The organism is Rubrivivax benzoatilyticus JA2 = ATCC BAA-35 (genome assembly GCF_000190375.1).
Lineage (GTDB): Bacteria > Pseudomonadota > Gammaproteobacteria > Burkholderiales > Burkholderiaceae_C > Rubrivivax > Rubrivivax benzoatilyticus.
The window spans coordinates 55,335-106,089 of record NZ_AEWG01000063.1 but is presented as its reverse complement, the minus strand read 5'-3'; the positions used below and the strand labels follow the sequence as shown (position 1 = coordinate 106,089).

General features: G+C 71.9%; 47 protein-coding genes and 3 tRNA genes (1 of these 50 running past the window's edge). 18 read left to right on the top strand and 32 right to left on the bottom strand.

Features of this window, described 5'->3' with window-relative positions; all coding sequences use genetic code 11:
* The 3 genes from RBXJA2T_RS07240 to RBXJA2T_RS07230 all read left to right on the top strand — a co-directional run.
* On the top strand, positions 1-204 hold a 204-nt coding region (locus RBXJA2T_RS07240; protein WP_009856686.1), incomplete at its 5' end, for a biotin/lipoyl-containing protein.
* 10 nt (positions 205-214) lie between these two features.
* Positions 215-1,387 (top strand): sodium ion-translocating decarboxylase subunit beta, encoded by a 1,173-nt coding sequence (locus RBXJA2T_RS07235; RefSeq protein ID WP_009856685.1) that lies wholly within the window; start codon positions 215-217, stop codon positions 1,385-1,387.
* A 10-nt stretch (positions 1,388-1,397) separates the two neighbouring features.
* Positions 1,398-1,754, top strand: a complete 357-nt coding sequence (locus RBXJA2T_RS07230; RefSeq protein ID WP_009856684.1) for an OadG family transporter subunit — start codon at positions 1,398-1,400, stop codon at positions 1,752-1,754.
* A gap of 22 nt (positions 1,755-1,776) precedes the next feature.
* On the opposite strand, the gene RBXJA2T_RS07225 is transcribed toward RBXJA2T_RS07230, so the two are convergent.
* Positions 1,777-2,151: a YbaN family protein gene (locus RBXJA2T_RS07225; protein ID WP_009856683.1), complete on the bottom strand. Its 375-nt coding sequence runs from the start codon at positions 2,149-2,151 to the stop codon at positions 1,777-1,779.
* 109 nt (positions 2,152-2,260) lie between these two features.
* Here RBXJA2T_RS07225 and RBXJA2T_RS07220 point away from each other — a divergent pair, with 109 nt between their 5' ends.
* Positions 2,261-2,587 carry a DMT family transporter gene (locus tag RBXJA2T_RS07220; protein ID WP_009856682.1) on the top strand — a complete coding sequence of 109 codons (327 nt, stop codon included), beginning with the start codon at positions 2,261-2,263 and terminating at the stop codon, positions 2,585-2,587.
* Between the two features lie 2 nt (positions 2,588-2,589).
* Here RBXJA2T_RS07220 and mmuM read toward each other — a convergent pair whose 3' ends face one another.
* The gene (mmuM, locus tag RBXJA2T_RS07215) at positions 2,590-3,522 is read right to left on the bottom strand and encodes a homocysteine S-methyltransferase (protein ID WP_009856681.1); all 933 of its coding nucleotides are present in this window, start codon (positions 3,520-3,522) and stop codon (positions 2,590-2,592) included.
* 46 nt (positions 3,523-3,568) lie between these two features.
* Complete coding sequence (locus RBXJA2T_RS07210) at positions 3,569-4,462, bottom strand: LysR family transcriptional regulator (RefSeq protein WP_138938807.1); 894 nt, start codon at positions 4,460-4,462, stop codon at positions 3,569-3,571.
* 102 nt (positions 4,463-4,564) lie between these two features.
* Between RBXJA2T_RS07210 and RBXJA2T_RS07205 the strand changes: the two genes are divergently transcribed.
* Complete coding sequence (locus RBXJA2T_RS07205; RefSeq protein WP_009856679.1) at positions 4,565-5,572, top strand: zinc-binding alcohol dehydrogenase family protein; 1,008 nt, start codon at positions 4,565-4,567, stop codon at positions 5,570-5,572.
* Positions 5,573-5,578: 6 nt separating this feature from the next.
* Here RBXJA2T_RS07205 and RBXJA2T_RS07200 read toward each other — a convergent pair whose 3' ends face one another.
* The 3 genes from RBXJA2T_RS07200 to fdhD all read right to left on the bottom strand — a co-directional run bounded on the left by RBXJA2T_RS07200 (position 5,579) and on the right by fdhD (position 8,569).
* Positions 5,579-7,123, bottom strand: a complete 1,545-nt coding sequence (locus tag RBXJA2T_RS07200) for a methyl-accepting chemotaxis protein (protein WP_029718970.1) — start codon at positions 7,121-7,123, stop codon at positions 5,579-5,581.
* A 140-nt stretch (positions 7,124-7,263) separates the two neighbouring features.
* Positions 7,264-7,707 carry a thermonuclease family protein gene (locus RBXJA2T_RS07195; protein WP_009856677.1) on the bottom strand — a complete coding sequence of 148 codons (444 nt, stop codon included), beginning with the start codon at positions 7,705-7,707 and terminating at the stop codon, positions 7,264-7,266.
* A gap of 34 nt (positions 7,708-7,741) precedes the next feature.
* Complete coding sequence (fdhD, locus tag RBXJA2T_RS07190; protein WP_009856676.1) at positions 7,742-8,569, bottom strand: formate dehydrogenase accessory sulfurtransferase FdhD; 828 nt, start codon at positions 8,567-8,569, stop codon at positions 7,742-7,744.
* 238 nt (positions 8,570-8,807) lie between these two features.
* On the opposite strand from fdhD, the gene fdnG reads away from it, so the two are divergent.
* The 7 genes from fdnG to RBXJA2T_RS07150 all read left to right on the top strand — a co-directional run bounded on the left by fdnG (position 8,808) and on the right by RBXJA2T_RS07150 (position 17,931).
* Positions 8,808-11,876 carry a formate dehydrogenase-N subunit alpha gene (fdnG, locus tag RBXJA2T_RS07180; RefSeq protein WP_081467602.1) on the top strand — a complete coding sequence of 1,023 codons (3,069 nt, stop codon included), beginning with the start codon at positions 8,808-8,810 and terminating at the stop codon, positions 11,874-11,876.
* Between the two features lie 9 nt (positions 11,877-11,885).
* A complete protein-coding gene (gene fdxH / locus RBXJA2T_RS07175) occupies positions 11,886-12,815 on the top strand; it encodes a formate dehydrogenase subunit beta (protein WP_009856673.1) in 930 nt (309 codons plus the stop codon).
* Positions 12,812-13,438, top strand: a complete 627-nt coding sequence (locus RBXJA2T_RS07170; protein ID WP_009856672.1) for a formate dehydrogenase subunit gamma — start codon at positions 12,812-12,814, stop codon at positions 13,436-13,438. The genes fdxH and RBXJA2T_RS07170 overlap by 4 nt, the downstream gene beginning before the upstream one ends.
* A gap of 80 nt (positions 13,439-13,518) precedes the next feature.
* Positions 13,519-14,451, top strand: a complete 933-nt coding sequence (gene fdhE, locus RBXJA2T_RS07165; RefSeq protein WP_009856671.1) for a formate dehydrogenase accessory protein FdhE — start codon at positions 13,519-13,521, stop codon at positions 14,449-14,451.
* On the top strand, positions 14,448-15,869 hold the full coding sequence (selA, locus tag RBXJA2T_RS07160; RefSeq protein ID WP_009856670.1) for an L-seryl-tRNA(Sec) selenium transferase: 1,422 nt from the start codon (positions 14,448-14,450) through the stop codon (positions 15,867-15,869). Before fdhE ends, selA begins: the two co-directional genes overlap by 4 nt.
* Positions 15,866-17,803 carry a selenocysteine-specific translation elongation factor gene (gene selB / locus RBXJA2T_RS07155; RefSeq protein ID WP_009856669.1) on the top strand — a complete coding sequence of 646 codons (1,938 nt, stop codon included), beginning with the start codon at positions 15,866-15,868 and terminating at the stop codon, positions 17,801-17,803. The genes selA and selB overlap by 4 nt, the downstream gene beginning before the upstream one ends.
* Positions 17,804-17,835: 32 nt before the next feature.
* Positions 17,836-17,931: transfer RNA gene (locus RBXJA2T_RS07150), tRNA-Sec, on the top strand.
* A gap of 1 nt (position 17,932) precedes the next feature.
* Here the strand turns inward: RBXJA2T_RS07150 and fghA are convergent.
* The 4 genes from fghA to RBXJA2T_RS07130 form a co-directional block, all read right to left on the bottom strand.
* Positions 17,933-18,778 carry an S-formylglutathione hydrolase gene (fghA, locus tag RBXJA2T_RS07145; protein ID WP_009856668.1) on the bottom strand — a complete coding sequence of 282 codons (846 nt, stop codon included), beginning with the start codon at positions 18,776-18,778 and terminating at the stop codon, positions 17,933-17,935.
* A 10-nt stretch (positions 18,779-18,788) separates the two neighbouring features.
* On the bottom strand, positions 18,789-19,898 hold the full coding sequence (locus tag RBXJA2T_RS07140; protein ID WP_029718969.1) for an S-(hydroxymethyl)glutathione dehydrogenase/class III alcohol dehydrogenase: 1,110 nt from the start codon (positions 19,896-19,898) through the stop codon (positions 18,789-18,791).
* A gap of 25 nt (positions 19,899-19,923) precedes the next feature.
* Positions 19,924-20,208: a metal/formaldehyde-sensitive transcriptional repressor gene (locus tag RBXJA2T_RS07135; RefSeq protein WP_009856666.1), complete on the bottom strand. Its 285-nt coding sequence runs from the start codon at positions 20,206-20,208 to the stop codon at positions 19,924-19,926.
* A 98-nt stretch (positions 20,209-20,306) separates the two neighbouring features.
* Positions 20,307-21,620: an aspartate aminotransferase family protein gene (locus RBXJA2T_RS07130; RefSeq protein ID WP_009856665.1), complete on the bottom strand. Its 1,314-nt coding sequence runs from the start codon at positions 21,618-21,620 to the stop codon at positions 20,307-20,309.
* Between the two features lie 101 nt (positions 21,621-21,721).
* Between RBXJA2T_RS07130 and RBXJA2T_RS07125 the strand changes: the two genes are divergently transcribed.
* The 3 genes from RBXJA2T_RS07125 (at position 21,722) to RBXJA2T_RS07115 (ending at position 25,228) form a co-directional block, all read left to right on the top strand.
* Complete coding sequence (locus RBXJA2T_RS07125; RefSeq protein WP_009856664.1) at positions 21,722-22,573, top strand: LysR substrate-binding domain-containing protein; 852 nt, start codon at positions 21,722-21,724, stop codon at positions 22,571-22,573.
* 79 nt (positions 22,574-22,652) lie between these two features.
* Positions 22,653-23,579 (top strand): malate dehydrogenase, encoded by a 927-nt coding sequence (locus RBXJA2T_RS07120; RefSeq protein ID WP_029718968.1) that lies wholly within the window; start codon positions 22,653-22,655, stop codon positions 23,577-23,579.
* Positions 23,580-23,701: 122 nt separating this feature from the next.
* Complete coding sequence (locus RBXJA2T_RS07115; RefSeq protein ID WP_085977002.1) at positions 23,702-25,228, top strand: GGDEF domain-containing protein; 1,527 nt, start codon at positions 23,702-23,704, stop codon at positions 25,226-25,228.
* A 206-nt stretch (positions 25,229-25,434) separates the two neighbouring features.
* Here the strand turns inward: RBXJA2T_RS07115 and RBXJA2T_RS07110 are convergent.
* The 6 genes from RBXJA2T_RS07110 to tolB all read right to left on the bottom strand — a co-directional run bounded on the left by RBXJA2T_RS07110 (position 25,435) and on the right by tolB (position 29,335).
* A tRNA-Lys gene (locus tag RBXJA2T_RS07110) sits at positions 25,435-25,510 on the bottom strand.
* Between the two features lie 23 nt (positions 25,511-25,533).
* Positions 25,534-25,609: transfer RNA gene (locus tag RBXJA2T_RS07105), tRNA-Lys, on the bottom strand.
* Positions 25,610-25,643: 34 nt separating this feature from the next.
* Positions 25,644-26,432: a tRNA threonylcarbamoyladenosine dehydratase gene (locus RBXJA2T_RS07100; RefSeq protein WP_009856661.1), complete on the bottom strand. Its 789-nt coding sequence runs from the start codon at positions 26,430-26,432 to the stop codon at positions 25,644-25,646.
* On the bottom strand, positions 26,429-27,172 hold the full coding sequence (gene ybgF, locus RBXJA2T_RS07095; protein ID WP_009856660.1) for a tol-pal system protein YbgF: 744 nt from the start codon (positions 27,170-27,172) through the stop codon (positions 26,429-26,431). The genes RBXJA2T_RS07100 and ybgF overlap by 4 nt, the downstream gene beginning before the upstream one ends.
* Before the next feature lie 242 nt (positions 27,173-27,414).
* The gene (gene pal / locus RBXJA2T_RS07090) at positions 27,415-27,957 is read right to left on the bottom strand and encodes a peptidoglycan-associated lipoprotein Pal (protein ID WP_009856659.1); all 543 of its coding nucleotides are present in this window, start codon (positions 27,955-27,957) and stop codon (positions 27,415-27,417) included.
* Positions 27,958-28,030: 73 nt separating this feature from the next.
* The gene (gene tolB / locus RBXJA2T_RS07085) at positions 28,031-29,335 is read right to left on the bottom strand and encodes a Tol-Pal system beta propeller repeat protein TolB (protein ID WP_009856658.1); all 1,305 of its coding nucleotides are present in this window, start codon (positions 29,333-29,335) and stop codon (positions 28,031-28,033) included.
* 160 nt (positions 29,336-29,495) lie between these two features.
* Between tolB and RBXJA2T_RS07080 the strand changes: the two genes are divergently transcribed.
* Positions 29,496-30,080 carry a peroxidase-related enzyme gene (locus tag RBXJA2T_RS07080; protein ID WP_009856657.1) on the top strand — a complete coding sequence of 195 codons (585 nt, stop codon included), beginning with the start codon at positions 29,496-29,498 and terminating at the stop codon, positions 30,078-30,080.
* Here RBXJA2T_RS07080 and RBXJA2T_RS07075 read toward each other — a convergent pair whose 3' ends face one another.
* Together RBXJA2T_RS07075 and RBXJA2T_RS07070 are read right to left on the bottom strand one after the other, a co-directional pair.
* On the bottom strand, positions 30,081-31,808 hold the full coding sequence (locus RBXJA2T_RS07075) for an ATP-dependent DNA ligase (protein WP_009856656.1): 1,728 nt from the start codon (positions 31,806-31,808) through the stop codon (positions 30,081-30,083).
* Positions 31,809-31,830: 22 nt separating this feature from the next.
* Positions 31,831-32,280, bottom strand: coding sequence for a universal stress protein (locus RBXJA2T_RS07070; RefSeq protein WP_009856655.1), 450 nt, complete (start codon positions 32,278-32,280; stop codon positions 31,831-31,833).
* A 60-nt stretch (positions 32,281-32,340) separates the two neighbouring features.
* Here RBXJA2T_RS07070 and RBXJA2T_RS07065 point away from each other — a divergent pair, with 60 nt between their 5' ends.
* Entirely contained in the window at positions 32,341-35,022 is a 2,682-nt protein-coding gene (locus RBXJA2T_RS07065) for a bifunctional acetate--CoA ligase family protein/GNAT family N-acetyltransferase (RefSeq protein WP_029718651.1), read from the top strand.
* On the opposite strand, the gene RBXJA2T_RS07060 is transcribed toward RBXJA2T_RS07065, so the two are convergent.
* Entirely contained in the window at positions 35,019-36,032 is a 1,014-nt protein-coding gene (locus tag RBXJA2T_RS07060) for a ligase-associated DNA damage response exonuclease (protein WP_029718652.1), read from the bottom strand. The genes RBXJA2T_RS07065 and RBXJA2T_RS07060 overlap by 4 nt on opposite strands.
* Positions 36,033-36,116: 84 nt before the next feature.
* Here RBXJA2T_RS07060 and RBXJA2T_RS07055 point away from each other — a divergent pair, with 84 nt between their 5' ends.
* Positions 36,117-36,503 carry a DUF805 domain-containing protein gene (locus tag RBXJA2T_RS07055; protein ID WP_009856652.1) on the top strand — a complete coding sequence of 129 codons (387 nt, stop codon included), beginning with the start codon at positions 36,117-36,119 and terminating at the stop codon, positions 36,501-36,503.
* Position 36,504: 1 nt separating this feature from the next.
* Here the strand turns inward: RBXJA2T_RS07055 and RBXJA2T_RS07050 are convergent, their stop codons facing one another.
* From RBXJA2T_RS07050 to ubiB, 13 genes are all read right to left on the bottom strand, one after another.
* Entirely contained in the window at positions 36,505-37,473 is a 969-nt protein-coding gene (locus tag RBXJA2T_RS07050) for a dipeptide ABC transporter ATP-binding protein (protein WP_009856651.1), read from the bottom strand.
* Positions 37,470-38,441 (bottom strand): ABC transporter ATP-binding protein, encoded by a 972-nt coding sequence (locus tag RBXJA2T_RS07045; RefSeq protein ID WP_009856650.1) that lies wholly within the window; start codon positions 38,439-38,441, stop codon positions 37,470-37,472. Before RBXJA2T_RS07045 ends, RBXJA2T_RS07050 begins: the two co-directional genes overlap by 4 nt.
* Positions 38,442-38,793: 352 nt before the next feature.
* Positions 38,794-39,789: an ABC transporter permease subunit gene (locus RBXJA2T_RS07040; protein WP_009856649.1), complete on the bottom strand. Its 996-nt coding sequence runs from the start codon at positions 39,787-39,789 to the stop codon at positions 38,794-38,796.
* Entirely contained in the window at positions 39,782-40,792 is a 1,011-nt protein-coding gene (locus RBXJA2T_RS07035) for an ABC transporter permease subunit (protein WP_009856648.1), read from the bottom strand. The genes RBXJA2T_RS07040 and RBXJA2T_RS07035 overlap by 8 nt, the downstream gene beginning before the upstream one ends.
* A 182-nt stretch (positions 40,793-40,974) precedes the next feature.
* Positions 40,975-42,576, bottom strand: coding sequence for an ABC transporter substrate-binding protein (locus RBXJA2T_RS07030; protein ID WP_009856647.1), 1,602 nt, complete (start codon positions 42,574-42,576; stop codon positions 40,975-40,977).
* 108 nt (positions 42,577-42,684) lie between these two features.
* Positions 42,685-43,962 carry a cardiolipin synthase ClsB gene (gene clsB, locus RBXJA2T_RS07025; protein WP_009856646.1) on the bottom strand — a complete coding sequence of 426 codons (1,278 nt, stop codon included), beginning with the start codon at positions 43,960-43,962 and terminating at the stop codon, positions 42,685-42,687.
* A complete protein-coding gene (locus RBXJA2T_RS07020) occupies positions 43,962-44,771 on the bottom strand; it encodes an endonuclease/exonuclease/phosphatase family protein (RefSeq protein WP_009856645.1) in 810 nt (269 codons plus the stop codon). Before RBXJA2T_RS07020 ends, clsB begins: the two co-directional genes overlap by 1 nt.
* Entirely contained in the window at positions 44,768-45,217 is a 450-nt protein-coding gene (gene nudB / locus RBXJA2T_RS07015; RefSeq protein WP_009856644.1) for a dihydroneopterin triphosphate diphosphatase, read from the bottom strand. The genes RBXJA2T_RS07020 and nudB overlap by 4 nt, the downstream gene beginning before the upstream one ends.
* The gene (locus RBXJA2T_RS07010) at positions 45,214-46,335 is read right to left on the bottom strand and encodes a 3-deoxy-7-phosphoheptulonate synthase (RefSeq protein ID WP_029718654.1); all 1,122 of its coding nucleotides are present in this window, start codon (positions 46,333-46,335) and stop codon (positions 45,214-45,216) included. Before RBXJA2T_RS07010 ends, nudB begins: the two co-directional genes overlap by 4 nt.
* 148 nt (positions 46,336-46,483) lie before the next feature.
* Complete coding sequence (gene aspS, locus RBXJA2T_RS07005; RefSeq protein WP_009856642.1) at positions 46,484-48,271, bottom strand: aspartate--tRNA ligase; 1,788 nt, start codon at positions 48,269-48,271, stop codon at positions 46,484-46,486.
* Positions 48,272-48,376: 105 nt separating this feature from the next.
* Positions 48,377-49,015: a DUF502 domain-containing protein gene (locus RBXJA2T_RS07000; protein WP_009856641.1), complete on the bottom strand. Its 639-nt coding sequence runs from the start codon at positions 49,013-49,015 to the stop codon at positions 48,377-48,379.
* 19 nt (positions 49,016-49,034) lie between these two features.
* Positions 49,035-49,355 carry an FmdB family zinc ribbon protein gene (locus tag RBXJA2T_RS06995; protein WP_009856640.1) on the bottom strand — a complete coding sequence of 107 codons (321 nt, stop codon included), beginning with the start codon at positions 49,353-49,355 and terminating at the stop codon, positions 49,035-49,037.
* A gap of 69 nt (positions 49,356-49,424) precedes the next feature.
* On the bottom strand, positions 49,425-50,755 hold the 3' portion of the coding sequence (gene ubiB / locus RBXJA2T_RS06990; RefSeq protein ID WP_009856639.1) for a ubiquinone biosynthesis regulatory protein kinase UbiB. 226 nt of this gene lie beyond the right edge of the window; the window shows 1,331 of its 1,557 coding nt (coding positions 227-1,557); its start codon lies off the right edge, out of view — the gene reads right to left on this strand; it ends in the stop codon at positions 49,425-49,427.

Genomic DNA, 50,755 nt, shown 5'->3' with positions numbered 1-50,755 from the left:
GTCGTCGCGCCGCTGGGCGGCACGGTGCAGTCGGTGCTCGTCACGGTCGGCCAGCGTGTCGCCGAAGGCGAGAAGCTCGCGGTGATCGAGGCGATGAAGATGAACACCCAGATCAGCGCGCCGCGTGCCGGCCAGGTCGCCCGCGTCGAGGTGCGCGCCGGCCAGGTGGTCGAGACCGGCCAGCTGCTGCTGGTCATCGGCTGAGGCCGGCGCCGTGTTCGATCAGCTCGGCCCGTTCTTCGAGGCGCTGCTGGCGCAGACCGGCGTCGTGCACCTGAGCTGGGGCAACGTCGTGATGATCGCGGTCGGCGCGGCGATGGTGTACCTGGCGATCGCCAAGCACTACGAGCCGCTGCTGCTGGTCGGCATCGGCTTCTCGTGCATCGTCGCCAACGTGCCCGGCCCGCCCGACGACGTGCCCGGCGGCGAGGCGATCAGCGCCCTGCTCTACGTCGTCAAGGAGGGCGGCCTGTTCCACTACGCCTACGAAGGCGTGGCCAAGCTGATCATCCCGCCGCTGATCTTCCTGGGCGTCGGCGCGATGACCGACTTCGGGCCGATGATCGCCAACCCGCGCCTCGTGATCCTGGGTGCCGGCGCGCACCTGGGCATCTTCGTCGCGCTGATCCTGGCCAAGCTCTGCGGCTTCACGCTCGCCGAGGCCGGCGCGATCGGCATCATCGGCGGCGCCGACGGGCCGATGGCGATCTTCGTGACGATGCAGCTGGCGCCGCACCTGCTCGGGCCGATCTCGGTGGCCGCGTACTCGTACATGGCGCTGATGCCGCTGATCCAGCCGCCGGTGATGCGGGCGCTGACGACGCCGGCCGAGCGCCAGATCACGATGAAGCAGCTGCGCACCGTCGGCAAGGCCGAGAAGATCGCCTTCCCGATCGTGATGGCGGTGGTCGTGAACCTGTTCTTCCCGCCGGTCGCGCCGCTGATCACGATGCTGATGCTGGGCAACCTGCTGAAGGAATGCGGCGTCACCGAACGCCTGGCCAAGACCGCCGCCGGCGGGCTGATGAACGTCATCGTGCTGGTGCTGACGGTGGCCATCGGCTCGACGATGGCAGCCGACAAGTTCCTGAACTGGGACACGCTGCTGATCGTGCTGCTGGGCCTGGTGGCCTTCGTCTTCGGCACCGCCTCGGGCGTCATCACCGCCAAGGTGATGAACCTGTTCCTGAAGGAGAAGATCAACCCGCTGATCGGCTCGGCGGGCATCGCCTCGGTGCCGATCGCGGCGCGTGTCTCGCACATCGTCGCGAACCAGGAGAACCCGAAGAACTTCCTGATCTACCACGCGATGGGGCCCAACCTGGCCGGCGTCTTCGGCACCGCCATCTCCGGCGGCATCCTGCTCGCGCTGCTGGGCGCGGGCTGAGGAGCGGACGATGCAGCCCATCATCCCCGACACCCTCGAAGGCGCGCTGATCCTCAGCGTCATCGACTTCGTCGGCAGCTTCTTCATCATCGCCGCGATCGGCGTCGTGCTCGCCGGCTTCCCGCTGATCGGGCGTGTCGCGGCGCGTTTCGAGAAGCGCGAGCCCGCCCCCGCGCCGGCCGTTGCGCAGGCGGCGCCTCAGGACGACGGCGAGCTCGTCGCCGTGCTCGCCGCCGCCGCGCACGCGACGCTGGGCCGGCCGGTGCGCATCGTGCGCATCGAGCCGACGCAGGTCGGCGACGCCTGGACGGCCGAAGGCCGCGCGGCGCACCACGGATCGCACCAGCCGGCCCGAAGCCGCAGCTGAGGCCGGCAGGCGCTGCCGGGCGTCAGCGCTCGGGCCGGCCCCACATCCACAGCGCGACCAGCGCCATCGTGCCGGGCACCAGCACCTTGGACCACAGCGGCATCGGCGTCAGGAAGACGATGACCAGCGTGCTGGCGCCCATCATCCCCGTCGCCGCCCACTTGGCGTTGCGCGGGATGACCCCGCCTTCGCGCCAGCGCCGGATGCCCGGGCCGTAACGCGGGTGCGCCAGCAGCCAGCGCTCCAGCGCCGGCCAGCCGTGGCCGCCGGCCCAGGCAGCGACCAGCAGGAAAGGCACCGTCGGCAGCCCCGGCAGCACGACGCCGACGGCGGCCAGCAGCAGGCAGGCCAGCGCCAGCAGGCGCCACAGCAGCAGGACGACGGGACGGGGCAGCATGGGGTGATTCTCGCGTGCGCCGCCGCGACAATCGCCCAGCCCCAGCACAGGAGCACCCGATGTCCGCCCACACCCTGCCCCGCCCCGAGCACGACCGGAGCACCGTCCGATGAACGCCTGGCTGATGCTCGCCGGCGCGATCGGCGCCGAACTCGCCGCCACCACGGCGCTGAAACTCTCCGCCGGCTTCACGAAGCTTGCACCGTCGGCGGTCGTCGTCGTCGGCTACGGGCTGTCGTTCTGGCTGCTCGGCCAGGTGCTGAAGACGATGGAGGTCGGCATCGTCTACGCGATCTGGAGCGGCGCCGGGCTGGCGATCATCGCCTTGATCGGCATCGCCTTCCTCGGCGAGTCGGTCAGCGCGGTCAAGCTCGCCGGGCTGGCGGCGGTGCTGGTCGGCGTGGTGCTGCTGAACCTGGCCGACCGCCAGGCCTGAGCTCAGGCCAGCAGCGCCGCGCGCAGCGCGCGGATCTCGTCCGGGCCGGTGCGGCAGCAGCCGCCGATCAGGCGCGCGCCGCCGCGGCGCCAGCGCTCGGCCTGGGCGGCGAAGTCGGCGGCGTCGCGTTCGCCGTGCCAGCACTTGGCGACCGCGTCCCACTGCTCGCCCGAGTTCGGGTAGACGACGATCGGCAACCGCGTGCGCGCCTGCGCCGCGGCGATCAGCGCCGGCACGTATTCCGGCGCGGTGCAGTTCAGGCCGACCGCGGCGACACCCGGCAGGCCGTCGAGCGCGGCGGCGCAGTCGGCGAAACGTTCGCCTTGGCTGACGTGCTCGCCGTCGCGGCAGGAGAAGCTGATCCAGGCCGGCAGCGCCGGCTGCAGCGTGGGCAGCAGCGAGGCGATGGCCAGCGCCTCGTCCAGGCAGGGAATCGTCTCGCAGGCCAGCAGGTCGGCGCCGGCCGCGGCCAGCACCTCCAGCCGCGGGCGGTGGAAGGCGGCGAGCTGCTCGCGTGTGACGCCGGGGTAGCCGCGGTACTCGCTGCCGTCGGCCAGCATCGCGCCGTAGGGCCCGACCGAAGCCGCGACCAGCGGCCGGCGGCGGCCGGCGCGGTTCGCCGGCTCGGCCCAGAAGGCGTCGCGCGCCTCGATCGCCAGCGCCACCGAGCGCCGCATCAGCGCCACCGCCTCGTCGTGCGAGAAGCCGCGGCGCGCGAAGCCTTCGAAGGTCGCCTGGTAGCTGGCCGTCGTCGCGACGTCGGCGCCGGCGCGGAAGTAGTCCAGATGCACCTCGCGGATCAGCTCCGGGCGCTCGATCAGCAGCCTGGCCGACCACAGCGGGTCCTTCAGGTCGGCGCCGCGGCGCTCCAGCTCGGTGGCGAGCGCGCCGTCGAGCACGACGATGTCCTGCGCGGCGAGGGTGGTGGCGATCACGGGGTCGGGAATCATCGGCGGCGGCCTTCGCTGGGGAGCGGCGAGCTTAGCCGAGCGAGGCCAGGCGCTCGGCGAGGAAGTCGCGCAATCGCTGCACCGCCGGACGCAGCACGCTGCGGTCGGCGCAGGCCAGGAACAGCGGCGCCGGTTCGCCCTGCCAGTCTTCGCACAGCGCGACCAGCGCACCGCGGCGCAGGTCGTCGGCGACGTCCAGCCCCGACTTGTAGGCGATGCCCTCGCCGAAGATCGCCATGCGGCGCACCGCGTCGCCGTCGTCGCAACGCAGCGCGGCGTGCACCTCGACCGCCAGCTCGCGGCCGTCGCGCTCGAAACGCCAGCGCTCGTGCGGCCGGTCCGACAGCCGGTAGCTGAGGCAGCGGTGCTGCACCAGATCCTGCGGCTGCGCCGGCCGGCCGTGGCGCGCCAGATAGGCCGGCGACGCGCAGAGCACCCGCCGGTTGTGCGGCGCCAGTGCGACGGCGACGAGCTGGGTGTCGGCCGGCTCGCCGTAACGCAGCGCGACGTCGACCGCTTCGCGCGCCAGCTCGGCGACGCGGTCGGTCAGCTGCAGCTCGAACTCGATGCCCGGATGCTGCTCGCGAAACGCCTGCAGCCAGGGCAGCACCACGTTGCGCCCGAGGTCCGACGGCATCGACAGCCGGATGCGCCCGGCCAGCGCCTCGCGCCCGGCGGCCAGGCGTTCGCGCGCCTGGTCGATCAGCGCCAGGCCGCGCTCGCAGGCGTCGAGGAAGGCCAGGCCCTCGGGGGTCGGCCGAAGGCTGCGCGTGGAGCGCACGAAGAGGCGGAAACCCAGCGCCGACTCCAGCCGCTTGAGCGCCGCGCTGGCCGCCTGCGGGCTGACGGCCAGCTCGCGCGCCGCCGCCGACAGGCTGGCCGAACGCGCCGCGCGAACGAAGAACTGCAGGTCGCCGGGCGACACCGCTTTCAACGGCTGTTTGTAGCTGCTGCTCACGTCACCCTCTCGATCCGGCGGCCTGCCTACCCCACCATCTCGGCATTTTCCGCTTTGCCAGGAGAAAGCATGAAAGCCATCGTCTACACCGAAGCCGGCCTGCCGATCGAGGATGCGCGCTCGCTGTTCGAGACCGAACTGCCGGCGCCGGTGCCGCGCGAGCACGACCTGCTGGTGCGCGTGGCCGCCGTCGCCGTCAACCCGGTGGACACCAAGGTGCGCCGCAACCAGCCGACCGAGACGCCGCGCATCCTGGGCTGGGACGCCGTCGGCACCGTCGAGGCGGTCGGCGCCGCGGTGACCCGCTTCAAGCCGGGTGACCGCGTCTGGTACGCCGGCAGCATCGACCGCCCCGGCTCCTACGCCGAGCTGCAGTGCGTCGACGAACGCATCGCCGGCCACGCCCCGGTGACGCTGGACGACGCCGCCGCGGCCGCGCTGCCGCTGACGACGATCACCGCCTGGGAGCTGCTGTTCGACCGCCTGGGTGTCGCCGAAGGCGGCGGCGAAGGCCAGCGCCTGCTGGTCGTCGGCGCGGCCGGCGGCGTCGGATCGATCCTGGTGCAGCTGGCGCGCAAGCTGACGAAGCTGACGGTCATCGCCACCGCGTCGCGGCCCGAGACCGCCGACTGGGTGCGCAAGCTGGGCGCGCACGCCGTCGTCGACCATTCGAAGCCGCTGGCCGCCGAACTCGCCGCTGCCGGCCATCCGGCGGTCGACTACATCGCCAGCCTGACCCAGACCCATCTGCACTACGACGCCTACGTCGAGGCCGTCGCGCCGCAGGGCCGCATCGGCCTGATCGACGACCCGGAGCCGATCGACGTGCGCCGCCTGAAGCGCAAGGCGGTGTCGCTGCACTGGGAGCTGATGTTCACGCGGCCGCTGTTCGGCACGCCCGACCTCGTGCGCCAGCACGAGATCCTCGAGCGCGCCGCGGCGCTGGTCGACGCCGGCACGCTGGTCTCGACCCAGGGCGAGCACTACGGCGCCATCAGCGCCGCCAACCTGCGCCGCGCCCACGCGCTCGTCGAGAGCGGGCGCGCACGCGGCAAGCTGGTGCTGGCCGGGTTCTGACGCCGCTCAGGCCTGCGCCGGCACGCGCAGGTCCTGCATCAGCTCGAGCAGGCGCTGCGACTGGTCGCGCAGGCTGGTCGCAGCGCGCGACGCCTGCTCGACGAGCGCGGCGTTCTGCTGCACGTCGCGGTCCATCGCCGAGACGGCGGCCGAGACCTCGGAGACGCCGCGGCTCTGCTCGACGCTGGCGTCGCTGATGCCGCAGACCAGCTCGCTGAGCCGCGACATCGCTTCGATGACCTGGCCGATCGTCGCCCCGGCCTCGCCGACCAGGGCCTGGCCGCGGTCGATGCGCTCGTGGCTGGTGACGATCAGGCCCTTGATCTCCTGCGCCGCGGTGCTGCTGCGCTGGGCCAGCGCACGCACTTCGGCAGCGACGACAGCGAAACCGCGCCCGGATTCGCCGGCACGCGCCGCCTCGACGGCGGCGTTCAGCGCCAGGATGTTGGTCTGGAAGGCGATGCCGTCGATGACGCCGATGATGTCGTTGACACGCCGCGAGGCGTCGCCGATCTGGTCCATCGTCGACACCACGCCCTGCATCGCGTCGCCGCCGCGGCCGACCAGCGCCGAGGCCTCGGCGGCCAGTTCGCGTGCCGATTGCGCCTGGGTCTGGTTGTCGCGCACGCGCTCGTCGAGCCGGCCCATCGTCGTGCTCGTCTGCACGATCGCGCCGGCCTGGGCCTCGGTGCGGCGCGCGAGGTCGCCGTTGCCGCCGGCGATCTGCGCGCTGGCCACGGCCACGTGTTCGGCACCGGCGCGCACCGCCAGCACGCGGCGCGCCAGGCTCTCGACCATCTCGTGCAGATGGCGGCCGAGCTGGCTCAGCTCGTCGCGGCCGGGGAAACGTTCGCGCGCCGCGAGGTCGCCTTCGGCGACACGCTTCGCCAGACGCACCGCACGGTCCAGCGGGCCGACGATGGAGCGACCGATGGCCAGCGCCAGCGCCGAGACCAGCACCAGCGCCGACAGCCCGATCGCCCAGGCGGCCCAGCCGACCTGCCGCGCGGTGCGGTCGAAACGCGCGATGTCGGTTTCGGCGCGTTCGGTGCCCACCTTCACGGTGGCCAGCACACCGGCCTGGTGGCGCAGGAACTGCGCGTCGATGGCCTCCAGCCGCATGCGCGCGGCGGCCAGGCCGTCGCTCTCCATCACACGCAGCGCGTCGTCGATGAGCGCGATCAGCTTCTGGCCCTCGGCGTGCTGGGCGCCGAGCAGGCTGTCCTTCAGCGGCGAAGGCGACAGCGCCTGCCAGACCTTGGCACGCGCCTCGTAGTCGCGGCGCTGGGCCTCGAACTGCGCGCGCGCCTGTGCCACCGGCAGGCTGCCTTCCAGCGCGCGCGACATCGTCAGCCGGGCGTCGACCAGGTACAGCGGCGGCGGCAGGATGTCGGCGACGATGTCCTTGGACTCGAAGACCGCGTGGCTGTCGTCGGTCTGGTGGCGGTTGCCCCACAGCAGCAGCGCCCCGAGCATCACGACGGCGCAGAGAGCGACACCGGCGAGCAGCGTCAGACGGCCGCGAATCGACAAGTCGTGCAGAGAAGGCATCTCATGGCCCCGGTAATCGAGCGACGGCAGGCCATGCGCCGGCTAGGCGTCACGAGGGCGACGCAGAAACGATTCTAAAAATTCGCACAAAGAGCATTTGTGGCATTTTTGCGAGATCCCGCACGGTTTGTGCAGGATTGTCAGCGGCGGCGGTGCTGCCGCCGCCAGACCCAGGGCGGCACCGGCCGGGACTCGGCCCACAGCCCGGCGCGGTCGTGCCGCGCCTGCCACTGCAGCGCCGGCAGGTTGAGGTCGGCGGCGTAACCCTCCATGACCCAGGCCAGGCCGGCGCGCAGCTGCGCCGTGCCGGCGTCGCGGCCGCCGCAGGACACGTGGGCGATGGCACGGCCATAGCGGTCGCGGCCGGCGCTGCCGGGCAGCGGGCGGATCTCGGCGTGCCGGCGCAGGCACAGCGCGGCCAGGTGGCGGCGCGAGGCCGGGCCGAAAGCCTGGGCCTTCTCCGGCGCGTCGACGTCGGCCAGGCGCACACGCAGCGTGCCTTGCGGCGCCGGGCAGCGCGCGGTCAGCGTGTCGCCGTCGGCGACGGCGACGACCAGGCAGGAGAAGACGAGCGCGCTCAGCATCGGGGCGACGGCACCGGCCGCAGCCGGCGCCGCATCAGGCGTCGGCCGGCGGCAGCCCCAGGCGCTCGGGGAAGGTGTAGGCGACGAGGTCCGCGCCGCGCACGAAGCCGGCGAGCAGCAGGCCGCAGGACTGCGCCAGGTCCACCGCCATCGCCGTCGGCGCCGAGACCGCGGCCAGCGCCGGCGCGCCCAGGCGCGCGGTCTTCTGCACCATCTCGAAGCTGGCGCGGCTGGTGATCGCGACGAAACCCTCGCCGGCCGCCAGCCCGGCGCGCTGCATCGCGCCGACCAGCTTGTCCAGCGCGTTGTGGCGGCCGACGTCCTCGCGCACCAGGCGGGCGTGGCCGTCGGCGTCGCACCAGGCGGCGGCGTGCGTCGCGCCGGCCAGGCGCTGCAGGCCCTGGGCCTCGCGCAGCTCGTGCTGGGCCCGCGCCAGCGCCTGCGGCGTGAAGGGGCGCGGCGCCAGCGCCGGCAGCGTCTGGCGCACCTGACCCAGGCTGTCGGTGCCGCACAGGCCGCAGCCGGTGCGCCCGGCCAGCGTGCGCCGGCGCTCGCGCAGCCGCCATTCGCAGGCTGCCGAGACCTCCAGGTGCAGCTCGATGCCGTCGCAGCCGGGCACGGCCTCGACCGAACGCAGCTCCTGCGCGTCGGCCAGGCCTTCGGTGGCGCAGAAGCCGCGCGCGAAGTCCTCCAGATCGGCCGGCGTGGCCATCATCACGGCGTGCGAGATGCCGTTGAAGACCAGCGCCACCGGCACTTCCTCGGCGACCCAGTCGTCGGCCGCCTGCACCACGCCGCCGCGGCGCGCGACGACACGCAGTCGGCGCAGGCCTTCGGGAACGGCGGTGTCGGCAGGCTTCATCGGCGGGCGGGATTGTCGCCGCGCCGGCTGCCCGACGCCGGCGCTGGGACTAGGGCAAGTGCCATGACGTGATCTGCAACGCACTGTTAGCATGTGAAAAGCTCCTGGTTCGTGCCGCTCACGTCCGCGGGGGCAGCGCACGATGAGTCAGTGGCCGGCCATCGTGCCGCCCTCACCACTCATGGCCGCACCCGCCAGGCGCCGTCGATCCATCCTTCACAGCCACGGGAATGCGCTCATGAAGCAGCTCTCCAGGCGCCAGTTCATGAAAGTGACTGGCTCCACGCTGGCGGGATCGAGCTTGGCGCTGATGGGCTTCTCGCCAGCCACCGCGCTGGCCGAAGTCCGCCAGTACAAGCTCGCCGCCACCACGGTCACACGCCAGACCTGCACCTACTGCTCGGTCGGCTGCGGCATCCTGATGTACTCGCTCGGCGACGGCGCCAAGAACGCCAAGCGTTCGGTGATCCACGTCGAGGGCGACCCCGACCATCCGGTCAACCGCGGCACGCTGTGCCCCAAGGGCGCCGGCCTGCTGGACATCATCAACAGCCCCAACCGGCTGCTGTTCCCCGAGGTCCGCGAGCCCGGTTCCAGCGAGTGGAAGCGCATCTCCTGGGACGAGGCCAACACCCGCATCGCCCGGCTGCTGAAGGAAGACCGCGACGCCAACTTCGTCGAGAAGACCGAAGACGGCCTGACGGTCAACCGCTGGCTCACCACCGGCATGCTGGCCGCCTCGGCGTCCAGCAACGAAGCCGGCTACATCACCCACAAGGTCGCCCGTTCCTGGGGCCTGCTCGCATTCGACAACCAAGCCCGTGTCTGACACGGCCCGACGGTGGCAGGTCTTGCCCCGACGTTTGGCCGTGGAGCGATGACGAACCATTGGGTCGACATCAAGAATGCGGACGTCATCCTGATCATGGGCGGCAATGCCGCCGAAGCTCACCCCTGCGGGTTCAAGTGGGTCACCGAGGCGAAGGCGCACAACAAGGCGCACTTCATGGTGGTCGATCCGCGCTTCAACCGCTCTGCGGCGGTGGCGGACTTCTACGCCCCGATCCGCTCCGGCAGCGACATCGTCTTCCTCGGCGGGGTCATCCACTACCTGCTCGAGAACGACAAGATCCACCACGAGTACGTCCGCAACTACACGGACTTCAGCTTCATCGTGCGCGAGGACTTCGCGTTCGAGGACGGCATCTACTCGGGCTACAACGCCGACAAGCGCAGTTATGACCGCACGAGCTGGGACTACGAGCTCGGCGCCGACGGCTTCGTCAAGACCGACCCGACGCTGGAGCACCCGCGCTGCGTCTACCAGCTGCTGAAGAAGCACTACAGCCGCTACACGCCGGACAAGGTCGAGAGCATCTGCGGCACGCCGAAGGCCAAGTTCCTGCACGTCTGCGAGAAGCTCGCGTCGACGGCCGTGGCCGGCCGCGCGGCGACGATCCTCTACGCGCTGGGCTGGACGCAGCACTCGATCGGCGCGCAGATCCTGCGCACCGGCGCGATGGTGCAGCTGCTGCTGGGCAACATCGGTGTCGCCGGTGGCGGCATGAACGCGCTGCGCGGGCACTCCAACATCCAGGGCCTCACCGACCTGGGCCTGCTGTCGGCCAGCCTGCCGGGTTACCTGTCGCTGCCCGGCCAGGCCGAGCAGGACTACCAGAAGTACGTCGACACCCGCACGCAGAAACCGCTGCGTCCGGGCCAGATGAGCTACTGGCAGAACTACCCGAAGTTCCACGTCAGCCTGATGAAGGCCTGGTACGGGCCGAACGCGACCGCCGAGAACCACTGGGCCTACGACTACCTGCCCAAGCTCGACAAGCAGTACGACATGCTGCAGGTCTTCGAGCTGATGAACCAGGGCAAGGTCAACGGCTACATCGCCCAGGGCTTCAACCCGCTGGCGGCGCTGTCCAACAAGGACCGCGTGCGCGACGGCCTGTCGAAGCTGAAGTTCCTCGTCGTGATGGACCCGCTGGCCACCGAGACCAGCGAGTTCTGGAAGAACCACGGCGAGTACAACGACGTCGACAGCTCGAAGATCCAGACCACCGTCTTCCGCCTGCCGACGACCTGCTTCGCCGAGGAGGACGGCGCGGTCGTCAGCTCCAGCCGCGTGCTGCAGTGGCACTGGAAGGCCGCCGAGCCGCCGGGCGAGGCGCGCACCGACATCCAGATCATGTCGGCGCTGTTCCTGCGCCTGCGCGAGATGTACAAGAAGGACGGCGGGGCCTTCCCCGACCCGATCCTCAAGCTCTGGTGGCCGTACGCGCACGCCGAGGAGCCGACGCCCGAGGAAGTGGCCAAGGAGTACAACGGCCGCGCGCTGGCCGACGTCTTCGACCCCAAGGACCCGACCAAGCTGATCCGCAAGGCCGGCGAGCAGCTCGCCGGCTTCGGCGAGATGCGCGACGACGGCTCGACGATGGGCGGCTGCTGGATCTTCGCCGGCTGCTGGACCCAGGCCGGCAACCAGATGGCGCGCCGCGACAACTCCGACCCGACCGGCATCGGCAACACGCTGAACTGGGCCTGGGCCTGGCCGGCCAACCGCCGCGTGCTCTACAACCGCGCCTCCTGCGACGTCGAGGGCAAGCCGTTCAACCCGCGGCGCAAGCTGATCGGCTGGAACGGCAGCGCCTGGGGCGGCGCCGACGTGCCGGACATGGCGCCGACGCTGGCGCCCGAAACCGGCGCCGGGCCGTTCATCATGAACCCCGAGGGCGTGGCGCGTTTCTTCGCGCGCAAGGGCCTGGCCGAAGGGCCGTTCCCCGAGCACTACGAGCCCTTCGACACGCCGCTGGGCTACAACCCGCTGCACCCGAAGAACCCGCTGGCGACCAACTCGCCGGCGGCGCGCGTGTTCAAGCCGATCTGGGAGACCTTCGGCAAGGCGGCGGACTACCCGCACGTCGGCACCACCTACCGCCTGACCGAGCACTTCCACTACTGGACCAAGCACGCGCTGCTCAACGCGATCACCCAGCCCGAGCAGATCGTCGAGATCGGCGAGGTGCTGGCGCAGAGCCTGGGCATCGCCGCCGGGGACCTGGTGAAGGTGTCGTCCAAACGCGGCTACATCAAGGCGCGTGCGGTGGTCACCAAGCGCATCAAGCCGATGACGATCGAGGGCAAGCCGGTGCACCACGTCGGCATCCCGATCCACTGGGGCTTCAAGGGGGTGACCAAGCCGGGTTTCCTGGCCAACACGCTGACGCCGTTCGTCGGCGACGGCAACACCAACACGCCCGAGTTCAAGACCTTCCTGGTCAAGGTCGAGAAGGTCTGAGGAGCGCCCATGTCACTGCAATCTCTCGACATCAAGGCGCGCTCGGCCACGACGACACCCTCGCCGCAGGCGCGGGTGCCGGCCTCGGGTGAAGTCGCCAAGCTGATCGACGTCTCCAAGTGCATCGGCTGCAAGGCCTGCCAGACCGCCTGCATGGAGTGGAACGACCTGCGCCAGGAGCCGGGCACCAACCTGGGCGTCTACGACAACCCGGTGGACCTGACCTCGGCCGCGTGGACGGTGATGCGTTTCACCGAACACGAGGACGAGAAGACCGGCAACCTGGAGTGGCTGATCCGCAAGGACGGCTGCATGCACTGCGCCGACCCGGGCTGCCTGAAGGCCTGCCCGTCGCCCGGCGCGATCGTCCAGTACACCAACGGCATCGTCGACTTCCACCAGGAAAACTGCATCGGCTGCGGCTACTGCATCACCGGCTGTCCGTTCAACGTCCCGCGCATCTCCAAGACCGATCACAAGGCCTACAAGTGCACGCTGTGCTCCGACCGCGTCGCGGTCGGCCAGGAGCCGGCCTGCGTGAAGACCTGCCCCACCGGGGCGATCATGTTCGGCACCAAGCAGGCGATGAAGGACCAGGCCGCCGAGCGCATCGAGGACCTGAAGGAACGCGGCTACGCCAACGCCGGCCTGTACGACCCGGCCGGCGTCGGCGGCACGCACGTCATGTACGTGCTGCACCACGCCGACGACCCGAAGCGCTACGAAGGCCTGCCGGCGGACCCGTCGGTGAGCCCGGTGGTCGGCTTCTGGAAGGGTGCGCTCAAGCCGATGGCGGTGGCCGGCCTGGCGATCGCCGGCTTCGCCTCGCTGTTCCACTACATCACCAAGGGCCCGAACGACGTGTCCAAGGCCCTGGAGGACGAGATGGAACGCAAGGACCGTGAAGCCCTGGCCAACGAAGAGGAGACGCCGCGATGAGACGCAACCCACGCGACCTCGTGCGCTACAACGCCTCCGAACGCGCCAACCACTGGGCGGTCGGCTGGTTGTTCCTGGGCGTCATGCTCTCGGGCCTGGCCTTCTTCCACCCGGCGCTGTTCCCGTTGACGATGTTCTTCGGCGGCCCGACCTGGGCGCGCATCCTGCACCCGTACATCGGCGTCGGCATGGCGCTGCTGTTCACGATCATGGCCTGGCGCTTCTGGCGCCTGAACGTGATCGAGCCGGTGGACGTGGACTGGCTGCGCAACGTCGGCAAGATGGTCGACGGCGACGACCACGACATGCCGGCGCAGGGCAAGTACAACGGCGGCCAGAAGCTGCTGTTCTGGGCCCTCGTCGTCTGCATGGTGGTGATGGTGATCACCGGCATCCCGATGTGGCGCGCCTGGTTCACGTTCCCGGTCGGTGTCGTGCGCGTGGCCTCGCTGCTGCACGCCATCGCCGGCATCGGCATGATCCTGCTGATCGTCATGCACGCCTACGCGGCCATCTGGACCCGTGGCACGATACGCGCGATGTTCTACGGCACCGTCACGCGCGCCTGGGCCAAGCAGCACCATCGCAACTGGTATCGCAAGATGACCGGCGACGAGAGCTGAACCCCGCCTGACCCGCGCCGCCCGCGTGTCGCCAGCCGGCGGCCGCGGGCGGTGTCACTTGCAACGAACAAGGAACCCGCGTGCAGCGAATCCTCCAGCCGGGCGAGATCGAGGCCCTGGACGCCATCGACTTCCCCCGCATCCGCCTGCCCCGGCCGGCGGAGCTTTATGCCGAACGCGCCGCGCGCCTGCGCCAGCTCGCCGACGGCCACCCGATCGCCGACTACCTGCGTTTCGTCGCGCTGCTGGCCGACGGCCAGGCCGCCGCGGCGGCGACGGTGAAGACCACGCCGCCCGACGCCGCCGTGCTGCAGCGCGCGCTCGAACACGGCATGCCGCCGCTGCCGACGCAGGACAAGCCAGACCCCGCCTGGCGCGAGGTGCTGGCGCAGATCGTCGAGCGCGCGCTGGCCGCCGGCGACACGCTGCCGGCACCGCTGCGCGAGCAGCTGCAGCGCCTGCGCACGATGGACGCCGCGGCGCTGGACGCGCTGGCCGTCGACCTGCTCGACGAGGACGTCGACGCCGACACCGCGGCGCTGCAGCCGGTCGTGATGGCCGCGCTGCAGCTCGTCTGGGCCGACCGCGCCAGCCGGCTCGACGCCGACGCGCTGGGCGTGCCGGCCGAGCCGACGACCTGCCCGGTCTGCGGCACGCCGCCGGTGGCCAGCGTGCTGCGCATCGGCGGTGCCGCGGGCGGCCACCGCTACCTGCACTGCGCGCTGTGCGCCACCGAGTGGCACATGGTGCGTGTCAAGTGCAGCCACTGCGAGTCGACCGCCGGCGTGCGTTTCCTCGGTGTCGAGGACGGCGGCAAGACCGTGCTCGCCGAGACCTGCTCGGCCTGCCACAGCTACCGCAAACAGGTCGACCAGCACCAGGACCCGCTGGCCGAACCGCTGGCCGACGACCTGGCCAGCCTGCGCCTGGACCTGCTGATGGCCGAGACCGAGTTCGAGCGCGCCTCGGGCAACCCGCTGCTGGCGCTGCCCGAGCCCGCCGACGAGGCATGACGGCGCCGACCGCCCGCCTGCCGGCCGTCGACCGCGTGCTCGGCTGCGCCGAACTGGCGCCGCTGCTGGCCGCGCACGGCGCGACACGCACGACGGCCGCGGTGCGTGCGCGGCTGCAGCGCCTGCGCGAGCGCCTGCTTGCCGGCGAACTTCCGGAAGCCGAACTCGCGCTGCCGGCCATCGCCGCCGCGGTGGCCGCGGCACTCGCTGCCGAAGACCAGCCGCGGCTGCGCGCCGTCTTCAACTGCACCGGCACCGTGCTGCACACCAACCTCGGCCGCGCGCTGCTGCCCGACGCCGCGGTGCAGGCCGTCGTGCAGGCGCTGACGGCACCGGCCAACCTGGAATACGACCTGGCGACCGGCGGCCGTGGCGACCGCGACGACGTCGTCGACGAGCTGCTGCGCGAGCTGACCGGCGCCGAGGCGGCGACGGTGGTCAACAACAACGCCGCCGCGGTGCTGCTGATGCTGTCCTCGCTGGCGCCGCGCAAGGAGGTCATCGTCTCGCGCGGCGAACTGGTCGAGATCGGCGGCGCCTTCCGCATCCCGGACATCATGGCGCGTGCCGGCGCCAGGCTGGTCGAGGTCGGCACGACCAACCGCACCCACGCCCGCGACTACGAAGGCGCGATCGGCGCCCGCACCGCGCTGCTGATGAAGGTGCACTGCAGCAACTACGCCGTCGAAGGTTTCACCGCCAGCGTGGCCGAGAGCGAGGTCGCGCGCATCGCCCACGCCCACGGGCTGCCGCTGGCCGTGGACCTGGGCAGCGGCACGCTGGCCGACCTGGCGGCGCACGGCCTGCCGCGTGAGACCACGGTGCGCGAGACGGTCGCCGCCGGTGCCGACGTCGTCAGCTTCAGCGGCGACAAGCTGCTCGGCGGCCCGCAGGCCGGGCTGATCGTCGGCCGCAAGGACCTGATCGCCAAGATCAAGAAGAACCCGCTGAAGCGAGCGCTGCGGGTCGGCAAGCTGACGCTGGCGGCGCTGGAGCCGGTGCTGCGCCTGTACCGCGAGCCCGAGCACCTGGCGGCACGGCTGCCGACGCTGCGGCTGTTCACACGCCCGCAGGCCGAGATCCGCGCCGCAGCTGAACGCCTGCGTGCGCCGCTGCAGGCCGCGCTCGGCGACGCCGCCGCAGTCGAGGTCGTGGCGCTGAGCAGCCAGATCGGCAGCGGCGCGCTGCCGGTCGACACGCTGCCCAGCGCCGGCCTGGTGCTGCGCCCGGCCGGCAAACGCAGCGGGCGCGCGCTGGCGCGGCTGGAAGAAGCCTTGCGCGGCCTGCCGCGGCCGGTGATCGGCCGCATCGCCGACGGCGCGCTGTGGCTGGACCTGCGTTGCATCGAAGCGGCGGACGAAGCCGCGTTCGCGGCCCAGTTCGGCGCGCTGGCCGAGGCCCTGGGGACGCCACGATGATCGTCGGCACCGCCGGCCACATCGACCACGGCAAGACCGCGCTGGTGCGCGCGCTGACCGGCGTCGCCACCGACCGGCTGAAGGAAGAGCGCGAGCGCGGCATCTCGATCGAGCTCGGCTACGCCTACGCGCCGCTGGCCGACGGCACGGTGCTGGGCATCGTCGACGTGCCGGGCCACGAACGTTTCGTGCGCACGATGGTCGCCGGCGCGGTCGGCATCGACCATGCGCTGCTCGTCGTCGCCGCCGACGACGGCGTGATGCCGCAGACGCGCGAGCACCTGGCGATCCTCGACCTGCTGGGCGTGCACCACGGCTCGGTGGCGCTGAACAAGGCCGACCGCGTGCCGCCGGCGCGCCGCGACGAGGTGCGCGCCGAGATCACCGCGCTGCTGGCCGGCACACCGCTGGCCGGCGCGCCGGTGTTCGAGACCGTGGCCACCGCCGACGCCGACCCGGGCGTCGCCGCGCTGCGTGCGCACCTGGAAGCCGTCGCGCACGAACGTTCGCAACGCGCCGCAGACGGCGCATTCCGCCTCGCCGTCGACCGCGTCTTCACGCTCGCCGGCCAGGGCACGGCGGTCACCGGCACGGTGTTCGCCGGCCGCGTGCAGGTCGGCGACACGCTGCAGCACTCGGCCAGCGGCCAGGCGGTGCGCGTGCGTTCGATCCACGCCCAGAACCGCGCCGCCGACGAAGGCCGCGCCGGCCAGCGCTGCGCGCTGGTGCTGGCCGGCATCGACCGCGACACGATCCAGCGCGGCGACTGGATCGCCGCGCCGGCCACGCTGCAGCGCTGCGAGCGCCTGGACGCCCGCATCCGCCTGCTGCCCGACGCGCCCGCGCTGGCGCACTGGGCGCCGGTGCACGTTCACGTCGGCACCGGCCACCACCTCGCCCATCTGGTGCCGCTGGACGCCCAGCCGCCGGCCGCCGGCGCCTCGGCGCGGGTGCAGCTCGTGTTCGAAACGCCGGTCTGGGCCCTGCCCGGCGACCGGCTGATCCTGCGCAACGCCCAGGCCAGCCGCACCATCGGCGGCGGCCGCGTCGTCGACCTCTGGGCGCCCGAACGCCGGCGCCGCAGCGCCGAACGCCTGGCCTGGCTGGACGCGCTGGAAGCGGCGCAGGCCGAGGCCACGCCCGAAGCCGCAGCCCGCCTGCTGGCACTGGCACCGGCCGGGCTGGCGCGCTCGCGGCTGGTGCTGCTGCTGGGCCACGACACGGCGCCGGCCGACGCCGTCGCCATCGCGCTGCCCGGCGGCGACACGCTGCTCGTCGCGCCGCCGGTCTGGCGACGCTGGCGCGAGCGCATCGCCGCGGTGCTGGCCGACTTCCACCAGCGTTCGCCCGACGACCCCGGCCTCAACGCCGCGCGCCTGCGGCGCATCGTCCAGCCGGGCACCGCCGACGCCGGCACCGACGCGCTGTGGCCGGCGCTGCTGGACGCCATGCTGGCCGACGGCTCGCTGGCGCGCCAGGGTTCCTGGCTACACCTGCCCGGCCACGCGGTGAACCTCAGCGCCGCCGAGCAGATCCTGGCCGAACGCCTGCTGCCGCGCCTGGCCGACGGCGGCGCCGACCCGCCCTGGGTGCGCGACCTGGCCGCCGCCACCGCCGCGCCCGAGGACCAGGTGCGCACGGTGCTGCGCAAGCTGGCGCGCCGCGGCGAGCTGCAGCAGGTCGTCAAGGACCTGTTCTATCCCGAAGCGACCGTCACGAAGCTGCTGGCGCTGCTGGACGAACTGAGCGTCGCCGCGCCGCGTGGCGAGGTCGGTGCGGCCGAATTCCGCGACGCCTGCGGCCTGGGGCGCAAACGCGCGATCCAGGTGCTGGAGCACTTCGACCGCGTCGGCTACACGCGCCGCGTGCGCGACCGGCGGGTGCTGCGCGAACGCCCGGCCGGCCCTGCCCCGGCAAGCGGCGCGGGGCCCTGATACGATCCGCCGCCCCTCGCCAGGGGCGACATGGAAGGCAAACGCACCCGGTGGTGCGCCCGGGCTTCAAACCCGGTCGGGGGCGTCAGCCGCTCCCGGGTAGGTTCGACTCCTGCTGCCTTCCGCCACTCACGCGGCCAGGGCGCGCGCGTGGTGCTCCAGGTGATCGGCCACGAAGCTGGCGATGAAGTAGTAGCTGTGGTCGTAGCCCGGCTGGCGGCGCAGCGTCAGCGGGTGGCCGGCGGCGGCACAGGCTTCTTCCAGCAGCTCCGGCTTCAGCTGCCCGGCCAGGAACTCGTCGGCCTCGCCCTGGTCGACGAGCAGCGGCAGGCGCTCGGCGGCGCCGGCGATCAGCGCCGTCGCGTCGTGTGCCGCCCAGCGGCTCTCGTCCTCGCCCAGGTAGGCGGCGAAGGCCTTGCGGCCCCAGGGCACCCGCGCCGGCGCGACGATCGGCGAGAAGGCCGAGACACTCGCGTAACGCCCCGGATGGCGCAGCGCCAGCGTCAGCGCGCCGTGGCCACCCATCGAGTGGCCGAAGATGCCGCGCCGACCGGTCGTCGCGACATGGCTTTCCACCAGCGCCGGCAGCTCGTGCACGACGTAGCTCTCCATGCGGTAGTGGCGCGCCCAGGGCTGCTGCGTCGCGTCGAGGTAGAAGCCGGCGCCCTGGCCCAGGTCGTAGGCCGCGTCGTCGGCGACACCCAGCGTGCCGCCGGGGTCACGCGGGCTGGTGTCGGGCGCGACGAGGATCAGCCCCAGCCGCGCCGCGTGCGCCTGCGCGCCGGCCTTGGTGATGAAGTTCTGCTCGCTGCAGGTCAGCCCCGACAGCCAGTAGACGACCGGGCAGGCCTGGCCGGCCAGCGCCTGCGGCGGCAGGTACAGGCCGAAGCGCATCTCGCAGCCCAGCGTGGCCGAGTCGTGGCGCCAGACCTCCTGGCGGCCGCCGAAGCTGGCGTGGTGTTCGACGCGTTGCATCGCCACCGCCTCAGTAGTGCACGACGCTGCGGATCGACTCGCCGCGGTGCATCAGCTCGAAGGCCTCGTTGATCTCAGGCAGCGGCATCGTGTGCGTGACGAAAGGCTCCAGGCGGATGCGCCCGGCCATCGCGTCCTCGACCATGCCCGGCAGCTCGCTGCGGCCCTTGACGCCGCCGAAGGCCGTGCCCAGCCAGCGCCGGCCGGTGACGAGCTGGAACGGCCGCGTCGAGATCTCCTGCCCCGCGCCGGCGACGCCGATGACGACCGACTGGCCCCAGCCGCGGTGCGCGCACTCCAGCGCCGCGCGCATCACGTGCACGTTGCCGATGCACTCGAACGAATGGTCGACGCCCCAGCCCGTCATCTCGACGATGACCTGCTGGATCGGCTTGTCGTGGTCCTTCGGGTTGACGCAGTCGGTGGCGCCGAAGGTGCGTGCGAGGTCGAACTTCGACGGGTTGGTGTCGATGGCGATGATGCGGCCGGCGCCGGCGAGCTGGGCGCCGTGCACCACCGCCAGGCCGATGCCGCCGAGGCCGAAGACCGCCACCGTGTCGCCCGGCTGCACCTTGGCGGTGTTCTTCACCGCGCCCAGGCCGGTCGTCACGCCGCAGCCCAGCAGGCAGACCTGCTCGGGGTTGGCTTCGGGGTTCACCTTGGCCAGCGAGACCTCGGCGACGACGGTGTACTCGCTGAAGGTCGAGCAGCCCATGTAGTGGTAGATCGGCTGGCCGTTGTAGGAGAAACGCGTCGTGCCGTCGGGCATCAGGCCCTTGCCCTGCGTGGCGCGCACCGCGACGCAGAGGTTGGTCTTGCCGGACTTGCAGAACAGGCATTCGCCGCACTCGGCCGTGTACAGCGGGATCACGTGGTCGCCCGGCTTGACGCTGGTGACGCCTTCGCCGACCTCGACGACGATGCCGGCGCCCTCGTGGCCCAGCACCACCGGGAACACGCCTTCGGGGTCGTCGCCGCTCAGCGTGAAGGCGTCGGTGTGGCAGACGCCGGTGTGGGTGATCTTGACCAGCACCTCGCCCTTCTTCGGCGGGGCGACGTCGATCTCGACGATCTGCAGCGGCTGGCCGGCGGCGAAGGCGACGGCGGCACGGGACTTGATCATGGGTGTCTCCTGGTGGGGCGGTTCAGCGTGTGAAGGAGCGCACGAGCCGCACGAGGCGGTCGACCTCGGCCTGCGGCTCGGCCGTCGGCAGCGCACGTTCGGCGCTGGCGCCGAAGGTCTCGCGCAGATGGCCTTCGAGCACGTCGGCCATCAGCCCGTGCGCGGCACCGCGCAGCGCCGCCAGCTGCTGCAGCAGCTCGCCGCAGTCGGTGCCGGCTTCGACGGCACGTTCCAGCGCCTCGGCCTGGCCCTTGATGCGGCGCAGCCGGGTGACGACACGTTTGCGTTCGGCCGGCGAGTGCGGCATCGGCGGGCTCCTTTGTACTGGGGGGGAGTATAAGCAGCCGCGCGGGGAACGCCAGCGCCCTGCTCGCGGCAGGGTCGCGCCAGGGACAGCGCGGTAACTCAGCCGGCCTTGGCCAGCACCCGCGTGATCGCCTGGCGCAGCAGGTCCAGCCCGAGGTCGATCTCGGTGTCGCTGACGGTCAGCGGCGGCGCGATGCGGAACACGCCGCCCATGCCGGGCAGCTGCACGATGTTCATGCTCAGGCCCAGCGTCATGCACTCGCGTGTGATCGCGGCGCCGAGTTCGGGCGCGGCTTCGCGCGTGGCGCGGTCCTTGACCAGCTCCAGCCCGAGCAGCAGGCCGCGGCCGCGCACGTCGCCGATGCACTCGAAGTCGCGCTGCAGCGCCTGCAGGCCGGCCTGCAGCCGCGCGCCGGCGGTGCTGGCGCGCTCGACGAGATGGTCGCGCGCGACGATGTCCAGCACCTTGGCGCCGACGGCGGCCGGCAGCGGGTCGGAGACGTGCGTCGTGTAGAAGAGGAAACCGCGTTCGTGGCAGGTCTCTTCGATCTCGGCGGTCGTCAGCACCGCGGCCAGCGGCAGGCCGGCGCCCAGCGTCTTGGACAGCGTCATGATGTCCGGCGTCACGCCGTCGCGCTGACAGGCGAACATCAGCCCGGTGCGGCCGACGCCGGTCTGGGCCTCGTCGAGGATCAGCAGCATGCCGCGTTCGACGCACTTGGCCTTCAGCGCCGCCAGGTAGCCCGGCGGCAGCTCGAGGATGCCGCCCGAGCTGAGGATGGGCTCGGCGATGAAGGCCGCCAGGCTGCCGCAGGACTGGCGGTCGACGAGGTCGAAGGCGTAGTCGAGTTCGGCCTGCCAGTCGTAGACGCCGCCGCGCTCGAAACGCGGGCGGTACGGGTACGGCGCCGGGATCGCGAACGAACCCACCGCCGCCGGGCCGTAACCCCGGCGCCCGGCGCTGTAGGTGGCCGACGCGGCGCCGCCCGTCATGCCGTGCCAGGACTGGGCGAAACCGACGACCTCGTGGCGGCCGGTGTAGAGCTTGGCCAGGCGCAGCGCGGCTTCGTTCGATTCGGCGCCGGTGGTCAGCAGCAGCGCACGTTCCAGCCCGGCCGGCGCGACGCCGGCGAGCTTGGTCGCGAGCTCGACGACCGGGCGGCTCAGCATGCCGCTGAACAGGTGGTCCAGGCGCTGCGCGTGCTCGGCGACGACCTCGGCGATCTCCGGGTGGCCGTGGCCGAGCAGCGCGCTCATCTGGCCCGAGGTGAAGTCCAGGATCGCGCGGCCGTCGGCGTCGTAGACGAAGCTGCCGTGGGCACGTTCGATGATCATCGGCTCGAAGCGGCCGCCGTAGCGCACGAGGTGGCGGCGGGCGTTCTGCCAGAACTGCGGGTCGTCGTTGCGGGACATGCGGCGGGCTCCAGGAAGGTCGGACTGCCCGCAGCCTAAGCAAGCCCCAGCATCAAGAAAAGCTAATCTATCTGACGGCAGCCATCAGCCATACTGATGGCTTGAGCCGAGACCTGGACCCCGACCTGCTGCGCTGCTTCGTCGCCGTCGCCGAGACGCGCACGCTGGGCCGCGCCGCCGCGCGCATCGGCCGCACCCAGGCCGCGGCGAGCATGCAGGTCAAGAAGCTGGAGACGCTGATCGGCCAGCCGCTGCTGCACCGCGGTGCACGCGGCGTGACGCTGACGCACCACGGCGAGCGCCTGCTGGGCCATGCGCGCACGCTGCTGCAGCAGCACGACGCGGCGCTGGCCGAGCTGACCGGGGCCGGCCTCACCGGCACGCTGCGTTTCGGCTGCCCCGACGACTACGCCGCCGCCTTCCTGCCGCGCATCCTGCGCGGCTTCGCCGGGCGGCACCCGCAGGCCGTGGTCGACGTCGTCTGTGCGCCCAGCCCGCGGCTGGAGGAACGGCTGCGCCGGCACGAGCTGGACCTCGCGCTCGTCTCCACCGCCGACGGCACCGAGCCGGCGCTGCGCCGCGAGCCGCTGGTCTGGGTCGGCCTGCGCGACGACGAGGGCGCGGCGCGCGAGCCGCTGCGCCTGGCCTTGTCCGACCCCGACACGCTGGATCACCGCGCCGCCTGCGAACGCCTGGACGCCGCCGGCGTCGCCTACCGCGTGGCCTACGCCAGCGCCGGCATGGCCGGGCTGCTGGCCGTCGTGCGCTCGGGTCAGGCGATCGCGGTGCTGACGCAGTCGGCAGTGCCGGCCGACCTGCGCGTGCTCGCGCCCGACACGCGGCTGCCGGCGCTGCCGGCGGTCGGCGTGCTCGTCAGGACGGCGCTGCCGCGCCCGGCGGCGCTGGTCGCCGAGTTCGTGCGCCACCTGCACGAGGTCGTCTCCAGCGCATGAGAGGCATCGCGGCACGGGCGATGCTTGCCCGCTTTCCATCGAACATCGGCGGCCGCAGCCGCCAAGACAGGACAACGAGATGAAGGTTTCCGTGATCGGAATGGGTGCCGTCGGCACCGAGATCGTCGGTCTGCTGGTGCACATGAGCGAGGTGACGGAGATCGTCGCCATCGACAAGCTGCGTGAACGTGCCGAAGCCGAGATCTGGGACTTCTCCCACACGACGCCGTTCACCTACGCGAAGAACCCGCGGCTGGTCGTCGGCGAGTATCCGGAGACGGCCGGCAGCGACATCGTCGTCATCACCGCCGGCGCGCAGTTGCAGAAGGGCCAGACGCGCGACGACCTGGTGCGTGTCAACAGCCAGATCCTGCAGGACATCATCGGCCGCGTGGAGCACCACTCGCCGGGCGCCGTCGTCATCAACGTGACCAACCCGGTCGACGTGATGACCCAGGTGATGCTGCGCGCGTCCAGCTACCCGCGCGAGCGCCTGCTGTCGGCCGGCACGCTGATCGACACCGCGCGTTTCCTGCGCATCCTGGCCGAGCACGTCAAGATCGACCCGAAGAACCTCTACGGCTACATGCTGGGCGACCACGGCGCCACCGGCTTCATCCCGTGGAGCCTGTGCCGCGTCTGCGGCGCCGAGGTCGACACCTTCTGCCGCCTGAACGGCCTGCCGCCGGTGGACCGCGAGGACATCCGCCGGCGCACGCTGGAAGCGGGTTTCCGCATCTTCGAGCGCAAGGGCAACACCAACCACGGCATCGCCGCCAGCGTGTTCCGCATCATCCGCGCGATCGAGTGCAACGAGCAGTCCATCCTGCCGCTGGGCGTGCTGCTGAAGGGCGAGTACGGCGTCGACGACCTGGTGATGAGCGTGCCCTGCGTCGTCGGCCGCGGCGGCGTGCAGCGCATCCTGGCGCACGAGTTCACGGCCGAGGAGGAGGCCCAGTTCCGCGCGTCGGAGCGGCATCTGCGCAGCCTGCTGGCGCTGGCCTAGGGTCTGCGGCCGGGGGCAAGGTCGCGCCAGCGGGCTCCGGCACTCTGCCGGAGTGCGCCCAATTACCGAAACATCGAACACTCCGGCGGGCGCGGACACCCGCCACGGCCGATCGGTGAAGAATGTCGAACGTGGGCGGTCCCGCGAGTGTTTCGCCGCCCGTTCAACCGATGCCGTTTCGACTTCGTGATCTGCGCCTGAGCATCGCCACCTGGATGGTGGTGGTCATGTTGCTGGCCTGGCTGCCGCTGCTGGGCTTTGCCGGCGCTGCCACCTGGCGCCTGATCGAATGGCGTGAAGGCGATGCGTTCTCCGCGCTGGAGCGGCGGGCTTCCGTGACGGCCAGCGCCGTGGCACGGGAGCTGGCGAGCATCCGGTCGGCCGCCAAGGCGGTCGTGCTCAGCCAGGCGGCACTGTCCGGCGACCTCGAGCGGCTGCACGCGCACTGTGCGCGCCTCGTCGAACAGGACACGCGCCTGCTGTCGATCAGCGTGCACAACCTCGCGGGTGAGCAGTTGTTGAACACGCGGGCGGCGTTCGGCACCCCGGCAGCCGATGTCGCGGAGGTCAAGACACTGCACGCGTCGCTCGACGGGAGCGTCGACGGGGCTTCGGCGCTGACCATCGAGCCGGGCTCCGGACGGCTGGCGCTCGTGCTCGAGGTGCCGTTCTCCACGTCAAACGGGCAGCCGCTGTTCCTGCACGTCGTCGTCACCCCGCAACTGCTCAACACGGTGCTTGCCGAGCAGCGCTGGCCGGCCTCGTGGCTGGGCTCCGTCGTCGATCAGCGTGGAACGATCATCGCGCGCTCCCGCGACGCCGAGCGCTACGTCGGCCAGATGGCCAGCGCGACGCTGCGGGAGCGGCTTCGCGGCCAGCCGACAGGCGTCTACGAATCCGTGACGAACGACCAGATCCCGGTCTACACGGCCTCGCACGAGGTACCGGGCACACGGTGGTGGGTCAACGTCGGGCAACCCATCGGCACCCTGAAGTCCGAAGCCCGCGACGCCCTGGTCGGCCTGGCCGTGGTCGGAGCCCTGTGCCTGGGCGGAGGCTTGATCGGAGCACTTTGGCTCGCGCGGGCAGTCGCCGAGGCCTCGCGCCGCGGCGATCCCAGCCGAAACGTCGTGCGCGAGATCGGCCACCTCCAGGCACAGTTGCATGGCGCCCAGCTCGACCCCCTGACGGGCCTGGCCGGTCGTCGGGCCTTTCTCGAGATGGGCCACCAGCTCCTGACCGCGGCCGCGCACGCCCCCGGCAGAGGCCTTGCCCTGCTCTTCCTCGACCTCGACGGTTTCAAGGGCCTGAACGACCGGCTCGGACACGCCGCCGGTGACCGGGCGCTCCAGGATGTCGCCAAGGTGCTGCGCGAGCATGCGCGCAGCGACGACCTGACCGCACGACTGGGCGGCGACGAGTTCGTGCTGGCGTTGCAGGCGCCGCGGGACACGCTGGACAAGGTCAGCCACGAGGTCGGCACGCGCCTCATCCAGGCGGTCAGCGAGCTTCCTCACGAACTGGGATGCAGCATCGGGCTGGCCATCGCACGCGACGGGGAGGCGCTGGACGCCCTGCTGGAGCGCGCCGATCGTGCGATGTACGAAGCCAAGCGCGCGGGCCGCGGGCGGGTCATCACAGCCACCTGAGCCGGGCGCTGTCGCGCCGCAGACCACGTCTTGCACGCGGCCTTGCGCGCGGGGAGGACACCCGGGCGGACCCACCGAGCCCGGCCCGCCGGGAACTGCCGCGGATGCCCGCCGCGACGGGCCGAGAACATCCGGCGCAAAAACGAAAAAGGACTTGGCGTTTCCGCTAAGTCCTTGTCGCTCAACGCTTTTGGCGTCGAAAATGTTGGTGGGCCCTGTAGGATTCGAACCTACGACCAACGGATTAAGAGTCCGCTGCTCTACCAACTGAGCTAAGAGCCCTGATTCGGTATCCGCTGTTCGCTTGGTGGGTCGTGCGTGACTCGAACACGCGACCAACGGATTAAAAGTCCGCTGCTCTACCGACTGAGCTAACGACCCCGTCGTCTGCGGAGCCTCGCATTATAGGCAGTGTTCAGCGGGCTGTGCAAGAACTTTTTGCGCGCACGATGCGATCAACCGCTTGCGCCGCCGCGACGAGGCCGAAGGTGGCCGTCACCGTGACCGCCGAGCCGTAGCCGGCACAGTTCAGGCTGCCGTCGGTCGCGCAGGCGCCGGCCTGCGGCGGGGCCACCGGCTCGCGCGAGAAGACGCAGGTCAGGCGCGCCGCACCCTGCCGCGGCACGACGCCGTCGCGGCGCAGGCGCTGGCGCAGGCCGGCGAGCAGCGGGTCGTGCGTGGTCTCCGACAGATCGGCGACCTCGACCCGCTGCGGCTCGCGTTTGCCGCCGGCGGCGCCGACGCAGATCACCGGCACGCCGGCGGCGATGCCCCAGGCCGCCAGCGCGGCCTTGGCGCGCGCCTGGTCGCAGGCGTCGATCAGCACGTCGACCGGGCACGGCAGCAGCGCCGGCCAGTGGTCGGGTTCGACGAACTCCTCGACGCGCACGACCTCGCAGCCGGGGTGGATGTCGGCGATGCGTGCCGCCAGCGCGTCGACCTTGGCCATGCCGAGCGTCGCGCCCAGCGCCTGGATCTGGCGGTTGATGTTGGATTCGGCGACCTGGTCCAGGTCGATCAGCACGAGGCGGGCGACGCCGCAGCGTGCCAGGGCCTCGACGGCCCAGGAGCCGACGCCGCCGACGCCGACGACGGCCACACGCGCCGCACGCAGCCGCTCGTAGCCGGCATCGCCGTACAGGCGCCGCAGCCCGCCGAAACGCCGCTCCAGGTCGGCGGCGGCATCGTCGAGCACGGCGCTCACTTCAGCGACGCCAGGCGCTCCTTGCCGGCCACGGCCGCCTCGGACTTCGGATAGGTCTTCAGCAGCTCGTCGATGGTGCGGCGGGCGGCGCGTGTGTCCTTGGCCTCGGCCTGGCTGTTGGCCAGCGCCAGCAGCGCTTCGGGTGCACGCGGATGCTGCGGCGCGGCGGCGACGAAGGCGCGGAAGCTGGCGATCGCGCCCTTGTAGTCGCGGCGGCCGTACTGGGCGTTGCCGAGCCAGAAACGCGCCGAGTCGACATAACCGCTGGACGGGTAGCGCGTCAGGAAGCCCGACAGCGCCGTCGAGGCCTTGTCGAAGTCGCCGGTGCGCAGCACGCCCATCGCGTCTTCGTAGGCCGCCCGCTCGTCGGCGGTGACCTCGAACTCCTTGCCGTCGATGCTGACCTTGGTCGGCTCGAGCTTGCGCAGCCGGTCGTCGAGCACCTGGCTGGCGTCCTTCTGGCGGCGCTGCAGTTCGGAGACGTCGCGCACGAGCTGCTCGTCGCTGCCGCGCAGCCGCGCGACCTCGGCACGCATCGCCTCCAGGTCGTTGTTCAGGGTCAGGATGGTGCGGCGCAGCGAATCGATGGTCTCGTTCTGCTGCGCCGCGGTCGCGGCCGTCTGGTCCTCCACCGCGCGCAGGCGCTGGCGGAGGTCCAGGATGGCCTTGCGCGCCTCGTCGTCCTCGAACAGGCCGGCCTGCGCCGGCATGCTGACGACGACCAGCGCGGCCAGGGCCACCGCGGCGGCCCCGGGCAGGCGACGAATCGTTCCCCGCAGGCCCGGCAGACGGCCCGACGGAGCACTGCGGCCCATCAAGCTGCCGCCATGCACCGGCTTCGCCGGGGCATCGGCGGCGCCACCTTGTGGGGCCGAGCCGGGACGTAGAGCGTCCAGTGGACGCTCTGCGCCAAGCGAGGGGCCGGGCGCATAGCCCGGCGCGGCCTGCAAGGCAGCGCCGAAGGCGCTACGGGGGTGGTTCATCACTTGTCCTTCAGCTCGACGCGACGGTTCTTGGACCAGGCGGCTTCGTCATGGCCCGGATCGGCCGGACGCTCCTTGCCGAAGCTGACCGGCTCGACCTGGCCGGCGGCCGCGCCCATCACCTGCAGCGCCTTGACGACGGCTTCGGCACGCTTCTGGCCCAGGGCCAGGTTGTACTCGCGGCCGCCGCGCTCGTCGGTGTGGCCTTCGGCGGTCAGGCGCACGGTCTTGTCCAGCGTCAGGAACTTGGCGTTGGCGTCGATGACGGGCTTGTACTCGTCCTTGACGACGTAGCTGTCGAAGTCGAAGTAGACGGTGCGCGCCTTGGCGGCAGCCGCGGCAGCGGCGTCACGGGCCGACAGTTCGACGGTGGCCACCTTGGACTGCGGCGTCGCGTTCGCGTTGGCGTTCGCGTCGGCGGTGGGACGCGTCTCGACCGGGGCCTTGTTCTCGGACAGGTCGGTCGTCGTGCCGCAGGCAGCCAGCAGCACGGCCGCGGCAGACAGCGCGGAGACGAGCGGCAGGCGGTGGAATCGGGTCATGGGAATACTCCTCTTGGGGGAAAAAACGGAAACAGGAAGAACAACGTCGGCGGGGCGCAACCGGCCGACACGGTCAGCGTTCGAACGGCCCCCAGGCAGGTTCGCGCATGTCGGCGCCGCTGCTCACCAGCCGCGTCTTGAACGAACCGTCGAGCGTGGTCGTCATCAGCACGTCGCGGCCTTGCTGACGCGTCGCGTAGACGATCAGCTTGCCGTTGGGCGCGAAACTCGGGCTCTCGTCGTCGCGCGTGTCGGTGAGCGTGCGCACACCGCCGGCGGCGAGGTCGAGCGTCATCAGCTTGAAGGCGTCGCCCTGGCGCGAGATGTAGGCCAGCAGCTTGCCGTCGGGGCTCACCGCCGGGCTGATGTTGTAGCCGCCGGTGAAGGTGACGCGCTGCGGGCCGCCGCCGTCCAGCGGCAGGCGGTAGACCTGCGGGCCGCCGCCGCGGTCGCTGACGAAGAAGATCGAGCGGCCGTCGGGCGCGTACACCGGCTCGGTGTCGATCGCCGAGCTGCTCGTCAGCCGCCGCGGCGTGCCGCCGGCACGCGGCATCGCGTAGAGCTGCGAGATGCCGTCGCGGGTCAGCGTCATCGCCAGCTCGCGGCCGTCGGGCGACCAGGCCGGCGCGCTGTTGGAGCCGCGGAAGTCGGCCAGCTTGCGCCGGCTGCCGGTGATCAGGTCCTGCACCCAGACCACCGCCTTCTGCGTCTCGAACGAGACATAGGCCAGCTCGCGGCCGTCGGGCGACCAGGCCGGCGAGATGATCGGCTCGGGGCTGGCCAGCGCGACCTGCCCGCCTTCGCCGTCGGCGTCGGTGACGTTCAGCGTGTAGCGCTTGCCGGCCTTGACGACGTAGACGATGCGCGTCGCGTTGACGCCGCGCTCGCCGGTCAGGGCCTCGTGGATGGCGTCGGCGATGCGGTGCGCGGTCAGGCGCAGGTCGGCGGCCAGCACCAGCTTGCTCTGCGCCACCAGCTGCTCGCCCTTGACGATGTCCCAGAGCGTGAAGCGGATGTCCAGGCGGCCGTCGGCCATGCGTGTCACCGAGCCGGCGACCACGGCATCGACACCGCGCGCGCGCCAGTCGGCGGCGGCGACGACGCTGCGCTCGTCCAGCGCCACCGGCGAGCCGGCGACGCGGAACATGCCGCTGCGCGCGAGGTCGGCGCCGACGATGCCCGAGACGGGCGTCGGCAGCGCGCCTTCGTCACGGAAGGGGGCGATCGCGATCGGGATCTGGCGCGCGCCGACGCCGGAGACGTCGACGCGGAACTGCGCGGCCGCCGGGAAGGCGGTGCCGGCGGCGGCCAGGGCGGTGAGGAAACGACGGCGCGGCCAGGCAGGGCTGCTGGACCGGTCTTCGAGGACTGTGTTCAAAGCGGGTAACGGCTTCGCGTCGGCAACCGGAAACGCGCCATTGTAGGCAGCCATCGCAGTGGCCCCTGTGAGCGGCGGTACAAGCCGCGGGTCGCCCCGGGTGGCGGCACGCCGCGCCGGCCGCGAGACTGCGGCGTCGCCACCTAAGCCGATGCCGCCGATGAGCCCCGTGTCCCGCTACCCCGTGCCCGAACTGAAGGACCTTCCCGAGGACCTGCGTGCCCGCATCCTCGAGGTGCAGGAGAAGGCCGGTTTCGTGCCCAACGTCTTCCTCGCGCTGGCCCACCGGCCGGCCGAGTGGCGCGCCTTCTTCGCCTATCACGACGCGCTGATGGCCAAGGAGACCGGCAGCCTGACCAAGGGCGAGCGCGAGATGATCGTCGTCGCCACCTCGGCGCGGAACCAGTGCCTGTACTGCGTCGTCGCGCACGGCGCGATCCTGCGCATCTACGAGAAGAAGCCGCTCGTCGCCGACCAGGTGGCGGTCAACCCCCTGAAGGCCGACATCAGCCCGCGTCAGCGCGCGATGCTGGACTTCGCGCTCAAGGTCTGCAGCGCCTCGCACGAGGTCGGAGAGGCCGACTTCGAGGCCCTGGCGGCACACGGCTTCGATGCCGAGGACGCCTGGGACATCGCCGCGATCACCGCCTTCTTCGGCCTGTCCAACCGCATCGCCAACGTCATCGGCATGCGGCCCAACGACGAGTTCTTCTTGATGGGCCGCATCCCCCGCAGCAAGAGCTGATCAGCGCGCCGGCGGCAGCAGCGCACGCAGCGTCGCCAGCGTGTCGGCCTCGTGCAGCGGCTTGTCGGCGCGCAGCCTCAGCATGCGCGGGAAACGCACCGCGATGCCGCTCTTGTGGCGGCCGCTCTCGGCCAGGCCCTCGAAGCCGAGCTCGAAGACCAGCGTCGGCCGCACGCTGCGCACCGGGCCGAACTTCTCCAGCGTCGTCTGCCGGATCACGCGGTCGACGGCGGCGAACTCGGCGTCGCTGAGGCCCGAGTAGGCCTTGGCGAAGGACACCAGGCGCAGCGGCGGCTCGCCGGCATCGACCTCGACCTCGGCGTCGGGCTCGGCGGCGCTGCGGCGCCCGGCCGCGGCGACCAGCGCCTCGACGGCGGCCTCGGCTTCGGCGGCGTCGCGCGGCGCGCGGTTCCAGACCGCGAAGCTGTAGTCGGTGTAGACGCTGGCGCGCCGGCCGTGGCCGGCCTGGGCGTAGACCAGCACGCAGTCGACCGCGTAAGGCTCGATCTTCCACTTCCACCAGACGCCGTCGGCCTTGGTGCGGCCGACGCCGTAGGCCGCACCGCGCTGCTTGAGCATCAGCCCTTCGACGCCGCGCTCACGCGCCTGCGCACGCAGCGCGGCGAGGCCCGCCCAGTCGGGCGCCGTCACCTCGGGCGAGACACGCAGCGGCGTCGGCGCCAGCAGCGCCTCGAGCCGCGCCCGACGCTCGTGCTGCGGCACGGCGCGCAGGTCCCGGCCGCCGGCTTCGAGCAGGTCGTAGGCGACGAAGACCACCGGCGCGTCGGCCAGCACCTTCTTCGTCAGCGTCTTGCGGCCGATGCGCTGCTGCAGCAGCGCGAACGGCGCCGGGCGCTCGTCGCCGGGGTGCCAGGCGAGGATCTCGCCGTCGAGCACCGTGCCGTCGGGCAAGCCGGTCGCGGCCGCGACGACCTCCGGGAAACGCTCTGTGACCAGTTCCTCGCCACGCGACCAGATCCAGCAGCCGCCGGCGCGGCACACCAGCTGGGCGCGGATGCCGTCGTACTTCCATTCGGCCAGCCAGTCGGCGACCGGCCCCAGCGTCGGCGGCTCGGCCTGCAGCGGGTGGGCGAGGAAAAACGGATACGGGCGGCCGGCGTCGGTGGCGGCGTCTTCACCCGGGGCCACCAGCGCCCGGTAGCGCTCGGCGCTGGGCGTCGCGCGTGCGTCGGTGTAGCCCATCATGCGCTGGGCGATGCGCTGGGCGTCCAGGCCCGAGGCCTGGGCCAGCGCACGCTGCACCAGCAGCCGGCTGACGCCGACGCGAAAGCCGCCGCCGATCAGCTTGACGTGCAGGAAGCGGCCGGTGGCGTCCAGCGCCGCCCAGTGTTCCGCCAGGCGCGCGGCCTGCTCGGCCGGGGCCAGCCCGCGCAGCGGCAGCAGGCGCTGCTCCACCCATTCGGCCAGGCCGCCGTCGGACGCACGTTCGGGCGCCGGCAGCACGTGGGCGATGGTCTCGGCGAGATCGCCGACGGCCTGGTAGCAGGCCTCGAACAGCCAGTCGTCGAGGCCGGCGAGCTGCTGCGCGGTGGCACGCAGCACGGCCGCCGGCACGAGCTGGCGCGGCCGGCCGCCGGCCAGGAAGTAGACCGCCCAGGCGGCATCCTCGGCCGGCGCCTCGGCGAAGTAACGCGCCAGCGCCGCCACCTTGTCGCCGGTGGCGGTGCTGGCGTCGAGCTGCAGGTACAGCGCGGCGAACTGGCGCATCGTGCGGCCGGCGCCGCCCGGCTTACGGCTCCAGGTCCGCCTGGGGCTCGACCGGCACCGGCGGACGCACGACGGTCACCGGCACCGGGCAGCGCTCGAGCAGGGCCATCGCCACCGGGCCGACGCCCTCGCCTTCTTCCTGCGCGCCCATGATCACGGCGTCGCAGCCGTAGGTCTCGACCAGGTCGACGAGCACGTGGCCCGGCTCGCCACCGGCCACCTCGCTCTCCCAGGAGGCGCCGGCGGCCTCGAGCAGCGCCTCGGCCGGCGCCAGCAGGTCGGCACCGGCGGCGCGGCGCACGTCGTCCAGCACCACCGGGTCGTGGGCGGTCATCACCTCGTACAGCGACGGCGGGGTCTGCACGTTGGCGAGCACGTAGCTCGCGTCCAGGCCCTCCTGGCGCAGGCGCAGCGCGTGCTGCACGGCGAACAGGGCGGACGGGGTGCCATCGACGGGCAACAGGATCTTCATCACCGGGACTTTCGGGTTTCGAGTCAACTCTCGCGCTTAGGTTAACCCTAGACTGGGCCCATGAGCACCCGCCATCTGGATTCGTTGTTCGAACCCCGCTCGGTGGCGGTGTTCGGCGCTTCCGATCGCCCTGCCAGCCTCGGGGCCACCGTCTGGGCCAACGCCGCCGGCAGCGGCTTCGAGGGCCCGGTCTGGGCCGTCAACCCGCGCCGGCCGGTGCTGGGCGGCCAGCGCGCCTACGCCCGCGCCGCCGACCTGCCCGAGGCGCCCGAGCTCGCCGTGCTGTGCACGCCGCCGGACACCGTCGCCAAGCTGGTGGCCGAACTCGGCAAACGCGGCACCCGCGCGGCGATCGTGATGACCGCCGGGCTGTCGCCCGGGCAGCGCCGGGCCGTGCAGGACGCCGCCCGCCCGCACCTGCTGCGGGTGCTGGGCCCGGACTGTCTGGGGCTGTTGAACCCGCGGCTCAAGCTCAACGCCAGCTTCGCCCACGTCACCGCGGCACCGGGCACGCTGGCCTTCGTCTCGCAGTCGGGCGCGCTGGTCACGGCGCTGCTGGACTGGGCGGCGGCGCGCGGCGTCGGCTTCTCGCTGTTCGCGTCACTGGGCGAGCAGCTCGACGTCGACTTCGGCGACCTGATCGACCACCTCGCCAGCGACGCCCACACACGCGCCATCCTGCTCTACGTCGAGACGGTGACCGACGCGCGCAAGTTCATGTCGGCCGCACGCGCGGCGGCGCGCAACAAGCCGGTGCTGATCGTCAAGGCCGGCCGCACCCAGGCAGGCCAGCGTGCCGCGGCCTCTCACACCGGCGTTCTGGCGACCTCCGACCTGGTCTTCGACGCCGCGATCCGCCGCGCCGGCATGCTGCGTGTGCAGACGCTGCAGGAACTCTTCGCCGCCGCCGAGACGCTGTCGCACCCGCGGCTGTCGCTGCGCGGCCCGGCCGCCGCCGAGCGCGAGCGCCTGACGGTGCTGACCAACGGCGGTGGCGCCGGCGTGCTGGCTGCCGACGCGGCGCAGGCCGCCGAGGTGCCGCTGGCCGAACCCAGCGCCGCGGTCTATGCCGCGCTGGACCGCGTGCTGCCGCCGCGCTGGTCGCGCGCCAATCCGGTGGACATCGTCGGCGACGCGCCGGTGCAGCGTTATGTCGACGCCATCGCCGCGCTGCACACCGACACCTCGCCGGGCACGCTGCTGTTCGTGCACGCGCCGACGGCCATCGTGCCGGCGGCCGAGGTCGCACGCGCGGTGATCCCGGCGCTGCAGCGTTCGCCGCTGCAGCCGATGACCTGCTGGCTCGGCGGCGACGCGGTGCGCGAGGCGCGTGCGCTGTGCCACGCCGCCGGGCTGCCGACCTACGACACGCCCGAGGACGCGGTGCGGGCACTGGGCATGCTGCAGACCTACCGCCGCAACCAGGAGCTGCTGATCCAGACGCCGCCGGCCGCCCCGCCCGAGCCGCTGTGGCATGCCGCCCAGGTGCACGCGCCGATCGACGCCGCACTGGCCGAAGGCCGCGAGTGGCTGACCGAGCCCGAGGCCAAGGCGGTGCTGGCCGCCGTCGGCGTGCCGGTCGTCGCCACGCACTCGGTCGCGCCCGACCCCGAGGCCGCGGTCGCCGCGGCGCAGGCGCTGGGCTTCCCGGTGGCGCTGAAGATCGTCGCGCCGGAGCTCGGCCACAAGAGCGACATCGGCGGCGTCGCGCTCGACCTCGACGACGCCGCCTCGGTGCGCGACGCCGCCAGCTCGATGCTGCGCCGCGTGCGCGAGCGCCAGCCGGGCGCGGCGATCACCGGTTTCTCGGTGCAGACCATGGTGCGCCGCGCCAGCGGGCTGGAGCTGATCGTCGGCGCGACGCTGGACCCGCTGTTCGGCCCGGTGATCCTGTTCGGCGCCGGCGGCACTGCGGTCGAGGTCGTCGCCGACCGCGCCGTCGCGCTGCCGCCGCTGAACCGGCCGCTGGCGCGCGCGCTGGTCGAACGCACGCGTGTCGCCCGGCTGCTGGCCGGCTGGCGCGACGTGCCGGCGGCCGACGTCGACGCCGTCTGCGACGTGCTGGTGCGCGTCTCGCAGCTGCTGGCCGACGAGCCGCGCATCGCCGAACTCGACCTCAACCCGCTGGTCGCCGACGCCCACGGCGTGCTGGCACTCGACGCCCGCATCCGCGTCGACGCGCGTGGCCCCGGCGGCAGCCGGCGCTTCGCGATCCGGCCCTACCCGGCCGACCTCAGCGAAACCGTCGCCTGGCAGGACCGCCAGCTGACGCTGCGCCCGATCCGCCCCGAAGACGAGGAGCAGCATCTCGAGTTCCTGGCCAAGCTGGACCCGAACGACATCCGCATGCGGGTCTTCTACAGCCGGCGCAGCATCGAGCACAGCGAGCTCGCGCGGCTGACGCAGATCGACTACGAGCGCGAGATGGCCTTCCTCGCCACCGCGCCCAAGACCGACGGCCCCGGCGAGGAGACGCTGGGCGTGGTGCGCGCGCTCTGCGACCCGGACAACGTCGAGGCCGAGTTCGGCATCGTCGTGCGTTCGGACATCAAGGGCGGGCGCCTGGGCGAGCGCCTGATGCGCAAGCTGATCGCCTACCTGAAGGCGCGTGGCACGCAGCGCCTGGTGGCCACCGTGCTCAGCGAGAACCGCCGCATGCTGGACCTGGCCGGCCGCCTGGGCTTCGACTACGACATCGAGCAGCCCGAGCCGGGCACCCGCCGCATCGTGCTGGCACTCTAGGCCGGCTCGTCGTCGCCGGCGCCGTATTCGGTGCGGAAGCTCCCGGCGTCCAGCCCCTGCTCGCAGAGCCAGCGCACCATCACCGCCTCATCGCCGTGCGTGACGATGATGCGTTCGGCGCCGGTGGCGACGATGGCGCGCTGCAGCCCCGGCCAGTCGGCGTGGTCGCTGAGCACGAAACCGCGGTCCACGCCCTGGCGCCGGCGTGCGCCGCGCAGCTGCATCCAGCCGCTGGCGAAAGCGTCGGAGCAGTCGCCCAGCCGGCGCGCCCAGGCGCTGCCGCGCACCGCCGGCGGCGCGACGACCAGCGCCCGCGACAGTGCCGCCTTGTCGAGCGCGTCGATCGGCTGCGTGGCCGGCAGCGCGACCCCAGCGGCGCGATAGGCCTCGTTGACCGACTCGACGGCGCCGTGAGCGACGATGGGCCCGATCGACGCGTCGACACCGGCCAGCAGGCGCTGCGCCTTGCCGAAGCTGTAGCCCAGCAGCAGGCTGGCGCGCCCGGCCTCGGCGTTGGCGCGCCACCAGGCGTCGATCTCGGCGAAGACCTCGGCCTGGCGCCGCCAGCGGTAGATCGGCAGGCCGAAGGTGCTCTCGGTGATGAAGCAGTGGCAGCGCTGCGGCTCGAACGGCGGGCAGGTCGGGTTGCGCTCGTCGGCGTGGGCGCTGGCGTAGTAGTCGCCCGAGGCCACCCAGACCTGGCCGCAGTGCTCCAGCCGCACCTGGGCCGAGCCGAGCACGTGGCCGGCCGGGTGCAGGCTGACACGCACGCCGCCGACGTGGACGGCTTCGCCCCAGGCCAGCGTCTGCAGGTTGATGTCGCCCAGGCGCGCGCGCAGCACGCCGGCGCCGTCGGCCTGCGCCAGGTAGGCGCCGTGGCCGCGGCGCGCGTGGTCGGCATGGGCGTGGGTGATGACCGCGCGCGCCACCGGCCGCCAGGGGTCGACGTGGAAGTCTCCGGCCGGGCAGTACAGACCTTCGGGGCGCTGGACGAGCAGGTCCCCGTTCATCGGCACAGCGCCGCGGCCGGCGTGGTGTCGTGCGGGCGCCGCGCTGCGGCGCCGGCCGCGGCCCGGCCCGACGACAATCGACTCATGAGCGGCCCCCGAGAACTCCGTCTGCTGGACGACGACGATAGCGCCAACCCGCTGCGCGTGATGCTGGACCCGCGCGGGCGCGTCTCGCGCCGCACCTTCTGGCTGTACGGCGTCGTCGCGCTCGGCGGCCTGGGGCTGCTGGGGCGCGCGCTGCTGGACATCGCGCGCATCGAGGCCGAGCACCGCGACGCGCTCTTGAACATGCTGCTCGTCTGGCCCGGCATCGCCGTCTCGGCCAAACGCTGGCGCGACCGCAACCGCTCGGGCTGGTGGGTCGCCGTCGGCCTGATCCCGGTGATCGGCCAGCTCTGGATGCTGCTGGACAACGGCTTCGTGCGCGGCACGGCGGGCGCGAACCGCTTCGGCCCGCCGCCCGTGCGCTGACTCAGCGCCCTGCCTCGCGCACCCAGCAGGCCACGCGCCGCCCCGCCACCTCGGCCAGCGCCGGGCGCTCGCCGGCGCAGCGCGGCTCGGCGATCGGGCAGCGCGCGTGGAAGGCGCAGCCGGCCGGCGGCGACAGCGGCGACGGCAGCTCGCCGGCCAGCACGATGCGCTGGCGGCGCGCCGCCGGGTCGACGGTCGGCGTGGCCGACAGCAGGGCCTGCGTGTAGGGGTGCTGCGGCGCGTCGAACAGCGCGTCGCGAGCGCCCTGCTCCACCGCGCGGCCGAGGTACATGACCATCACCTCGTCGGCCATGTGGCGCACGACGCCCAGGTCGTGCGAGATGAAGACGTAGGCCACGCCGAGCTCGGCCTGCAGGTCGGCCAGCAGGTTGAGCACCTGGGCGCGCACCGAGACGTCGAGCGCCGAGACCGGCTCGTCGAGCACCAGCACCCGCGGGCGCAGCATCAGCGCGCGTGCGATCGCGATGCGCTGGCGCTGGCCGCCGCTGAACATGTGCGGCCAGCGGCCGTAGTGCTCGTCGCGCAGGCCGACGCGGCGCAGCATCTCGCGCGCCGCCGCCTCGCGCGACGCGGCGTCGCGCTCGCCCTGCACCTCGAGCGGCTCGGTGAGCGCGGCGCCCACCGTCTGGCGCGGGTTCAGCGAGCCGTACGGGTTCTGGAAGACGATCTGCACCGCGCGGCGCAGCGCCCGGCGGCGTTCGGCATCGGCGCCGGCGACGTCCTGGCCGTCGACCAGCAGCCGGCCGCCCGACGGCGGCTCGATCATCGTCAGCACGCGCGCCAGCGTGCTCTTGCCGCAGCCCGACTCGCCGACCACGGCCAGCGTGCGCCCGGCCTCGACGGCGAACGAGACGCCGGCCAGCGCATGCACGACACCCGGCTTGGCGAACAGCCCGCGGCGCACCTCGTAGCGGCGCTGCAGGTCCTCGGCGACCAGCACGGCGCTCACGTCGGCACTCCTCGGATCAACGGAAAGTGGCACAGCGCCCGGCCCAGCTCGTCGCCGGCGTGGCCCGGCGGCGTCGCGCAGCGCGGCTGCGCGTGCGGGCAGCGCGGCGCGAACAGGCAGCCCTCGGGGCGGTCGAACTGCCCCGGCACGACGCCGGGGATCGCCGCCAGGCGCTGGCCGGCGGCGGCACGTTCGGGCAGCGCCGCCAGCAGCGCCGCGGTGTAGGGGTGGTGCGGGTCGGCGAACAAGGCGTCGACCGGCGCCGTCTCGACCTGGCGCCCGGCGTACTGCACGACGACGCGGTCGGCGGTCTCGGCGACGACGCCCAGGTCGTGCGTGATCAGCACCAGCGCCATGCCGGTCTCGCGCTGCAGCGCCAGCAGCAGGTCCAGGATCTGCGCCTGGATCGTCACGTCCAGGGCGGTGGTGGGCTCGTCGGCGATCAGCAGCCGCGGCTGGCAGGCCAGCGCCATCGCGATCATCACGCGCTGGCACATGCCGCCCGAGAGCTGGTGCGGGAAGGCCGAGGCGCGGCGCGCGGCGTCGGGGATGCCGACCTGTTCGAGCAGCTCGACGACGCGCCGCTTGCGCGCCGCGCGGTCCAGCCCGAGGTGCGTGGCCAGCGCCTCGCCGACCTGCCAGCCGACCGTGAAACACGGGTTCAGCGAGGACATCGGCTCCTGGAACACCATCGCGACGTCGCGGCCGACGAGCGCGCGGCGCTGCCTGGCGCTCAGCGTGCGCAGGTCCTGGCCGTCGAAGGCCATGCGGTCGGCGGTGACGGTGGCCGTCCACGGCAGCAGGCCCATCACGGCGAGCATCGCCACCGACTTGCCCGAGCCCGACTCGCCGACCACGGCCAGCACCTCGTCGCGCTCGACGACGAGGTCGATGCCGTCGACGGCGGTGAAGGCGCCGTGGCGCGTCGCGAAACGCACGCGCAGGTTGCGGATGTCGAGGAGGCTCATGAGCTGTGGTTCGGCAGGATTCGCACGCACAGCGGCGGGCGGATCGGGCGGCAGCCGCCGGGGGTTCCGCCTCGGCGGTCGGCCCTGCGGGCCGACTTCGCTGCGCTGCTCGGCTTCGCGGTCGCGCGGCCCAACTCGCTGCGCTCACTGCGTGAGCTCCGCTCAAACAGTCGGCCGCGAGTCAGATCACGATGCGCGCTGACGCGCGCCGACCGCGAAGCCTGCGCTGCTCGCCGCCTCCAGTCACCCCCGACGGCTGCCGCCCGCTCCGCCTGCACACGACAGTGGAACGCCGCCCGGCGCGCCAACGCTGGACGCCGGCGCACGTGTTCCAAGGACACAGCCCCGCCCATCACGACCGCCTCATCTTCGGATCGAGCGCGTCGCGCAGCCCGTCGCCCATCAGGTTGATCGACACGACGGTGATCAGGATCGCCAGGCCGGGCAGCGTCACCATCCAGGGGTCGGAGCGGATGAACTCGCGTGCGTCGGCGAGCATCGTGCCCCACTCGGCGGTCGGCGGCTGCGCGCCCAGGCCGAGGAAACCCAGCGCGGCGGCCTCGAGGATCGCGTCGCTGACGCCGAGTGCCGCCTGCACGATCAGCGGCGACAGGCAGTTGGGCAGCACGGTGCGGAACATCAGCCGCACCGGGCCGACGCCGGCCACGCGCGCGGCGACGACGTAGTCCTTGCCGAGCTCGGCCAGCGCCGACGCGCGCACCAGGCGCACGTAGCGCGGCAGGTAGACGATGGTCACCGCGACGATGGTGTTGACCAGGTTGGGCCCGAGCACCGCGACGACCAGGATCGCCAGCACCAGGCTGGGCACGGCCATGATCAGGTCCATCAGCCGCGTCACCGCGGTGTCCACCGCCAGCCCCAGCGGCCCCTTGAAGGACACGCAGGCCAGGCCCAGCAGCACGCCGAGCACGAAGGACACGCCCATCACCGCCAGGCCGATGAACAGCGACACGCGTGCGCCGTGGATCAGCCGCGACAGCATGTCGCGGCCCAGGCTGTCGGTGCCGAAGACGAACTGCGCGCTGCCGCCCTCGGCCCACATCGGCGGCATCCGCACCGCCTCGCGGAACTGCTCGGTCGGCGAGTACGGCGCGATGACGTCGGCGCCCAGCGCCAGCAGCACGACGAAGGCGACGACGACCAGGCCGGCGACGGCGCCGCGGTTCTCGCGGAACGCAGCCCAGAAGGCGCGCAGCGGCGACAGCTCGGCGGCAGGCGCAGCGGCAACAGCGGCGGCTTCAGCCTTGCAGGCCGCGTCGGGCCGGTGGCCCGACCCTTCGACCGGCGAGGCCGGCCCACCGGGCCGTCCACGTCCGTTCTCAGCCATGCCGGATCCTCGGGTTCAGCAGCCCGTAGGCCAGGTCGACGAGCAGGTTGACGCCGATGACGACCGCCGAGATCAGCATCACCCCGCCCTGCAGCGCCGGGTAGTCGCGGCGCGAGATCGACTCGATCAGCCACTTGCCGACGCCGGGCCAGGAGAAGATCGTCTCGGTCAGCACCGCGCCGGCCATCAGCGTGCCGACCTGCAGGCCGACGATGGTGACCACCGGGATCATCGCGTTGCGCAAGGCGTGCAGCCCGACGACACGCCACGGCGGCAGGCCCTTGGCGCGTGCGGTGCGCACGTAGTCCTCGCCCAGCACCTCGAGCATTGCCGAGCGGGTCATGCGCGCGATGACCGCCAGCGGGATCGTGCCGAGCACGATGGCCGGCAGCACCAGGTGGTGCAGCGCGTCCTTCACCGCGCCTTCCTGGCCCGACAGCCAGGCGTCGATGACCATGAAGCCGGTCACCGGCTCGAAGTAGAACTGGATCAGGTCGATGCGCCCGGACACTGGGGTCAGCCCCCAGCGCTCGGCGACGAACATGATCAGCAGCAGGCCCCACCAGAAGATCGGCATCGAGTAGCCGGTCACCGACAGGCCCATCAGCACCTGGTCGTAGACGCTGCCGCGGCGCGCGGCGGCGATCGTGCCGGCCGGGATGCCCAGCAGCACCGCCAGCAGCATGCCGGCGGCGGCCAGCTCCAGCGTCGCCGGGAACAGCGCCGCGAACTCGGTCAGTACCTTCTGGTTGGTCGCCAGCGAGGTGCCGAAGTCGCCCTGCAGCAGCTGGCCGCAGTAGTCGAGGAACTGCTTCCAGACCGGCTGGTCCAGGCCGAGCTCGTGGCGGAACATCGCCAGCCGCTCGGGGCTGATGCCGCGTTCGCCGACCCGCACCTCGACCGGATCGCCCGGCACCAGGCGGATCGCGACGAAGGTCACGAACATCAGCGCGACGAAAGTCGGCACCGTCAGCGCCAGGCGGCGCAGGAGGAAACGGAACATTCCGGAATCTCAGCCGGCAAACGGCGCGGATGCCTGCCGACCAGCCGCCATGCCCCCCCGGGGACCGGTCGCCGCAGGCGACCAGGGGGAGCGGCGGTGGAAGACGGGCCGAACCCGATCCGGGTCTCCCGGTCGGGTTCGGAGCCCCCTCGGGGGGCGGCCGCCAGACGGCCGGGGGCTCATCACTTCAGGCTCACGCCGGTGAACTCGTGCGAGCCGAACGGGCTCTGCTTGAAGCCCGTGACCTCCTTGCGCATCACCTCGTAGACGACCGAGTGCGCGATCTTCATGTCGGGCACCTCGGCGGCCTCGATGGCCTGCATCTCCTGATACAGCTTCAGGCGCGCCTTCTGGTCGGCCATCGTGCGCGCCTTCTCCAGCCGGTCGTCGAAGTCCTTGTTGCACCACTTGCTGAGGTTCTGGCCGCCGGCACGCGCGGCGTCGCAGCCGTGCAGGAAGAAGAAGTTGTCGGGGTCGCCGTTGTCGCCGGTCCAGCCCAGCATGCCGGTCATGTGCTCGCCCTGCTGCATGCGCTTGCGGTACTCGCCCCACTCGTAGGTGACGAGCTTGGCGTTGACGCCGATCTTGGCCAGGTCGGCCTGCATCATCTCGGCGATGCGCTTGGAGTTCGGGTTGTAGGGCCGCTGCACCGGCATGTACCAGAGGTCGATTTCCAGCGGCGTCTTCACGCCGGCCTTGGCCAGCAGCGCCTTGGCCTGGGCCGGGTCGTGCGGGATGGCCTTGGTCTTGTCGTCGTAGGCCCACATCGTCGGCGGGATCAGGTTCTTGGCCGCCTGGCCGGCGCCGAGGTAGACGTCGCGGATGATCGCGGCCTTGTCGATCGCCATGTTGAAGGCCAGGCGCACGTCCTTCTTGTCGAACGGCGGCTTCTGGTGGTTGAAGGCCCAGTAGGCGATGTTCAGGCCCGGCTTGCTGATGACCTGCAGCTTCGGGTCCTTCTGCATCTCGGGCAGGTCGGCCGGCCGCGGCGCGATGACGAAGTGGCACTCGCCGGCCTTGAGCTTGCTGTAGCGCGCCGTCGGGTCCGGCGTGATCGCGAACACCAGGCTGTCGACCATCGCCTTCTCGGCGCCCCAGTAGGCCGGATTCGCCTTGTAGCGGATCACCGCGTCCTTCTGGTAGGCGACGAAGCTGAACGGCCCGGTGCCCACCGGCACCTGGTCGAACTGCTCCTTGCGGTTGGCCTTGGCGAGGAAGTCGGCGTACTCGGCGGAGTGAATGGCGGCGAAGTCCATCGCCAGGTTGGCGAGCATCGTCACGTTCGGGCGCTTCAGCGTGATGCGCACCGTGTACGGGTCCAGCTTCTCCAGCGCCTGGAGATCCTGCGCCAGGCCCATGTCGGCGAAGTAGTCGTACTTGCCGCCCGAGACCTTGGCGTAGGGGTGCTCGGCCTTCCACTGGCGCTCGAACGAGAACAGCACGTCGTCGGCGTTGAACTCGCGTGTCGGCGTGAAGCCGTTGACGCCGGCGTGGAACTTGACGCCCTTGCGCAGCTTGAAGGTGAAGACCTTGGCGTCGGGCGACACCGTCCAGCTCTCGGCCAGGCCCGGCTCGACCTCGGTGCTGCCGCGCACGAAGTGCGTCAGCCGGTCGTAGACCGGACGTGCGGCGTCGAAGCTGGTGCCGGTGGTGTTGAGCGCCGGGGTGAAGTTCTCCGGCGAACCTTCGGAGCAGTAGACCAGGGTCTTGGCCTGGGCCGCGGCGCCGAAGGCGAGCAGCGCGGCGGCGGCGACGGCGAGACGGACGGACGGGAGTCGGGTCATCGAAGAGTCCTCCTGTGGGGTGCGGGCGATGCTAAACACTTCGGGCGCGGCATCGGTTGCCGCGCATGCAGGCGCGGAGGCGCCGGCGTCCGGTCCGCGCCACGGCCTTCAGTAGCGCCCGCCGATGCCGGCCAGGCGCAGGTAGACGCCGGCGCACCAGGCGACGAAACCGCGGTGCAGCCAACTGCGCCAGCCGCGCCCGGCGGGCTGGGTCTTGACCTCGTGCGAGGCCTCGATCGCGCTGTCCAGCCGGTCGGCCAGCGCCCGCGCGAACAGCGGGTCGCGCACGACGACGTTGGCCTCCAGGTTCAGCAGCAGCGACAGCGGGTCGATGTTGGAGCTGCCGACCGTCGCCCAGTCGTCGTCGACGACCGCCACCTTGGCGTGCAGGAAGGCCGGCGTGTACTCGTAGATGCGCACGCCATGGGCGCGCAGCTCGTCGTACAGCGCACGCGCGGCCAGCGCGGCGATGCGATAGTCGATCTTGCCCTGCAGCAGCAGGCGCACGCGCACGCCGCGCGCGGCGGCGCGGCGCAGCGCGCGGCGGAAGGTCTGGCCGGGATAGAAGTACGGCACGGCGATGTCGACGCGCTCGCGCGCGCCGCGGATCGCCTCGACGTAGCTGCGTTCGATGGCGCGGCGCTGGCGCAGGTTGTCGCGCACGACGAAGGCCGCACGCACCGGCTCGCCGCCGTCGTCGCCGGGCACCGGCTGCGGCCGCGCACGCAGCTGGCGCAGCAGCTGCACGGTCTGCTCGACCGGCGCCGAGCTGCGCGCCAGCGCCCGCAGCTCCTCGCCCCAGAAGTGGCCGAGGTGGGCGCGGGCCCACATCGCGCGCGCGGTGTCGCGCACCTGCCGGGCGATCGGGCCGCGCAGCTCGACGGCATAGTCCAGCCGCGGCGCGTCGCCCCAGCCGTGGTGCAGGTCGTGACGGTCGTCGATCAGGTTGATGCCGCCGACGTAGGCGATGTCGGCATCGACGACACACAGCTTCTGATGCAGGCGCCGCAACTGCCCCGGCTGCAGCCAGGCCCACCAGCGGTCCAGCGGGCGGAAGACCTCCAGCCGCACGCCACCGGGCAGCAGCCACTCGCGCAGCGTGGCCATGGTCTGCAGCGAACCGAAGCCGTCGACGACGACGTGGACCTCGACGCCGCGCCCGGCCGCCGCCGACAGCGCCGCGGCCACCGCCCGCGCGGCATCGTCGGAATGGAAGATGTAGGTCGCCAGCCAGACCTCGTGGCGCGCGGCGTCGATGGCCTCGACCATGCGCGGGAACAGCTCGTCGCCGCCCTGCAGCAGGCGCACGTCGTTGCCGCCGACGAACCGTGGCCGCGGCACCCCCGACCAGGCCCAGGCCGAGGGATCGTCCAGCGGCAGCGGCATCAGGCCGGCTCCAGTTCCGCGACCAGCGGCAGGTGGTCGGACATGCGCGCCCAGGCCATGCCGCGCGGCACCATCGTCGAGACGCAGCGCAGGCCGCGCAGGTAGAAGCGGTCGAGCGCGAACACCGGCGCCAGCGACGGGAAGGTCAGGCGCTGCTGGCGCGTGGACTCGGGCGCGAAGGCGCGCTGCAGGCCGATCGTCGCCATCGGCGAGTCCAGGCGCTCGCCCCAGTCGTTGAAGTCGCCGGCGACGATCAGCATCTCGCCGGGCGGCACGGTCGCGTCGATGAACTCGGCCAGCCGCGCGACCTGGCGCAGCCGGCTGGCGTGCACCAGGCCGAAGTGGGCGACGACGGCATGCACCGTCATGCCCTGCCACTGCACCGGCACGTGCAGCAGGCCGCGCTGCTCGAAGCGGTGGTCGCTGACGTCGTGGTGGCCGATGTCGCCGATCGGCCAGCGCGACAGCAGCGCGTTGCCGTGTTCGCCATGGCGCGTGATGGCGTTGGTGCGGTAGGCGACGTCGTAGCCCTCGGGAGCGAGGAACTCGGCCTGGCCCTGCTCGGGCCAGCCGAAGGAGGTGCGCTGGAAACGCCTCGACTCGCGCGTGTTGAACAGCCGCACTTCCTGCAGGAAGACCATGTCGGCGTCGAAGGACTCGACCGCCAGCCCCAGGTTGTGGATCTCCAGCCGCTTGCCGCGGCCGACGCCGCGCACGCCCTTGTGGATGTTGTAGGTGGCGACACGCAGCGCCTCCAACCCGGTGGCCGGGGGCATCAGCGTCGACTGCAGCGGGTTCAGCCGGTTCACGCGAAGGTCACGAAACGGGGCAGTTGCAGTATCGCCTCGGCGTTGCTGGGCGAGAAGCAGCGGTCGGCGGCTTCTCGCCACGGCAGCCAGCATGCGTCGCGGTGTTCACGCGGGTTCAGGATGACCGTCGTGTCCGCCGGCACGGTGAGGCCGAAGACGTGCTCGGTGTTGTGCGTGACGCCCGGCGCGTAGCGGTGGCGCCACACCGGGTAGATCTCGTAGACGTTGGACAGCTGCCAGTCGACGAGTTCGCCACCGGTGATGCCGGTCTCCTCGGCGACCTCGCGCCGCGCCGCGGCCTCCAGCGGCTCGCCGTCGAAGTCGATGGAGCCGGTGACGCTCTGCCAGAAGCCGGCCGGCTGGGCGCGCTCGATCAGCAGCACCTGGCCGTCGAGCCGGTGGATGACCACCAGCACCGACACCGGGATCTTGGGCGGACGCGTCATCGTGCGCGACGCGCGCGCACGGCCTCGGCGAGGCCGCGCAGCAGCGGCACGGTGTCGTCCCAGCCCAGGCAGGCGTCGGTGATCGACACGCCATGGGCCAGCGGGCAGCCCGGCGTCTGGTCCTGGCGGCCTTCGTGCAGATGGCTCTCGACCATCACGCCGACGATGCGGCGGTCGCCACCGGCGATCTGGCGGCCGACGTCGGCGGCGACCTCGATCTGGCGCCGCGGCTGCTTGGCCGAGTTGGCGTGCGAGCAGTCGATCATCACCTGCTCGCGCAGCCCGGCGCGGCGCAGCACGGCGCAGGCCGTTTGCACGGCGTCGGCGTCGAAGTTGGGCACCTTGCCGCCGCGCAGGATGACGTGGCCGTCGGGGTTGCCGCGCGTCTCGAAGATCGCCGCGACGCCCATCTTGGTCATGCCCATGAAGCTGTGCGGCGCGCTGGCGGCCATCAGCGCGTCGGCGGCGACCTGCACGCCGCCGTCGGTGCCGTTCTTGAAGCCCACCGGGCACGACAGCCCGCTGGCGAGCTGGCGGTGGCTCTGGCTCTCGGTGGTGCGGGCGCCGATCGCGCCCCAGGCGATGAGGTCGGCCAGGTACTGCGGCGACAGCAGGTCCAGGAACTCGGTGGCCGCCGGCAGGCCCAGCGCGCTGACGTCCAGCAGCAGCTCGCGCGCGCGGCGCAGGCCTTCGTTGATGCGGAAGCTGCCGTCCAGGCGCGGGTCGTTGACGAAGCCCTTCCAGCCCACCGTCGTGCGCGGCTTCTCGAAGTAGACGCGCATCACCATGACGATCTCGCCGGCCAGCTCGTCGGCCAGCGGCTTCAGGCGCCGCGCGTACTCCATCGCGGCCTCGTAGTCGTGGATCGAACACGGGCCGACGACGGCGACGAGGCGGTCGTCGCGGCCGTGCAGCACCTCGCCGATGGCGCGCCGGGCGCCGTCGACGACGGTCTGCACGGCGGCGGTGGCCGGCAGCTCGTCGAGCAGCACGGCCGGCGAGACCAGCGCGCGCACGGCGGCGATGCGGGTGTCGTCGGTGCGGGTGCTGTCCTGCGTGGCGGGGTCGCGCGGGCCGGCCTCGTGGTCGTGCACGGCGGAGTCTGGAGCGGTGGTCATCGGCGGGCGTCCTGGTGCCGCGGCGGGCGGCAGCGATGCGCCGCCGGGGGCGCCGCAGTATAGCCAGCGCCCCCGGCCGGGCCGGGCCGCAAGGCCGGCCAGAAAAAAGCGGCCCCAAGGGCCGCTTCTTCGTTCAGGCCGCGAGACCTCAGGCCTGCACCGGGTTGCGCAGGCGGATGTGCAGCTCGCGCAGCTGGGCTTCGTCGACGTTGCTCGGCGCGCCGGTCAGCAGGCACTGGGCGCGCTGGGTCTTCGGGAAGGCGATGACGTCGCGGATCGACTCGGCCTTGGTCATCAGCGTGACCAGGCGGTCCAGGCCGAAGGCCAGGCCGCCGTGCGGCGGCGCGCCGTACTGCAGCGCGTCGAGCAGGAAGCCGAACTTCACCTTGGCGTCCTCGGCGCTGATGTTCAGCGCCTTGAAGACCTTGCTCTGCACCTCGGCGCGGTGGATGCGCACCGAGCCGCCGCCGAGCTCCCAGCCGTTGAGCACCATGTCGTAGGCCTTGGCGACGCAGGCGCCCGGGTCGGTGTCCATCAGGTCCTCGTGCCCGTCCTTGGGCGCGGTGAACGGGTGGTGCACCGCGTTCCAGCGGCCGGCCTCGTCGTCGTGCTCGAACATCGGGAAGTCGACGACCCACAGCGGCGCCCACTTGTCCTCGAACAGCCCGTGCGTGCGGCCGAACTCGCTGTGGCCGATCTTCACGCGCAACGCGCCGAGCGCGTCGTCGACGACCTTGCGCTTGTCGGCGCCGAAGAAGATCAGGTCGCCGGCGGCGGCGCCGGTGCGCTTGAGGATCTCCTCGAGCGCCGCGTCGTGCAGGTTCTTGACGATCGGGCTCTGCAGGCCTTCACGGCCCTTGGCGAGGTCGTTGACCTTGATCCACGCGAGGCCCTTGGCGCCGTAGATCTTGACGAACTCGGTGTAGGCGTCGATCTCGCTGCGGCTCATCTCGGCGCCGCCGGGGATGCGCAGCGCCGCGACGCGGCCGCCCTTCATCGTCGCCGGGCCGGCGAAGACCTTGAAGTCCACCGTCTTCATCACGTCGGTCAGCTCGGTGAACTCGAGCTTGACGCGCAGGTCGGGCTTGTCCGAGCCGTAGCGATGCATCGCCTCGGCGTAGGTCAGCCGCTCGTAGACCGGCAGCTCGACGCCCAGCGCGTTGCGGAAGACACGACGGACCATGCCTTCGGTGATCTCGCGGATCTGCTCCTCGCCGAGGAACGAGGTCTCGATGTCGATCTGCGTGAACTCGGGCTGGCGGTCGGCGCGCAGGTCCTCGTCGCGGAAGCACTTGGTGATCTGGTAGTAGCGGTCGAAGCCCGCGACCATCAGCAGCTGCTTGAAGAGCTGGGGCGACTGCGGCAGCGCGAAGAACATGCCGTCGTGCACGCGGCTGGGCACGAGGTAGTCGCGCGCGCCTTCGGGCGTGCTCTTGGTCAGCATCGGCGTCTCGATGTCGACGAAGCCCTGCTCGTCGAGGTACTTGCGCACCTCCATCGCGACGCGGTAGCGCAGCATCAGGTTCTTCTGCATCGTCGGGCGGCGCAGGTCCAGCACGCGGTGCGTCAGGCGCACCGTCTCCGACAGGTTGTCGTCGTCGAGCTGGAACGGCGGCGTGACGCTGGGGTTCAGCACCTCGAGCTCGTAGGCCAGGACCTCGATCTTGCCGCTGGTGAGGTTGGTGTTCTCGGTGCCGGCCGGACGCGCGCGCACCTTGCCGACGACCTTCAGGCAGAACTCGTTGCGCACGCCCTCGGCGGCCTTGAACATCTCGGGGCGGTCGGGGTCGCAGACGATCTGCACGAGGCCTTCACGGTCGCGCAGGTCGATGAAGATCACGCCGCCGTGGTCGCGGCGACGGTGGGCCCAGCCCATCAGGGTCACGGTCTGGTCCATCAGCGTTTCGCTGACCAGGCCGCAGTACGTCGTTCTCATCGGGACACTCCAGGTATTCGGGGAATTCTTCGGGGAATCGGGTGGCGTCGTGGCGGGGCGGCGAACGCCCTCAGGACCGGCCGCGTGCCGCGGTGGCCGGCCCCGTCAATTTCGCAGCGCGGGCGGCTCGGTGCCGGGCGGGGCGACGACGCCCATCGAGATCACGTACTTCAGCGCCTCGTCGACGCTCATCTTCAGCTCGTGCACGTCGGCACGCGGCATCATCAGGAAAAAGCCCGAGGTCGGGTTCGGCGTCGTCGGCACGTAGACGCTGACGAAGTCGCCTGGCAGGTGGCTGGCGACCTCGCCGCCGGGCTTGCCAGTGACGAAGGCGATGGTCCACGAGCCCTGGCGCGGGTACTGCACCAGCACCGCCTCGCGGAAGGCGTTGCCGCTGGACGAGAACAGCGTGTCCGAGACCTGCTTGACCGAGCTGTAGATCGACTTGACGATCGGGATGCGCACCATCAGCGCATCCCACTGGCGCAGCCACCACTGGCCGACGAAGTTGGCGGCGAACACACCCGACAGCAGCAGCACGGCGAGCACGACGGCCACGCCGAGGCCGGGCACGCCGCGCAGGAACTCGACGGTCTCGTGGGTGGACTGCGGCAGCACGACCTGCGTCGCCGACAGCAGGCTGACGAAGACGCCGTCGAGCGCGCCGAGCAGCCACGACAGAACCCAGATCGTGACCGTCAGCGGCAGCCAGACCAGCAGGCCGGCGACGAAGTACTTTTTCACGGGTGGCTTTCGCGCGCCTTCAGCTGCCCGCCGACGGCGTGGGGGTGGGCGCGGGCGCCGGGGCCGCGGCAGGGGCCTCGGCCGGCTTGTCGGCCGGCTTGGCCGCGGTGTCGGCCGGTGCGCTCTCGGTCTTGGTGCTGCCCGTCTTGGCGCTGTCGCCACCGCGGAAATCGGTGACGTACCAGCCCGAGCCCTTCAACTGGAAACCCGCGGCGGTGACCTGTTTCTGGAAGGCCTCGGCGCCGCACGCCGGGCAGACCGTCAGCAGCGGATCGGAGATCTTCTGCAGCACGTCCCGGGCGTGCCCGCAGGCAGCGCAGCGGTACGCATAGATCGGCATGGCTAAACCCTTGATTTGAAAAGCAAAGCGTGAATTCTAACGTTTCGGCGGCAGGGCTTTGGCCGGGCCTCAGGCACCGGAGGTCTGCAGCAGGATGCGCGTGACGACCATCCCGACGACAAACCCCCCCAGCGCCCACAGCACCGCCTGCAGCAGCCGGTTGGTGCGCCGCTGCTCGGCCAGCAGCGCCAGCATCACCGGCGACGGCGCCGGCTCGGGCCGGGGCTTGAGCGCGGCGTGCACCAGCCGCGGCAGCTCGGGAATGATCTGCGCGTAGTGCGGCGCCTCGTGCTGCAGCCGGTCGAGCAGGCCGCGCCAGCCGATCTGCTCGTTCATCCAGCGCTCGAGGAAAGGCTTGGCCGTGGTCCACAGGTCCAGCTCGGGGTCGAGCTGGCGGCCCAGGCCCTCGATGTTCAGCAGCGTCTTCTGCAGCAGCACCAGCTGCGGCTGGATCTCGACGTTGAAGCGGCGCGAGGCCTGGAACAGCCGCATCAGCACCTGGCCGAGCGACAGGTCCTTCAGCGGCCGGTCGAAATGCGGCTCGCAGACGGCGCGGATCGCGCCTTCGAGCGCGTCGATGCGCGTGTCGGCCGGCACCCAGCCGCTCTCTACGTGCAGCTCGGCGACACGTTTGTAGTCGCGCCGGAAGAAGGCCAGGAAGTTGTAGGCCAGGTATTCCTTGTCGGTCTCGGTCAGCGTGCCGATGATCCCGAAGTCCAGCGCGATGTAGCGGCCGAAGGTCTCGCTCGCCAGGCTCACCTGGATGTTGCCCGGGTGCATGTCGGCGTGGAAGAAGCCGTCGCGGAAGACCTGGGTGAAGAAGATCGTGACGCCGTCGCGCGCCAGCTTCTTGAAGTCGACGCCGGCCTCGCGCAGGCGCTCGACCTGGCTGATCGGCACGCCGTACATGCGCTCCATGACGATGACCGAGGACGTGCAGTAGTCCCAGATCATCTCGGGCACCAGCAGCAGCTCGAGCCCGTCCATGTTGCGCCGCAACTGGGCGGCGTTGCTGGCCTCGCGCACGAGGTCCAGCTCGTCGTGCAGGTAGACGTCGAACTCGGCGACGACCTCGCGCGGGCGCAGCCGCTTGCCGTCGGCCGACAGGCGCTCGACCCAGCGCGCCAGCGTGTGCAGCAGCGTCAGGTCGTCGTCGATGACCTCGAGCATGCCCGGGCGCAGCACCTTGACGGCGACCTCGCGGCCGTCCTTCAGCGTCGCGAAGTGCACCTGCGCGATCGACGCGCTGGCCACCGGCTCGGTCTCGAAGTGGCTGAAGATGTCGTCGATGCCGCGGCCGAAGGCGCGCTCGACGAGCGCACGCGCGACCGCCGGCGGGAACGGCGGCACACGGTCCTGCAGCTTGGCGAGTTCGTCGGCGAGATCCAGCGGCAGCAGGT

Coding starts and splice junctions, on each gene's coding strand:
- RBXJA2T_RS07130 (WP_009856665.1), bottom strand. CDS start 21,620: ATGTCCCGCAACGACGACCCGCAGTTCTGGCAGAACGCCCGCCGCCAC.
- RBXJA2T_RS07055 (WP_009856652.1), top strand. CDS start 36,117: ATGAGCGGCCCCCGAGAACTCCGTCTGCTGGACGACGACGATAGCGCC.
- RBXJA2T_RS07010 (WP_029718654.1), bottom strand. CDS start 46,335: ATGACCACCGCTCCAGACTCCGCCGTGCACGACCACGAGGCCGGCCCG.
- RBXJA2T_RS07080 (WP_009856657.1), top strand. CDS start 29,496: ATGAGCCCCGTGTCCCGCTACCCCGTGCCCGAACTGAAGGACCTTCCC.
- selA (WP_009856670.1), top strand. CDS start 14,448: ATGACGGCGCCGACCGCCCGCCTGCCGGCCGTCGACCGCGTGCTCGGC.
- selB (WP_009856669.1), top strand. CDS start 15,866: ATGATCGTCGGCACCGCCGGCCACATCGACCACGGCAAGACCGCGCTG.
- RBXJA2T_RS07075 (WP_009856656.1), bottom strand. CDS start 31,808: ATGCGCCAGTTCGCCGCGCTGTACCTGCAGCTCGACGCCAGCACCGCC.
- fghA (WP_009856668.1), bottom strand. CDS start 18,778: ATGCAACGCGTCGAACACCACGCCAGCTTCGGCGGCCGCCAGGAGGTC.
- RBXJA2T_RS07120 (WP_029718968.1), top strand. CDS start 22,653: ATGAAGGTTTCCGTGATCGGAATGGGTGCCGTCGGCACCGAGATCGTC.
- RBXJA2T_RS07200 (WP_029718970.1), bottom strand. CDS start 7,123: ATGCCTTCTCTGCACGACTTGTCGATTCGCGGCCGTCTGACGCTGCTC.
- RBXJA2T_RS07170 (WP_009856672.1), top strand. CDS start 12,812: ATGAGACGCAACCCACGCGACCTCGTGCGCTACAACGCCTCCGAACGC.
- fdhD (WP_009856676.1), bottom strand. CDS start 8,569: ATGAAGCCTGCCGACACCGCCGTTCCCGAAGGCCTGCGCCGACTGCGT.
- RBXJA2T_RS06995 (WP_009856640.1), bottom strand. CDS start 49,355: ATGCCGATCTATGCGTACCGCTGCGCTGCCTGCGGGCACGCCCGGGAC.
- RBXJA2T_RS07225 (WP_009856683.1), bottom strand. CDS start 2,151: ATGCTGCCCCGTCCCGTCGTCCTGCTGCTGTGGCGCCTGCTGGCGCTG.
- RBXJA2T_RS07035 (WP_009856648.1), bottom strand. CDS start 40,792: ATGTTCCGTTTCCTCCTGCGCCGCCTGGCGCTGACGGTGCCGACTTTC.
- RBXJA2T_RS07115 (WP_085977002.1), top strand. CDS start 23,702: ATGTCGAACGTGGGCGGTCCCGCGAGTGTTTCGCCGCCCGTTCAACCG.
- RBXJA2T_RS07230 (WP_009856684.1), top strand. CDS start 1,398: ATGCAGCCCATCATCCCCGACACCCTCGAAGGCGCGCTGATCCTCAGC.
- RBXJA2T_RS07135 (WP_009856666.1), bottom strand. CDS start 20,208: ATGCCGCACTCGCCGGCCGAACGCAAACGTGTCGTCACCCGGCTGCGC.
- RBXJA2T_RS07205 (WP_009856679.1), top strand. CDS start 4,565: ATGAAAGCCATCGTCTACACCGAAGCCGGCCTGCCGATCGAGGATGCG.
- RBXJA2T_RS07060 (WP_029718652.1), bottom strand. CDS start 36,032: ATGAACGGGGACCTGCTCGTCCAGCGCCCCGAAGGTCTGTACTGCCCG.
- clsB (WP_009856646.1), bottom strand. CDS start 43,962: ATGCCGCTGCCGCTGGACGATCCCTCGGCCTGGGCCTGGTCGGGGGTG.
- RBXJA2T_RS07070 (WP_009856655.1), bottom strand. CDS start 32,280: ATGAAGATCCTGTTGCCCGTCGATGGCACCCCGTCCGCCCTGTTCGCC.
- RBXJA2T_RS07065 (WP_029718651.1), top strand. CDS start 32,341: ATGAGCACCCGCCATCTGGATTCGTTGTTCGAACCCCGCTCGGTGGCG.
- RBXJA2T_RS07045 (WP_009856650.1), bottom strand. CDS start 38,441: ATGAGCCTCCTCGACATCCGCAACCTGCGCGTGCGTTTCGCGACGCGC.
- nudB (WP_009856644.1), bottom strand. CDS start 45,217: ATGACGCGTCCGCCCAAGATCCCGGTGTCGGTGCTGGTGGTCATCCAC.
- fdxH (WP_009856673.1), top strand. CDS start 11,886: ATGTCACTGCAATCTCTCGACATCAAGGCGCGCTCGGCCACGACGACA.
- aspS (WP_009856642.1), bottom strand. CDS start 48,271: ATGAGAACGACGTACTGCGGCCTGGTCAGCGAAACGCTGATGGACCAG.
- RBXJA2T_RS07030 (WP_009856647.1), bottom strand. CDS start 42,576: ATGACCCGACTCCCGTCCGTCCGTCTCGCCGTCGCCGCCGCCGCGCTG.
- pal (WP_009856659.1), bottom strand. CDS start 27,957: ATGACCCGATTCCACCGCCTGCCGCTCGTCTCCGCGCTGTCTGCCGCG.
- RBXJA2T_RS07040 (WP_009856649.1), bottom strand. CDS start 39,789: ATGGCTGAGAACGGACGTGGACGGCCCGGTGGGCCGGCCTCGCCGGTC.
- RBXJA2T_RS07195 (WP_009856677.1), bottom strand. CDS start 7,707: ATGCTGAGCGCGCTCGTCTTCTCCTGCCTGGTCGTCGCCGTCGCCGAC.
- RBXJA2T_RS07220 (WP_009856682.1), top strand. CDS start 2,261: ATGAACGCCTGGCTGATGCTCGCCGGCGCGATCGGCGCCGAACTCGCC.